This is a genomic window from Micromonospora sp. NPDC093243 (assembly GCF_044753725.1).
In the GTDB taxonomy this organism is placed as follows: Bacteria; Actinomycetota; Actinomycetes; order Mycobacteriales; family Micromonosporaceae; genus Micromonospora.
Genome location: NZ_JBIVNT010000002.1, coordinates 653426 through 708665 on the forward strand (window position 1 = coordinate 653426; position 55240 = coordinate 708665).

The following is a 55240-nucleotide window of genomic DNA, read 5'->3' on the forward strand; positions in this document are numbered from 1 at the left end:
TCGCCGACCACACCGTCACCCGGGACGACGGGACCGAGGTGAAGCTGACCCCGATCCAGTGGGCCGTGCTGGAGAAGCTGCTGCGCAACCCCGGCAAGCTGGTCAGCCAGCGGCAGCTGCTGCACGACGTTTGGGGGCCGGAGTACCAGAACGAGAGCAACTACCTGCGCCAGTACCTGGCCCAGCTGCGCCGCAAGCTGGAGGACGACCCGGCCCGCCCGCGGCATCTGATCACCGAGCCCGGGATGGGCTACCGCTACCGTCCCTGACGGCGGCCCGGCTCGGTGGTTCGGCAGGTCAGGCCTGCCGGGTGCCGGCGAGCGCGCCGGCCGGCGGGCGCGGCAGCGGTGCGCTGGGCGTACCCGCCGGGGCCTCCGGTGCGACCGGGGGTGCGACCAGCAGCGGGTCGAGCTGGATGCGGTCGATGCCGAGCGGCTTCAGCATGGCCCGCAGGGCCGACTCGCAGAGCCGCGTCCACGGCTGGTCCGCGCCCATCGCGCCGACGAGCTTCTCCGGTCCCGTGAAGGCCAGGCCGACCCGCTGCCCCTGTGGGAGCCGGGCGGTCCGCACCGTCATCGCCTGTCGTCCGGGCACCTCACGCACCGGGACGACCCAGGTATCCGGCACCTCGTCCATCATGTTGCCTTTCCTTGAAGATTCCGATCGGTCCGGGCAGTGGTGCCCGGTCATCGGGGGAACCGTTCGAGATCACCGCCGAAGCGGCGGATCGCGTCGGCGCGGGCCCAGGCCGGTGCGGGCACCGCGATCACCGGAACGCTCGACCGGGCGAGGCAGTAGCGGGTGACGTGCCCGCCTCCCGTGCCGAACCGGCCCCGACGAGGGCTGCCCAGCACGAGGAGGTCCGTCGGCCGCGAGGCGTGGTCGACCAGCACCTGGCCGGCGTAGCCCTGCTCGGCCACGACCCGCACGGTCACGTCCCGGGGTACGCCGCCGAAGGCCGCGTCGAAGGCCTCCCGCACGTAACCCCGGGCCGACCGGGCGAACTCGTCCTGCCAGAGCCACGGCATGGTGCCGGGGCGCCAGAGCGGCACGAACGTCCAGGCCCGCACCGCGTACACGGGCGTGCCGTCACGCTGAGCCAGCCGCACCGCGGTGCGCAGCGCCGCCAGCCCGGCGAAGGACCGGTCGACGCCGACCACGATCCGGGCGGCGACCCTCGGGCGGCTCATGCCGGTGCCGGCGCGTGCACCGCGACGGTGGTGGCCGATGGTTCGGCGCCGCCCGAGAGATCGAGCGGACGCAGGATGCTGTGCGTGACGACGACTTCCGCGCCACCGCGCCGCCGCAGGTCGGCCACGGCCCGGTGCAGCACGGTCAGGCTGCTGGCGGAGAGCCGGACGACGGCGTCGAGGTCGGCCGCGATCCACCACGCGTCCACCGCGCAGGGCTCGGCCCGCAGGTAGTCCAGCAGGTGACGGCCGGGCGTGGCGGTGGTCAGCCGGACGCCGACCAGCAGCTCGTGCCGCCGCTCCGGCTCGCCGGCCGGGGTGGGGGGTGGGGACGCGGCCGGCGGACCGGCGGCGGGGCCGTCGGCCTGCCGCGCGGGCGGGCATCCGGTACCGGCCGGCGGCTGCCCGCGATCCCGCCGCCCCAACCGTCGTGACGTCATGTCGCCATCGTGGCGAGCGGTGGGCGGCCGTTCCGCTCCCGATACGGCGATTTGACGGGGGATCCGGCTTTCTTGACGCGCCGTTGACGGCCGCTGGCGGCAGGCGGCTCAGCCGTGCCGGTGCTGCTCGGCCCAGGCGTGCAGGGCGTCCCGGTCGGTCGGGGCGTCGTTCAGTGCGGCGTCCAGGTTGAGGGCGGCCTCGACCAGCGCGAGGTGGGTGAACGCCTGCGGGTAGTTGCCCAGCGCGGTGCCGTCGGCGGCGAGCTGTTCGGCGTAGAGGCCGAGCGGGCCGGCGTACCCGCGGAGCCGGTCGAAGACCCGCCGGGCCTCGTTCCGACGCCCGGCGAGCACCAGCGCGGAGACCAGTTCGAAGCAGCAGAGCAGGAACGCGCCCTCCTCGCCGGGCAGCCCGTCGTCCACGACGTAGCGCCGCAGCAGGCCGGGAGCGACGCCGAGCCCGTCGCGGATCCGGTCGATGGTGCCGGTGACCCGGGGGTCGTCGCCGGGCAGGAAGCCGACCACCGGGATGCGCAGCAGGGAGGCGTCCAACTCGCGCGACCCGTACGCCATGACGAAGCTGCCCAGCTCCGGGTCGAAGCCGCGCTCGCAGATCTCGGCGTGCAGCGCGTCCCGGGCCTGAGCCCACCGGGACACGGGCGCGCCACGATCGCCGAGCAGCTCGGCGAGGCGGATGCCCCGGTCCAGGCAGACCCAGGTCATCACCTTGGCGTTCACGTAGTGCCGGCGCGGGCCGCGGATCTCCCAGAGGCCATGGTCCGGCTCCCGCCACCGGTCGGCCATGGTGTCGACGTGCCGGCACAGCAGCCGCCACTGGTCGGCGGTCAGCTCGCCGGTCAGCTCCTGGTATGCGAACGCCGCGTCCAGCACGTGCCCGTACGTGTCGAACTGCACCTGCTCGGCCGCCTCGTTGCCGATCCGGACCGGCGCCGAGCCGGCGTAGCCGGACAGGTGTGGCAGCACCCGTTCCTCGGTCGTGACGCCCCGGACGCCGATCAGCGGCGCCAGGATCTCCCCCGGCCCGGCCTCGGCGCAGACGTCGAGCAGGAAGCGCAGGTAGCGCCGGCCCTCCTCGGCGTGGCCGAGCCGGAACAGGGCGAGCAGCAACAGCGCCGCGTCCCGGTGCCAGGTGAAGCGGTAGTCCCAGTTGCGTACCCCGCCGATCTCCTCGGGCAGTGACGTCGTCGGGGCGGCCAGCAGCGCGCCCGTCTCGTCGAACGAGAGGCCGCGCAGCACCAGCGCGCTGTGCCGCACCGCGCCCGCCCCGAAGCCCGTGTAGTCGCTGCGACCCGACCAGTCCCGCCAGGTGGCGCAGGTCCGCTCGAGCAGCTCCTCCGGGGCATCCTTCCGCGACCCGGCCGACGGCCCGGGCCAGCCGGACCGTTCGCCGTAGCCGAGCAGCACGGTCGCGGTCGCCCCCACGGGCAGCTCGATCTCGCCGCGCAGTGCGCCGCCGTCGACCACGAGCGGCAGAGTGGACCGCACGTCGAGCGGGACGCCGTGGGCCCGCCAGCCGCCGTCGACGGACGCCCACTCGGCGGCTTCCGCGCCGTGCCCGGGGCGCGGCTGCACGCGCACCGCAAGCCGTACCGTGCCGCGCTCGACCGTCACCCGCCGGACCAGCAGCTGCTCGGCCCGGATCGGCCGCTCCGGATCGCCCGGGCGGACGGCGAGGAAGTCCTGCCCGACGGCGGTGCCGGTCGGTCCGGCGTACCGGCTCTCCAGCACCAGGGTGTCGGGCAGGTAGCGGCGGACCGGCTGCGGACAGCCGGCCACGGAGAGCGAGAACACCCCGCCCGTCCGCCGGTCGAGCAGCCGGGCGAAGACCGCGTCCCCCTCGGCGTGCGGGACGCAGAACCACTCGACCGCACCGTCCGCGCCGAGCAGGGCGGTGGTGTGGGTGTCGGAGAGGAACGCGTACGAGTCGATGGGCGGCACGCTCGGGTCGGCTCCGGCAGGACCAGCGCTGGACACCACGCTCTCCTCCTTCCGCCGGCGGCCCGGCGACGACTACCCGACCAGCGCGCGGGTAGTCGACCGGGCCGCGGGCAGGCGTGCACGGGGTCGCCCCGTCCACAGGTGCGCGTGTTCCCGGTGGGTCAGCTGGCGGGGTCGGGGTTGCCGGCGATGAGTCGGAGGGTGAAGCCGGCACCGTCCCGGTGCAGGCTCACGTGGTTGCAGGACTGGTAGGTGATCCAGAGCCCGAGGCCGCCGGTCGCGCCGTTGCCCGCCGGGAGCAGCCCCGCGAACGGGTCCTTCGGGCCGTCCCCGCCGTCGCTCACCGTCACCACGATCCGGTCGGCGCCGACCCAGAGGCGCAGCCGGACCGGCGGACGCCCGTGCCGCAGCGCGTTGGTGACAATCTCGCTGACCGCGACGACCAGGTCGTCCAGGTCGTCCGCGGGCAGCACGCCGGGGTCGGCGCCGTGCACCGCCGCGCGGGCCTGCGCCGCCGTCGGGTCGGTCAGCTCCACCAGTGGTGGGGTGGCCTGCAGCGGGTCGGCCGGCGCGGCGCGGTGCTCGCGCAGGTAGACCGTCGGCTCCAGGTAGGTCGGGCTGAGCGGGTGCCCGCCGTCCGGGGTAGCGAACCGGGGATGGGTGCGGGCCACCTCGTCGAGCACCGCCGGCGGGGTGATCCGGGTGTCGTACGCGCACATGCTCCAGAGCGGGAAGTCGTCGTACGCGTGGTTGATCGCCGACTCGTACCGGGCCCACCAGTCCCACGTCGCGCCGAGCGCGATCCGGGGCAGCTCGCCGATGATGCGGATCTGGTTGGCCCCGGCGGCCACCTGAGCCGCCAGCAACTCCCGGTAGGAGCGGATCGCGGCGGTGGGTCGGGCGTAGACGTCGCCGCCGGGCAGGAACTCGACGCCCGAGCCGACGGGCAGGGCGGCCCGGACCAGCCGACCGGTGCGGTCGCCGAGGGAGACGAACGTCGGCTCGCCGGCCTCGACCCCGCCGAGCAGGAACGGCACCACGACCGCGAGCAGTTCGTCGTCGGAGTCGTAGCGAATCGCTTCGTGCAGATAACCGTGGTGCCCGGCGGCCGCGCCCGTCCTCATCGCGCCAGCTCCACCTGCAGCCCGGACAGGTTGAGCAGCGCCGCGAGGCGGGCCGGGCCGGCGTGCGGGGAGCGGAGCACCAGGGTGGCGCCGCGCCGGCGGGCATAGTCGCGCAGCATCAGCAGGGCGCGGTGGTCGATGAAGCGCAGCCGGGGGGCCTCCACCACCAGCCGCCCGTCGAGCGGCCGCAGGTCGGCCCGCTCCAGCGCGGTGCCGAGCAGCTCGTGACCGCTGCGGTCCAGCTCGCCGGCGAGCCCGGCGCGGTCGTCGGCCGGCTCGCACGCGTAGAGCTGGAACGGCGCCTCGGTCGCGTTCGTCTCCGGGTGCAGGCAGGCCAGCTCCGCGACGGCCCGGGAACTCAGCTCCCGCCGGTCGTAGCCGCACATGGCGGAGAAGGGTCGGGCCCGCATGTAGCGGTCGACCTGGTGCTCGTAGCGGGTGAACGCGTCCAGCTGGGCGGGGCTGCGCACCAGCGGGGTCGCCTCGGCGACCACCCGCAGCCCGCGGTAGCCGGCGGCGAGGGCGGCGTCGGTGGCGGCGGCGTACGCCCGCACCTGCGCCGGGCCGTCCACGACCGCCCCGGCGCGGTACGTCGCGTCCAGCGGCACCACCTCGGCCACCCCGCGGGCCAGCGCGTCACGCAGCGCCGGCGCGGTGGAGAGCTGGGCGAGGACCGGTTCGGGTCGCCCGGCGGTGACGTACCAGAGCCGTTCGCCGGCGGCGAGGCCCGCGGTGAGGAACGCGCGGGCCTGCCGGTCGAACCCGGCCTGATCGTCATAAACCCAGCAGACGTGCCCGTACGGCGTCGAAGGCGGCAGTCCGCTGGTCACGCCGGTCGTCCCATGCGGGGAGTGTAGGCCCAGCGCGGCGGTCACGGCGTCTCCGCCGGACAGTTCTGGTGCAGCCGGGCCAGCACCACGGCGTTGGCCTGGTGCAGGGCGTCGAGCTGGTCGGGGGAGAGCGCGTCGAGGAACAGCTCGCGTACCCGGGCGGCGTGGGCCGGCGCGGCCGATCGGATGGTGTCCCGTCCGGTCGCGGTCAGCCGGACCAGCGGCGCGCGTCCGTCGTCGACGCAGACCTCCCGGGCGACCAGGCCGCGCTGTTCCATCCGGCGGATCTGGTGGGCGAGGCGGCTCTTCTCCCACTGCAGTTCAGTGCGGAGCGCCCGGGCCCGCATGGTCTGGTCCGGGGCGTCGGCGAGCGCGGCGAGCACCTCGAAGTCGGACTCGGAGATGCCCGAGTCCTGTTGGAGGGACTGGCCCAGGGCCAGCGCGAGCTGGTTGCGCATCCGGTGGAAGGTGCGCCACACCTGCTGCTCCCGCTCATCGAGCCGGCCTTCGGAATGACCCATCCGACCAGCGTAGTTCGCGGTCGGACGCGAACGAGCGCGGGAAATCGGCTCCGCCGTCGGGCATGAGCGGCCTCACACCGGCCCGCGCGCCGCGCGTCGTACACTGGTTGACGCATCAACCTTTGGGAGAGCTCGTGTCAGGTAACTATGGCCACCGCCTGGAGTTCGGCACGTTCGTCACCCCGACGAACGCGTCGCCCGAGACGCCGGTGGCGCTCGCCCGGCGCAGCGAGGAACTCGGCTACGACCTGGTCACCTTCCAGGACCACCCGTACCAGCCGGCGTTCCTGGACACCTGGACGCTGCTGTCCTGGGTCGCCGGCAGGACCGAACGCATCCGGTTGGCCGCGAACGTGCTGAACGTGCCGCTGCGGGCGCCGGCGGTGCTGGCCCGCTCCGCCGCCAGTCTGGACCTGCTCTCCGACGGCCGGCTGGACCTCGCCCTCGGCGCCGGCGCGTTCTGGCAGGCGATCGAAGCCATGGGCGGCCGGCGGCTGACCCCGCGCGAGTCGGTCGACGCGCTCGGCGAGGCGATCGACGTCATCCGCGCCCTGCTGGCGGTCGACGACCCGACGCCGGCCAGCTATCCCGGCGAGCACCACCGGCTCGACGGTGCCGAGCGCGGCCCGCTGCCGGCCCACCACATCCCGATCTGGCTCGGCGCGCGCAGGCCGCGGATGCTGCGGCTGGTCGGCGCGAAGGCCGACGGGTGGCTGCCCACGCTCGGCCCGGTCGAGCCCGACGCCCTCCGGGCCGGCAACAAGATCATTGACGAGGCGGCCCGGGAGGCGGGCCCTGACCCGGCGGAGATCCGACGCCTGCTGAACATCTCCGGCCGGTTCGCACCGACCCGGCAGGGCCTCCTGCACGGGCCGGCCGCCAGCTGGGTCGAGGACCTGCTGCCGCTGGTCGTCGAGGACGGCGTCGGCACCCTGATCCTGATGACCGACGACGACGCGACCATGACCCGGTTCGCCCAGGAGGTCGTCCCGGCGCTGCGCGAGGCCGTCGACCGGAGGCTGCCGGCCCCGCTGCCCACCACCGCGCGACGCAGCGTCACCGTTCGCGCCAGGCGGCGCCCGGGCATCGCCTACGACGAGGTGCCGCCGTCCCTGGTCGACAGCGCGGTGGAGCCCGGCGACGTCGGCTACTCGCAGGTGAAGTCGAACTACATGCGCGGTGGCGCGCCCGGCCTGATCCTGCGACCGGGCACCCCGGCCGAGGTGGCCGACGCGCTCGCCTTCGCCCGCGCGCACCGGGACCTGCCGCTGGGCATCCGCAGCGGCGGGCACGGCATCAGCGGCCGGTCGACCAACGACGGCGGCCTCGTGATCGACGTCGGCCGGATGAACGAGATCCGGGTGCTCGACGAGGCGACCCGTCGGGTACGCATCGGCCCCGGCGCACGGTGGATGCAGGTCGCGGCGGCGCTGGCCCCGTACGGTTGGGCGCTCACCTCCGGCGACTACGGCGGGGTCGGGGTCGGCGGGCTGGCCACTGCCGGCGGCGTCGGCTGGCTGGCGCGCAAGCACGGCCTGACCATCGACCACCTGCGCGCGGTCGAGCTGGTCCTCGCCGACGGCACCCAGGTCCGGGCCAGCGACACCGAGAATCCCGACCTGTTCTGGGCGGTACGCGGCGCCGGCGCCAACTTCGGGGTGGTGACCGCGTTCGAGTTCGAGGTCGACGAGGTCGGGCCGGTCGGCTGGGCCCAGTTCGCCCTGGACGCCAGCGACCCGGAGCTGCTGGTCCGCTGGGGCGCCGCGGTGGAGGCCGCGCCGCGCGACCTGACCAGCGCGCTTCTCATGGGCCCGCCCCGCATCGGCCAGCCGCGGGTGGCGCAGGTGATGGCGATGGTCGACTCGGACGACCCGGCGACGATCGTCGGGCAGCTCCAGCCCGTCGCGGACATCGCCCCCGGCTACGACCAGCAGGTGGTCATCACCTCGTACGCCTCGGTGATGGCCAACGCGAGCGACGGCCCGCACCACGGGCAGGGGGAGCCGATCTCCCGTACCGGCTTCGTCGAGCACCTCACGCCCGCCTTCGCGGCGGCTGCCAACCGTCTGCTGGCCAGCGGCGTGGTGTATTTCTTCCACATCCGTTCGGTCGGCGGCGCGGTCACCGACGTCGATCCCGACGCGATGGCGTGGAGCCACCGCGGGGTCAACTTCCACGTCAGCGCGTTCGGGCGGCACCGCGGCCGGCTCGACGCCCTCTGGGACGACCTCTTCGCCGGGCAGCTGCGCGGCACCTACCTCAGCTTCGAGACCGACCAGCGCCCGGAGCGGCTCGCCGACGCGTTTCCGCCCCGCACCCTGGCCCGGCTCCGTGAGCTGAAGGCGCGCTACGACCCGGACCAGCTCTTCCGTGACAACTTCGCCATCACACCCGACACCGCATCGAGGACGACGCCATGAGCGACTACGGACACGATCTGCTGTTCGGCACCTTCGTCACGCCCACCGTGCAGCCCGTCCGGCACGCGGTCGACCTGGCGGTGCTGGCCGACCGTGCGGGGCTGGACCTGGTCACCTTCCAGGACCACCCCTATCAGCCCCGGTTCCACGACACCTGGACCCTGCTGAGCTACGTGGCCGCCCGTACCGAACGCGTCCACCTCAGCGGGAACGTGCTCAACCTGCCGCTGCGACAGCCGGCGGTGCTGGCCCGCAGCGCGGCGAGCCTCGACCTGCTCAGCGGCGGCCGGTTCGAACTCGGCATCGGCGCCGGGGCGTTCTGGGAGGCCATCGAGGCGATGGGCGGGCGGCGGCTCGCCGCCGGCCAGGCGATCACCGCGCTGGACGAGGCGATCCGGATCATGCGTGAGGTGTGGGCCGCCGACAAGCCGGGCGGAGTCCGCGTCGACGGCGAGTACTACCGGGTCAACGGCGCCAAGCGCGGGCCCGCGCCGGCCCACCAGGTGAACGTCTGGATCGGCGCGTACAAGCCGCGGATGCTCCGGCTGACCGGCCGGGTGGGCGACGGCTGGCTGCCGTCCCTGCAGTATCTGCCCGGCGGGCCGGGCGACCTGGCCACGATGAACGAGCAGATCGACGAGTCCGCCGTGGCGGCGGGGCGAGAGCCCGCCCAGATCCGGCGGCTGCTCAACGTCGGCGGCCAGTTCGCGCCGACCGGCCGGTCGCTGCTCGACGGCCCGCCCGAGCAGTGGGCGGAGGACCTCGCCGGGCTGGCCCTGGAGCACGGGGTGAGCGCGTTCATCCTGGGCAGCGACGACCCGGCCGCGATCGAACTCTTCGCCGCCGAGGTCGCCCCGGCGACCCGGGAGCTGGTCGCCGAGGAGCGCGCCCGCACGGCGGCGGGCTGAGAATTTCCCATCAGTCGCCGGCAGCCTCTATCGCGGCCAACCGTCGGCGCAGGTGTGCCCGCTCCGGCTCGGTGCCGGCCAGGTCGAGCGCCTCCCGGTAGGCCACCGCCGCCTCCGGCAGCCGGCCCAGCCGGTGCAGCAGGTCCGCCCGGGCTGCCGGGTACGGGTGGTAGCCGCGCAGCTGCGGCTCGCCGGCCAGCTCGTCGAGCAGCGCCAGACCGGCCCGCGGGCCGTCCCGCATGGCCACCGCCGCGGCCCGGTTCAGGGCCACCACCGGCGACGGCGTCAGCGCGAGCAGTACGTCGTAGAGCGCCACCACCTGCGGCCAGTCCGTGGCGGCCTCGTCGGCGGCCTCGTCGTGCAGCGCGGCGATCGCGGCCTGCACCCCGTACGGGCCGGGCGGGCCACCGGTCAACGCGGCGAGCACCAGCCCCTGCCCCTCCTCGATCATCGGGCGGTCCCAGCGGCCCCGGTCCTGCGCGTCGAGGAGCACCAGCTCGCCGGTCGGGCCGATCCGGGCGTCCCGCCGGGCGTGCACCAGCAGCATCAGTCCGAGCAGCCCGGCCACCTCGCGCTCGCCGGGAAGCAGCCGGCGCAGGATCCGGGCCAGCCGGATGGCCTCCTCGGCGAGGTCGGGGCGCTGCAGCTGCGGGCCGGAGCTGGCCGCGTACCCCTCGGTGAAGATCGAGTACACCGCCTGGAGCACGCCGGACAGCCGCCCCGGCAGCTCGTCCGGCTCGGGAACCCGGAACGGGATGCGGGCCTCGCGGATCTTCTTCTTGGCCCGGACCAGCCGCTGCGCCATCGTCGCGGTCGGGACGAGGTAGGCCCGGGCGACCTCGGGCGTGGTCAGGCCCGCGAGGTAACGCAGGGTCAGGGCCCCGCGGTCCGTCGCCGGCAGCGCCGGATGGGCGCAGGTGAAGAAGAGCCGCAGCCGCTCGTCGGGGAGCCCGCCGTCGGCGTCCGCGGGCGCGGCCGGCCCGGCCCGGTCCGCCTCCGCCTGGAGGATGGCGAGCCGGGCGGCGTACGCCTGGTCGCGCCGGAGCCGGTCGACGGCCCGGCGCCGGGCCGTGGTGAGCAGCCAGGCGCCGGGCCGGGTCGGTACGCCGTCGACGGGCCAGTGCGTCAGGGCCGCCTCGATCGCCTCGGAGGCGACGTCCTCGGCCAGGTCGAGGTCGCCGAAGCGGTGCACCAGGGCGGCGAGCAGCCGGCCGCGCTCCTCCCGGAACACCGCCTCCACGCTGGCGCGGGTGCCGGCCGGCTGCCCGGCCATCCCGGTCATCCCTCGAACTCGGCGACCGGCCGCACCTCCATCGTCCCGCCGTCGCGCGCACCGGGACAGCGGGCGGCCCAGTCCAGGGCGACGTCGAGGTTCGGCACGTCGATCACGTAGTAGCCGCCGAGGACCTCCCGGGTCTCGGCGAACGGGCCGTCGGTGACGGTCCGCTCACCGGACGGGTCGACCCGGACCGTGGTGGCGGTGGTGAGGTCGGCCAGCGAGTGCCCGGAGACGAAGATGCCCGCCTCCTGCACCTCCTTGTCGTAGGCCACCCAGTCCTCGACGGTGCACGTCGGCGCCGCGTCCGCGGACCCGGCGTAGATCAGCATCATGTACTTCATGTCCGACTCCTGTCGTCGTTCTCTGGTTGCCGTACGACCTGACGACGAACGGGACCGGCCTGGATCGACAGCCCCCGGAAATTCTCTCCCACCGGAGCCGGGGCGGATGGGCTCGCCGCGTCCCGATTACCGGGCGAGCAGGGCGCGCAGCGCCGCGACGACCTCGGCCGGCGCCTCCTCGGCCATGAAGTGGCCGCACGAGACGGTGCGGTGGGTCAGCTCCGGCGCCCACGCCCGCCACAGCGCGGCGGCGTCGTAGCCGAGCGCGGCTCCCCAGTCCTGCTGGAGGACGGTCACCGGCATCCGCAGCTGGTTCCCGGCCGCGCGGTCGGCCCGATCGTGCTCGACGTCGATGCCGGCGGAGGCCCGGTAGTCGGCCACGATCGAGGTGACCGCCGCCCGGGACGCCGCCAGGTACGCGGCCCGGACCTCGGCCGGGAACACCTCCCGGTCCTGGGTCCACGCGTCGAGGAAGTGCCCGAAGAAGGCGTCCGCGCTCGCGCTGATCAGCTGCTCGGGCAGGCCGGGCGGCTGGGCCATCAGGTAGAGGTGGAAGCCGACCGCGGCGGTGGTGCCGTGCAGGACGTCCCACATGTCGAGGGTGGGCAGCACGTCCAGCGCGGCGAGGTGGGTGATCGCCTGAGGGTGGTCGAGACCGGCCCGGACGGCGACCAGGGCGCCTCGGTCGTGCCCGACCAGGGCGAAGCGTTCGTGTCCCAGCGCCCGGGCCAGCGCGACCACGTCGGCGGCCATGGTCCGCTTGGCGTACCGGGCCCCGTCGGTGTCGGCGGGCTTGTCGCTGGCGCCGTAGCCGCGCAGGTCGGGGCAGATCACGGTGTGGTCGGCGGCGAGGTCGGCGGCGACGTGCCGCCACATGAGGTGGGTCTGCGGGAAGCCGTGCAGCAACACGACGGCGGGGCCGGAACCGCCCACGGCCGCGTTGAGCGTGACGCCGTCGGCGACGGTGACGCGGCGGTAGTCGAAGCCCTTGATGGTGGGTTCCACGGAGGAGACCTTTCCTGGTGACGTCGGCCCAGGCTCCGGGGCGGTGCGCCCCTCGCCCGGTGTACGCCATCGAGCCTGCTCGGCGGCGATGAGCAGCGGATCAGCACCGGATGAGTGCCGGACGGGCCCGTCTGCTGCGGCCGGCGGTTGCCTAGATTGGGGGGATGACCGGGCAGGAGGCGGTGACCTTCGGCGTACTCGGCCCGGTGCGGGCCGTCGCCGGCGGGGGCCCGGTGCCGCTGCGAGGTGCGCGCCAGCGTGCGGTGCTGGCCCGGCTGCTGGCCGCCCGGGGTCGGGTGGTGCCGGTCGACCGGCTCGTCGACGACCTGTGGGACGAACCGCCGGACGCGGCGGTGGCGGCCATCCGCACCTTCGTCGCCGATCTGCGTCGGGCCCTGGAACCGGAACGGGCACCCCGCCAGCCGGCCCGGCTGCTGATCACCGAGCCGCCCGGGTACGCGCTGCACCCGGCGCCGGACGCCGTGGACGCCTGGCGGTTCGAAGCGGCGGTCGGTGAGTCGGGGGAGCTGCTGACGGCCGGGGCGGCGGAGCCGGCGCTGGCCCGTCTCGACGCCGCGCTCGCCCTCTGGCGTGGCCCGGCGTACGCCGAGTACGCCGGCCAGAGCTGGGCCCGCGGGGAGATCGACCGGCTGGACGAGTTGCGGATGTTGGCCGTGCAGCGGCGGGCTGAGGCGCTGTTGGCGCTGGGCCGGCCCGCCGAGGCCACCGCCGAGCTGCGGGCGCTGGCCGCCGATCAGCCGCTGCGGGAGGACGCCTGGCGGTTGCTGGCGCTCGCCCTCTACCGGAGCGACCGGCAGGGCGACGCGCTGGCCGCGCTGCGCCGGGCCCGGGAGACGCTGGTGGCGGAGCTGGGCGTCGACCCCGGTCCCCGGCTGCGAGACCTGGAGGCCGACATCCTCGCCCAGGCCCCGCACCTCGCGGGCCCGGCCGCCCCGACGGCGGTGACCGGGCCACCCGCCGGGGACGCCGCGCCCGCCGCCCCAGCACCGACACCCGGCGGCCCCGCACGGGCGTTCGTCGGTCGGGACGAGGAGCTGGGCAGCCTGCGGGCTGCCGCCGACCGGGCGGTCGAGCTGGTCACCCCGACGCTCGTCCTGCTCTCCGGGGACGCGGGGGCCGGCAAGTCGGCGCTCGCCGAGGCGCTGACCGGCCGGCTGGCAGCGGCCGGCTGGACGACGGTGTGGGGCCGCAGCCCCGAGTACGACGGCGCCCCGGTTGCCTGGCCGTGGCGGCAGGTCGCCGACGAGCTGGCCGCAACGACAGGGATAGCCCTGCCCGGGGCCGGGGAACCGGCGGACCGGGCCGAGGCCGACCCGGCGGTGCGCCGGTTCCGGCTGCACCGCGCCGCCGCGGCGCAGCTCGCCGCGGTGGCCGGACGGGCACCGGTGCTGGTGGTCCTCGATGATCTGCACCGGGCGGACCAGGGCACCCTGGACCTGTTGACCGCGCTCTTCACCGAGCCGGCGCCGGTCACCGGCCCGCTGCTGCTCGTGGGCACCTACCGGGCCACCGAGATCACCCCCGAGCTGACCGGCGCGTTGGCCCGGATCGCCCGGCTCGAACCGCTCCGGGTCTACCTCGGCGGACTCACCGAGGCGGCGACGCGCGACCTGGCCCGGGCCCTCGTCGGGCGGGACCTGGACCCCTCCGCGGTACGGCTGATCCACCGCCGCAGCGGAGGCAATCCGTTCTTCGTCCGGGAGCTGGCCCGGCTGCTCGCCGCCGAGGGCGACGCGGCGTTGGAGCGGGTGCCCGCCGGGGTGCGCGACGTCATCCGGCACCGGCTCGCCCGGCTGTCCTCGGCCGCGCAGGAAGGGCTGCGGCAGGCCGCGGTGCTCGGCCGGGACGTCGACCCGGAGGTGCTCGCCGCACTGGCCGGCGGCGACACCGCGACGCTCGACGCGCTGGACGACGCGTTGCGGGCCGGATTCCTCAGCGAGCAGGCCGACGGCGGGCTGCGGTTCACCCACATCCTGGTTCGCGACACCCTCTACGGCGACCTGTCCGCGCTGCGCCGGGCCCACTGGCACCGGGCGGCCGGTGCGGCGATCGAACGGCTGCACCCCGACGACCTCGTCGCCCTCGCCCACCACTTCGGGCAGGCGGGCAGGGCCACCGCCGCGCGCGCGGCCCGCTACGCCGGGCTCGCCGCCGAGCAGGCCGAACGCCGGGCCCACCCCCACCAGGCGGCCCGGCTCTGGCAGCAGGCGGTCGAGGCCCACGACCGGGCCGGCGGCGCTGACGTCCGGGGCAGGCTGACGGCGGTGATGGGGCTCGGCCGGGCGCTCGCCGTCACCGGGCACCTGGACCGCACCCGCCGCTATCGGGCGGACGGGATCGACGCGGCCGAGCGGCTCGACGATCCGGCGCTCCTCGCGACCGTGCTCACCGCCTTCGACGTGCCGGCGATCTGGCCCCGCAACGACGACGAGGCGCTCTCCGGCCGCATCGTCCGGGCGGCCGAGCACGCCCTGAGCGCGGCCGGCGAGGACGGCGCGGAGCTACGCAGCCGCCTGTTGAGCACGACGGCGCTGGAGTTGCGCGGCGCCCGTACCGACCGGGGGCGCCGCGCGGCGGTCGAGGCGGAGGCCCTGGCCCGGCGGCTGGGTGACCCGGCCCTGCTGGCGTTCGCTCTCAACGCCCGGTTCATGCACAGCTTCTCGCGCAGCGGACTCGCGGCCGAGCGCGCCCGGCTCGGGGCGGAGCTGGTCGACCTGGCCGCCGGGCACGAGCTGGTGACCTTCGAGGTGCTCGGGCATCTCGTGCTGATGCAGGCGCACGGGGCGCTCGCCGACCTCGGCGCCGCCGACGCCCACGCGGTCGCCGCCGACCGGCTCGCCGAGCGGCACGACCTGCCGCTGGTCGGCGTCTTCACCGGGTGGTACGCGGCCCTGCGTCTCGCGCTCGCCGGGCGATCGGCCGAGGCGGACATCGCCTACCGGCGGGCGCACGCGCGGATGCCGGCCGGCGGGATGCCCGGCATGGAGCAGGGCCTGCTGCCGTTCGCCCTGCTGTCGCTGCGGCTCGCCGACACGCCGCCGACGGCCGCGCCGGAGGTCTCCGACGAAGAGGACTGGGGGCCGCACGCGCCGTGGGTCCGCCCGTTGACCCTGGCCGCCGCCGGCCACCGCGACGAGACGGTCGCCGCGCTGCGCGCTCTTCCGGAGTCACCGCACGACCTGCTCCGGGAGGCCCGCGCCTGCCTCGTCGCCCGCGCCGCGCTCGCTGCCGATGACCGGACCGCCATGGCGTACGCGTACGCCGAGCTGCTGCCCGCGGCCGGCGAGCTGGCCGGGGCGGGCAGCGGGGTGCTCAGCCTCGGCCCGGTGGCCCGGTACCTGGCCGACCTCGCCGCCGCGCTCGGTCGGGACGACGAGGCCGCCGCCCATCAGCAGTCGGCGCGGGCGGTCGCGGCGCGGGTCCGGGCGGCGGGTTGACCGGTGCGCCGCCCCGGGCCGTGGTGCCCCGGGACGGCGGCGGAGTCAGGCCTTCCGGAGCCAGAAGGTCAGGCCGAGCGACTCGTCGGTGAACGGCTGGGCGTCCGGCCAGGACGCCTCGCCCTCGGCGCAATCGGTCGCCAGCACCTCGTCGGTCACCAGGTCACGGTGCTCGGTGAGGGCGAGCGCGGTCTCCTCCCGGTCCGTCCGGTAGCGCAGCTCGATCCGGTCGGTCACCTCCAGGCCGCTGCTCTTGCGCGCCTCCTGGATCTGCCGGATCGCGTCCCGGGCCACCCCGGCCCGGCGCAGCTCAGGGGTCAGGTGCAGGTCAAGGGCCAGGGTCGCGCCCGCGTCGCTGGCCACCGCCCAGCCCTCCCGCGGCGTCTCCACCACGACCACCTCGTCCGGGCCGAGCGTCACCGGCTCGCCGTCGAGGAGGACCGTGGCCGAGCCGGTGTCGCGCAGCGAGTCCCGCAGCGCGGCGGCGTCGGCGGCCGCGATGGCCTTGGCCACCTGCTGCACCCCCTTGCCGAAGCGCTTGCCGAGGGTACGGAAGTTGGCCTTGGCGGTGGTGTCCACCAGCGAGCCGCCCCCGCCGCCCACCGGCTCGACCGAGCCGACGTTCAGCTCGGCGGCGATCTCGGCCAGCAGCTCCGGCGACAGCTCCTCGAACCCGTTGGCGGAGGCCAACGCCCGGGACAGCGGCTGGCGGACCTTCATCCCGGAGTCGGCCCGGGCGGCCCGGCCCAGCTCGACCAGCCGGCGGGCGAGCGCCATCTGCCGGGACAGGGCCGGGTCGATCAGCGACTCGTCGACCTCCGGGTACGTGGCCAGGTGCACCGACTCCGGCAGCGTCGGAGCGACTGGCACGACCATGTCCTGCCAGACCCGCTCGGTGACGAACGGGGTGAGCGGCGCCAGCAGCAGGGTGACGGTGGTCAGTGCCTCGTGCAGGGTGGCGAGCGCCGCACGGTCGCCCCGCCAGAAGCGCCGCCGGCTGCGCCGGACGTACCAGTTGGACAGATCGTCGATGAAGGTGGCGAGCAGCCGTCCCGCCTGGTGCGTGTCGAACCCGGCCATCGCCGCGTCGACCTGCTGGACCAGCGTGTTCAGCTCGGAGAGCACCCACCGGTCCAGCACCGGCCGGTCCGCCGGCGCCGGGTCGGCGGCCGACGGGGTCCAGTTGGCGGTGCGGCCGTAGAGGGACTGGAAGGCGGCCGTGTTCCAGTAGGTCAGCAGGATCTTGCGGACCACCTCCTGGAGCGCGGTGTGCCCGACCCGTCGCGCCGACCAGGGCGAGCCCACGGCGGCCATGAACCAGCGCACCGCGTCCGCGCCGTGCTGGTCCATCAGCGGGATCGGTTCCAGGATGTTGCCCAGGTGCTTGGACATCTTGCGGCCGTCCTCGGCCAGGATGTGGCCGAGGCAGACCACGTTCTCGTACGACGACTTGTCGAAGACCAGCGTGCCGATGGCCATCAGCGTGTAGAACCAACCGCGCGTCTGGTCGATCGCCTCGGAGATGAACTGGGCCGGGTAGCGCTCGGCGAAGAGCTCGGCGTTGCGGTGCGGGTAGCCGAACTGCGCGAACGGCATGGAGCCCGAGTCGTACCAGGCGTCGATGACGTCGGGCACCCGGCGGGCGGTCTCGCCGCAGTGGCAGGCGAAGGCGACGTCGTCGATGAACGGCCGGTGCGGGTCGAGGTTGCTCAGGTCGGACCCGGTCAGCTCACCCAGCTCCGCCAGCGAGCCGACGCAGGTCAGGTGCTCGTTCGCGCACCGCCAGATGGGCAGGGGGGTGCCCCAGTAGCGGCGGCGGGACAGCGCCCAGTCGACGTTGTTGTTGAGCCAGTCGCCGTAGCGGCCGTACTTGACCGTGGCGGGGTGCCAGGTGGTGCGCTCGTTCTCGCGCAGCAGCGCGTCCCGGACGGCGGTGGTCCGCACGTACCAGGACGGCTGGGCGTAGTAGATCAGCGCGGTGTGGCAGCGCCAGCAGTGCGGGTAGCTGTGCTCGTACGGCTGGTTGCGGAAGAGCAGGCCCCGCGCCTCAAGGTCCTCGATCAGCGGTCGGTCGGCCTCCTTGAAGAAGAGCCCGCCGACCAGCGGCACGTCCGGGGAGAACCGGCCGTTGGACTGCACCGGGTTGACCATCGGCAGGCCGTACGCCCGGCTGTTGGCCAGGTCGTCCGCGCCGAAGGCGGGCGCCTGGTGGACCAGCCCGGTGCCGCTGTCCGTGGTCACGTACGACGCGAGGATCACGATGTGCGCGTCGGGGACCTCGACCAGGTCGAACGGCGCGCGGTAGGTCCACCGCTCGAGTTCCTTGCCCGTGAACGACTCGCCGGTCAGCTCCCACCCGTCGCCGAGCGCGTACGCCAGCAGCGGCTCGGCCACCACGAGCTGCTCGTTGCCGTCGGTGGCCACCACGTACCGCACGTCCGGGTGCACCGCGACGGCGACGTTCGACGGCAGGGTCCACGGGGTGGTGGTCCAGACCAGCAGCGCGGCCCGGTCGGCCAGCGGGCCGGAGGTGAGCGGGAAGCGGACGAAGACCGACGGGTCGACGACCGTCTCGTAGCCCTGGGCGACCTCATGGTCGGAGAGGCCGGTCTCGTCGCGCGGGCACCACGGCGCGACCCGGAAGTCCTCGACCAGCAGGCCCTTGTCGAAGATCTGCTTCAACGACCACCAGACGGACTCGATGTACTCCGGGTCCATGGTCCGGTAGGCGTCGTCCATGTCCACCCAGTAGCCCATGCGCTCGGTGAGCTCGGCGAACGCGTCGGTGTGCCGGGTGACCGACTCGCGGCAGCGGGCGTTGAACTCCGCGATGCCGAACTTCTCGATGTCCTGCTTGCCGGAGAAGCCGAGCTCGCGCTCGACGGCCAGCTCCACGGGGAGACCGTGGCAGTCCCAGCCGGCCTTTCGGGCGACGTGGAACCCCTTCATGGTCTTGTAGCGCGGGAAGACGTCCTTGAAGACCCGGGCCTCGATGTGGTGGGCGCCGGGCATGCCGTTGGCGGTCGGCGGTCCCTCGTAGAAGACCCACTGCGGGCGACCCTCGGACTGCTCGAGGCTGCGCGCGAAGATGCTGTTGGCGTGCCAGAAGTGCAGGACCTCGTGATCGAGCTCGGGCAGATCGACCTGGGTCGGTACGCTGCGGTACATCGTTCCTCCGTCGGCGCGTGTGGTGAAGCTCCGCCGGAGGGACGAGGCCGTGGGCCCCGCGGTACCACCCTCCTTGGCCGATAACGGCCCTCTCGTTCAGGTGTGGTCGGGTCTACTCGGCCTGGCGGCCTTTCTTCCGACGGCTCCGGGGTGATCTTCCCGCCACGCACACCCCCGGGCTTCCACCATCTCCGGGTCGCTTCTGGCTGCGTGCGGCGGTACTCGTCCCCATCTGCGCCTTCCGCACGCATCCTATCCCAGCCGATCCGGGCACGACCACGGCGTTATGGCGGGGCGAAATCTCGGGACTCACCGACAACTTATTTTGTCTTGACAAGAGAATCTGTCGGTGGGAGGGTCAAGCCATGTTCGACATCGCAGTGATCGAGGACCCGGCGGCGGCCGAGGCGTCGCTGGACCCGATGCGGGCCCGGCTGCTGGCCGAGCTCGCCGAGCCGGCCTCGGCGACGACGCTCGCCGCCCGCGTCGGCCTGCCGCGGCAGAAGGTCAACTACCACCTCCGGGCACTCGAGCAGCACGGCCTGATCGAGCTGGTCGAGGAGCGTCGCAAGGGCAACGTCACCGAGCGGGTCATGCGCGCCACCGCGGCGTCCTACGTGATCTCGCCCGCGGCCCTGGCCGCCGTGCGACCCAACCCCACGCCGGCCCCGGACCGGCTCTCCGCGCGGTGGCTGCTCGCGATCGCGGCCCGCCTCGTGCAGGACGTCGGGACGCTGATCACCGGCGCCGACCGGGCGAAGAAGCGGGTGGCGACCTTCGCCCTCGACGGCACCGTCCGGTTCGCCTCGGCGAGCGACCGGGCCGCGTTCGCCGAGGAGCTGGCCACCGCGGTCACCGCGCTGGTCGGCAAATACCACGACGAGAACGCCCCCGGCGGTCGTGAGCACCGTGTGGTGCTCGCCCTGCACCCCACCGTCGACTCCAGCACCGCATCCGCCAACGAATCCTGAACGAAAGGCTTTGGATCATGGGACACCACTTCGAGCTCCACAAGGACATCGAGCTGGCCGCCACCCCCGAGCAGGTGTGGGAGGCGATCGCGACCGGGCCGGGCATCGACTCCTGGTTCATGGGTCGCAGTCAGGTGGAGCCACGCGAGGGCGGGCGGACCAGCCTCACCATGGCCGGCCACGTCGACGAGGCGACGGTCACCGCCTGGGAGCCGGGGAAGCGGTTCGCGAACCGCACCGAGCCCGGGCCGGACGGCAGTTTCATGGCCATCGAATACCTCATCGAGGGCCGTGAGCAGGGCGGCACCGTGCTGCGGCTGGTCCAGAGCGGCGTGCTCGGCGACAACTGGGAGACCGAGTACGAGGCGATGCAGACCGGCTGGGACATGTACCTGGCCAGCCTGGCCGCCTACCTCGAACACTTCCCCGGCCGGACCGGCGCCCCGGTCACCGCGTTCCGCCCCCAGGCCGGCACTCCCGAGCAGGTGTGGGCGGCGGTGGCCGACGCCTTCGGCATCGCCGGCCCGATCACCGAGGGGGCCAAGGCCCGGCTCACGATCGACGGCCTGCCGCCGATCGAGGGGGTCGTCGACCTCGCCGGCCTCCCGACCTACGTCGGCGTCCGCACCGACGACGCGCTCTACCGGTTCCTGCACTCGGGCACCGAGCGGGGCAACGTCCTGGTCCTCGGCCACCACATCTTCACCGCCGACGCGGATTCGTCCCGGACCGAGCAGGCCTGGCAGAACTGGGTCAACACGCTGCCGATCGGTTGAGAGCCGAGCCGCGGCACGCACCGGGAGAGCGACCGTCGTCCGCCGCAGCGGCGGGCGCGGTCGCTCTCCGGTCCGCGACGTCAGCCGCTGCGGTACGTGCCGCGGTACGCGCGCGGGCTGACCCCGACGACCTGCCGGAAGCACTCGCGGAAGGCGGTCGGCGAGGTGAACCCGACCAACTCGCCGACCCGCTCGACCGGCGTGCCGGTCTCTTCGAGGAGTTGCTGGGCCCGGCGGACCCGCTGCCGGCTGAGCCACTGCATCGGTGTCGCGCCGGTCTGCTGGCGGAAGTGGCGGCTGAGCGACCGGGTGCTCATCGAGGCTCGGGCGGCGAGTTCGGCCAGCGTCAGCGGGACGTGCAGATTGTCGGTCAGCCAGGTGAGCAGCGGCTGAAGCGAGGTGCCGTCCGGCGCGGGCGGTTCGTGGCTGATGAACTGGGCCTGGCCGCCGGCCCGTTCCAGCGGCATGACGCAGCTGCGCGCCGTAGCGGCGGCCACCGCGACGCCGTGGTCGCGGCGCACGATGTGCAGACAGAGATCGAGCCCCGCGGCCGCGCCGGCCGAGGTCAGCACCGACCCCTCGTCGACGAAGAGCACGTCCGGATCGACGGCCACCCGGGGATGGCGGCGGGCCAGCTCGGTGGCGGCGGCCCAGTGCGTGGTGGCCCGCCGCCCGTCGAGCAGCCCGGCGGCGGCCAGGACGAACGCCCCGGTGCAGACCGACACCAGCCGCCCGCGCGCGGCGCGAAGCGTGTCGATGACGACCCGCGGCACCGGTTGGTCGAGATCGGCGAGCCCGGGGACGACGACGGTGTCCGCCCCGGTCGCCGCGCCCAATCCGTGCCGCGCCCGGATGCTGATCGGCCCGCACGCCACCTCGTCGGCCGCCGCACAGACCGACACCTGGTACGCCGGGCGGCCGTCGGCCAACCGGGCACGACCGAAGACCTCCATCGGTACGGAGAGGTCGAAGGGCACGACGCCGTCGTAGGCGAGGATCGCGACACGATGCACCCGCACAGTGTGGCGCGATCCCGTCGATGACGGTCCAGCCAGCCACTGCCCGCCGGTCTGCGCCGCACCTAGGTTCGGCGCATGGCTGTTCTCGTCGCGTTGCTCATCGGTGTCCTGTACGTCTGCCTGAACTCGCTGATCCCCGAGCCGCAGCGGCGCAGGGTCAGCGCCGTCATGGTGGGCGGGGCAGGGGCGGCGTACCTCAGCGGCGGCGGTCTCGGGGCCTGGGAGCTGGCGTTCACCGCGGTGCTGACCTACGTCGCGTACCGCGGGTTGGAATCGTGGACGTTCATCGGGATCGGCTGGCTGCTGCACACCGCCTGGGACCTCTTCCACCACCTCAGCGGCGACCCGATCCTTCCGTTCGCGCCCGGATCGTCGTTCGGCTGCATGATCTGCGATCCGGTCATCGCCCTTTGGTGCCTGACCGGCGGCCACTCGGTGACCGACGCGCTGCGGGCCCGGTTCGCGCGCGCCCGGTCCACCGGCTGACGGGCTCGCCGGTCACGGGTCGACGGGCGTCGGCTGGGTGCGCAGGTAGGTGAGCACCGCCAGCACCCGGCGATTGGTGTCGTCGCTGGGCAGCAGGCCGAGCTTCATCAGGATGTTGCCCACGTGCTTGTTGATCGCCGCCTCGGTGATGTGCAACGTCGCGGCGATCGACGCGTTCGAGCGGCCCTCCGCGACCAGCGCCAGCACCTCCCGCTCCCGGGCGGAGAGGGCGGCCAGCGGGTCGCGCGGCCGGTGCAGCAGCCGTCGTACCACGTCGGGATCGATGACCGTGCCACCGTCCACGACGGTACGGAGGTGCCCGACGAACTCGGTCACCTCGGCGACCCGATCCTTGAGCAGGTAGCCGACCCGCCGACCGTCCCCGCTGCCCAGCAGCGCGGCGGCGTACTCCGCCTGCACGTGCTGGCTGAGCACCACCACCGCGAGTTCCGGCCGCTCGGCGCGGAGGGCGACGGCGGCCCGCAGGCCGTCGTCGCCGGCGTCCGGCGGCATCCGGATGTCGGTCACCACGAGGTCGGGCTGGTGCGCCCGGGCCGCATCCCGCAGCGCCGGCACCGAGCCGACGGCGGCGAGCACGTCGAAGCCGAACCGTCGTAGGAGGCTGACCAGGCCCTCGCGCAGCAGGACCTCGTCCTCGGCGAGCACGACCCGGGTCACGGGCGGCACGGCAGCTCCACCCGCACCAGGGTAGGCCCGCCGGGCGGACTGGCGAGCAGCAGTCGCCCGCCGGCCGCGGCCACCCGGTCGGCGAGACCGGTCAGGCCGGTGCCGCGCCCCGGATCGGCGCCGCCACGGCCGTCGTCGGAGACCTCCACCACGAGCTGGCCGCCGACCTGGGTGAGTCGTGCCTCGGCCTGGGTCGCCTCGGCGTGCCGGGCCACGTTGCCGAGGCACTCGGACACCACGTAGTAGGCGGTGGTTTCGACGATCTCGGGCAGTGGGCGGTCCAGGTCGGCGTGCACGGTGACCGGGACGGTGGCCTCGTCGGCCAGTTCCCGGACCGCGCCGGCCAGGCCGAGGTCGGTGAGGCTCTGCGGGCGGATGCCGTGCACGATCTGTCGGAGCAGCCCCATCAGGCCCTTCGCCTGGTCGTGCGCCACGGCGAGCGGCCGGGCGGCGGGGGAGTCCTCGGGTACGTCCAGCCGGGCCAGCCCGAGTTGCAGGGTGAGACTGGTCAGCCGGGGCTGCGCGCCGTCGTGCACGTCCCGCTCGATGCGCCGGCGCTCGGCCTCGTACGCGTCGACCAGCCGGGCCCGCGACCGGGTGACCTCGCGCAACTCCGAGGCGTCGACGGGCCAGCCCAGCAGCCATCGCGCCACGGCGACCTGGCCGGCGGCGAGAAGGCCCAGCGCGTACCAGAGCACCGGCAGCAGCAGGACGCCCAGGATCGCGTACGGAACGGCCTGGCCGGGGCTGTCGACGGTGCCCCACACCACGATGACGTTGTCCGCGTCACCGGCCAGCCACGGGCTGGCGATCAGCGTGACGTCGAGCAGCGCGAGCAGCGCGACCACCCAGTACGCCAGCGGCACCACGCTGCCGAGCCAGGCCGAGTACGCGACCTCGCGCCACGCGCTGGCGGTGGTGTAGCGGGCGAGCAGACCCCGCCAGCGCCGCTCGGGCAGCGGGCGGGGGTCGACGAGGCCGAGTCGCCACCGCTCGACGGCGGCGACCGCGACGCTCACGATCGGGGCCAGGGCGACCAGGGCCAGCCCGCCGACGAGCAGGAACAGGGCGAGCGGCAGGGAGATCGGGCGGTCGTGCTGGCGTACCGCGTTGAGGGCCGCCACCAGGGGTGCGCCGACCACGAGCAGCCCGAGGGAGAGCAGACCGGCGATCGGGACGGTGGTCACCAGGTAGGCCAACGCCCGCCACGGCCAGCTGGAGATCAGGTAGCCGCGGCGGCGTAGCGCCTCGGCCAGGTGCGGAGGCTGAGCCGATGTCATGGCATCGACGCTAATCGGGGCTGGACCTGCGACCCAGCCGGCTGGATCCACTTCGTGGGTAGCGCCAGCCCCACCCGGATGCGGGGCGTGCCCGGCCCGCGGTAACCGGCCTCGCCGGCCCATTGCCCACCCTGAGCAGACGCCCGCCGGCCGCCAGCTACATGGAGGGCGCCGGTGGTTCGGGTGGGTTTCCGTAGGCACGGATGCCGTCTGCGACGGCGACTCCCGCCAGTACGAGGGTGGCGGTGATGCCGGCAACCAGCGAGGGCACCAGCACCAGGGCGGGCGCCGCGACGACCAGCACGAACAGTGCGACCAGGCGGGACGGCGACACGCGGCTGAACACCTCGTATTCGAATCGGGCTCGTCCGGCCAGGAACAGCGCGGGTCCGCCGAGAATGATGCCGGCCAACCAAGGCGTGGTGTGCTCGAAGGGATGGGCGATGACAATCTCGAAACCGGCGGCGGCGGCGACCACGCCGGCCACCATGAGCAGGTGGGTGTAGGGGGCGGACCGGACGAATCCGCCCGGGTCCCGGGAGGACTCGATGGCCGCCTTCAGCAGGGCCCCGGCGCGGTGGACGTAGATCTGCCACAACAGCACGGTGGCGAGGAACGCGACCACGAGCGCCGCGGTGCTGCCGGCCGTCACGTCGGCATCGGCGTAGGTGAGGGTGGTGACGAGGACGAGATCGCCGAGGGCGAGAGTGAAGAACTGCTGGTAACGCTCCGCCAGATGGTCGGCCGCCACCCGGTACTGGGACATGGGTATCCGACCGAGTTTCGGCGTGGGGTACCGGAGCCAGGCCGACCCGTAGTCGACCGCGAGCGCGGCGGCCCACAGCAGACCGCGCGCCAGACCCGTCACCATGCCGCCGGTGAGCCACGGTACGGCGGAGACCACGAACCAGAAGATGAACCTGCTGGCATGTAGTTGCGCCATGCGGCCGTGCAGCGCGGAGGCGAGGAAGATGCCGCGTCCCACGTGGATCGCCACGTATGCGCCCGCGAAGACCAGGGCGCGGTCGGCGAAGGCTCCGGGCAGCGAGCCGGCCATCAGGATGGTCCCGATCATGACCCAGAGCGTCATGATGAAGATCGGAGGCCGCTGCGCGTGGTAGAAGTCGGTCGCCAACGCGGTGATGGACCAGACCCACCAGATCGCCATCAGCAGCACCACGGCCTGGAAGACCCCGACCCAGTCGAGACTCCGGGCCAGGGTTCGTGACGTCAGGGCGAGTGCGGCGACGAACACCAGATCGAGGAACAGTTCCAGCAGGGTTGCCCGCTGGGGTCCCTCACCCTCACGCGTCAGCCCTACTGCTTGGTCGGTCGTCATCGGTTGCCCGCCTACTGACTCCAGGGTCTTGAGGGCATCGAGGAGCGGCCTGCGAAGGAAAGCCGGGCGAGTCTGCTGCTCCCAGGATCGCCATGACGAATATTAATGGAGTAATGGGCATTCGGTCGGAAAAGGCGTGGTTTATCCCAGAGATGGCCCTGGTCATCCCTTTGACGTTTCCTCTGCCGGCCGTCCCGGTTACTCGCGCATGGGGCTGACCCGAGAATCCCGGCCCCTGACTCCGTTGCCACCGCCCTCGTTGTCCCACTCCGCGTACGAATCTGTGCTGGCCGTCGACGCCCGGGCGGGTACCACCCGGACGGCGGCCAGGATGTCGGGCGCGCGCCTGAGGTTGGCCGGGTCGGCGGCGATCGCCATCGCCCGCTCCGCTGCCGCCGCCGGGGTGCTGGGCGGTACCACGAGCAGGTCGATCTGGGTGTCCCGGTCGGTGGTGGCGACCAGCACGGCGGGGTCGAGGGAGTCGAACCAGCCGAACCGGACCACGTCCGACCCGACGGTCAACCGGCGGAATCGGTCGTCCCAGGTGCGGAGGTTGAGCACGACGTTCCGGATCCGGCCATGGCGTTCGGTCAGTGCGACGAGCAGGCCGGGGAGTTCGGCGGCCGGATCCCAGGAGCGCGGCCACCACCCGCCGTCGAGCACCGTCCGTCCCCGAGCGGTGGCGAGTACGAGCCGAGGTGCGACGGGCGTCGAAGCGGGAATCATGGCGTCCGGGTGCCGGGTGACGGACACGGCTCAGCCTTCCTGGTGGGACAGCGGCGAGGCCGGAGGGAGCCCGGTCGTTGGCGGGGAGGTCGGTTCGGGCTCGTAAGGCCCCGCCGCCCGCTTCGAGGGACGGCGGTGGCGCATCCTCAGCTGGACGATCCGGGCCGTGCCGGGGAGGGCGACGAGCAGGACCCCGGCGACCGCGGCCAGTAGCAGCGCCACACCGATCGGCAGGGCGACGTGGGCGCCGAGGAACGTCACCTCGGCGCGCTGCCCGTTCTGCAGCACGAAGATCAGCAGCAGCAGGAGCACGACGGCGAACACCACGGCGACCACCCACAGATCCCCGATTCGCGAGCGCTTCAGCGCTGGTCGAAGGGGAGCCGGGCGAGCGTCGGCGGGACCGTCGTGTCCGTTGACGGTGGAGAGTCGGACGTTCCTGTTTCGGGGTGCGGTCATCACGAACCGCCGCCTTCCGACGGGTGCCCGGCGTACCTGGCTGCCGGCGTGGGCCAGCGCGGGCGGGGGTGAAGGCGGGCCGGCGACGGACCGTCGCGGCCCGGCGTGCAGGCGCGGGGGAGGTGCCGGCCGTCGGCGCGACGGGAAGTCGGCGACCTGGCCGATGGATGTACGGCGGTGGGTGACGCGGTGACCCCGATCGGTGCGGTGCGTCCGCCGGCAGCGGAGCGTCAGTCACCAGGGGTCCCGAGCGACAATGCCAGCGTACGCCTCCGTTGCGGATACCGCTGTGCAGGCAGTTTCCGGGTGGCCACTGCATGCGGTGATGGTGCAGATCCACGCTGTGCGGCGTACGGTGGGCATGTCGCCCGGGCCCGCGGTGGCCGCCAGGTGCCGCCGCCACCAGCCCGCAGGGGCGTTCAACGACCGTCATCCCATCGCCACAGCATGATCGTCGTGCTGGCTGATCGCCGACCAGGCTCCGGCCACTGGATCCACCGGTCACGGCACGTCCAGGTTCGCCCCGACGGCGGGTGATGGGATCCGACCGGCGCGTCCACACCGTCGTCCGTGAGCGTGACCGTTCCGGACGGCTTCACTAGGGAGCACCCGATGAGGATCGCCAGGCACAGGATCGTCACCGCCCTTCGCGAACGGGGCCAGCAGGCCAGGGCCGACTGGGTCGAGCGGGAACTGCCGGAGCAGGTGGACCCGGCCAAGCACGCCGGGCTGCTCGCCACCCTGCGTCTCGACCTGGCCGACCTCGCCGACGCGCCATCCCCGTGAAAGTGGCGCTGCTCGGACCGGTCGCCTGGCGGACACCCCCGTACCACTACGGCCCCTGGGAACAGGTGACGGGCCTGCTCGCCGAAGGGCTGGTCGCTCGCGGCGTGGACGTGACACTCTTCGCGACGCTGGACTCCGCCACCTCCGCCACCCTCGACGGTGTCTGCCCCCGGGGGTACGCCGACGACCCCGCCATGGACGGCCGGGTGTGGGAGGCCATGCATGTCTCCCACGCGTTGACCCGCGCCGGGGACTTCGACCTGGTGCACAACCACCTCGACTGGTTGCCGCTGGCCTTCGCCGAACACTGCCCCGCGCCGCTGCTCACCACCGTGCACGGCTTCTCCGGCGCGGGGATCCTCCCCGCCTACGCTCGGGCCCGCTCGTCCTACGTGTCGATCTCTGACGCCGACCGGGCCCCGGGGCTGGACTACGTCGCCACGGTGCACCACGGCGTCGACCTCACCGGGCTGCCGTTCACCAGCGATGCCGGCCCCGGGCTGGCCGCGTTCGGCCGGATCCACCCCGACAAAGGCACTCACACCGCCATCGAGATCGCCCGCCTCACCGGCCGGCCGCTCACCATCTGCGGCATCGTCCAGGACGAGCGGTACTTCGCCGAACAGGTGGCCCCGCACATCGACGGCGACCAGGTCACCTTCCTCGGGTCGGTGGGCCCCCGACGGCGCGCGGAGGTCCTGGGCGCCAGCACCGCCCTGCTGCACCCGATTGCCTTCGACGAGCCGTTCGGGCTGTCGGTGGTGGAGTCGATGGCGTGCGGCACACCGGTTGTCGCCTTTGCCCGCGGGTCCATGCCGGAGGTGGTCGACGACGGGGTGACGGGATATCTCGTGCACACCGTCGAGCAGGCCGTCGACGCCGTCACTCGGGTCACCGGCCTCGACCGGAGCGGCTGCCGGGAACGGGCCCGGCAGCGCTTCGGCGCGGACCGGATGGTCGGCGACTACCTCGCCGTCTACGACGAACTCACCCGCCGGTCGCGACGCGGGACCCGCTGACCGCCAGAGGAAGCATGCCCGACGAGGACCCGCAACCGCGGTGACCCAGCCTCGAACCCGTTCCGCCGGTGACACACGCTCGCCGGCGTACGCCGCATCGCGTGAGGCCGCCCCCGTACCCGGTGGCGTCCGACAACCGGAGGGCACGACACCCATGCTCAGCTACGGTTTCCTCAGCACCCACCCACCGACCCGGTGCGGACTGGCCACTTTCAACTCCGCACTGGCCACTCACCTGACCGCCGACGGTACGCCCGGTGGCGTCGTGCGAGTCACCGACGGAAGCGACGACCAGCGGCCCCGCCCTGGCGTCGTGCACACCTGGTCGGCGCGCGCCCCGGCCGGCTGGCGGGATGCCGCCGCCGCGCTGAACGCCTTCGACGTGGCCATCGTCCAGCACGAGTACGGCATCTACCCCGGTGCCGACGGCCAGGACGTCCTGCCGTTGCTGCGCCGGCTCGCCGTGCCCAGCATCGTCGTCCTGCACACCGTGCTCCGGCAGCCCTCCGCCCGGCAGAAGTCCCTGCTGGAGCAGATCGTCGCCGCTGCCGGCGCGGTCGTCACGATGACTGACACGGCCCGTGACCGACTGATCGTCGGCTACGCCGTGAACCCGGGCAAGGTCACGGTCATCCCGCACGGCGCCGCCGAGCACACCGGCGTGCCGGCTGACCGCCGTACCCGCCCGCACCTGTTGACCTGGGGTCTGCTCGGCCCCGGCAAGGGGATCGAGTGGTCGATGCGGGCCCTCGCGCGGTTGCAGGACCTCGACCCGACACCCACCTACACCGTCGCGGGCCGGACCCACCCCAGGGTGATCGAGCAACACGGCGAGGCGTACCGGGCGGGTCTGCACCAGCTCGGCGCCCAGCTGGGCGTGGCGCACGCCGTGGACTACCAGAACGTCTACCACGACGAGCATGAGCTCGGCGCGTTGATCCGCTCCGCCGACGTGGTCGTGCTGCCCTACGACTCCCGGGAGCAGGTCACCTCCGGCGTGCTCATCGAAGCGGTGGCCGCCGGGGTGCCCGTCGTGGCCACGGCGTTCCCACACGCCGTCGAGCTGCTCACCGGCGGCCCTGGTCTGGTCGTACCCCATCAGGATCCGGCGGCGCTGGCCGCGGCGATCCGGCGGATCCTGACCGAACCGGGCCTGGCCGTCCGGCTGGCCGGCCGGATCCGGCCGCTGGCCGAGCAGCTGCGGTGGCCGACGGTGGCCGCCCGCTACGGCACTCTCGCCGAGCGGCTCATCGCCGCCCGCCCGCCCGCGGTCAGTGTGGCGTCGGCGTGACCGCGACCACCGGCCGCCCGGCCGCACCGTTCGGCGCTCGCGGGCTCGCCGTTCCCGCACCCAGCTTCACGCACCTGACCCGGTTGAGCGACGACACCGGCCTCTTCGAACACGCCCGGCACGCCATCGCCCGCCGCGAGCACGGCTACTGCACCGACGACGTCGCCCGCGGCCTGGTCGTCACCAGCCGCGAGCGGGAGCCGACCGAGGCGGTGCTCCGACTCGCGGAGCGCTACCTCGCCTTCCTGACCCACGCGCAGGATGCCGGCGGCGCCTTCCACAACCGGCTCGGTCACGACCGGCGCTGGACCGACGAGCCCGGGGTCGGTGACTGGTGGGGTCGGGCGCTGTGGGGGCTGGGCACCGCCGCCGCCCGCAGTCCCGCCGGCTGGATCCGGGAGGAGGCGCTGGTCGCCTTCAGCAGGGGTGCCACGCGGCGCTCCCGGGCACCGCACGCTATGGCGTTCGCCGGGCTCGGCGCCGCCGAGGTGCTGCGCCGCCACCCAGGGCATGCCGCCGCGGCCGCGCTGCTGGCGGACGCGGCCGGCACGGTCGGCGGACCTGGATCGGACCCGCGGTGGCCCTGGCCCCGGCAGCAGCTGACCTACGCCAACGCGGCCCTCGCCGAGGTGGTCATCACCGCCAGCCAGCTGCGCCACGGCGGCCCGCCGCTCGACGACGGGCTGCGAATGCTGGCCTGGCTGCGGGACGTCCAACTCCGCGACGGACGGCTGTCGGTGATACCCGCCGGTGGGTGGCGGCGCGGCGCGGAGCGACTGCGCCACGACCAACAGCCGATCGAGGTCGCCGCCTTCGCCGACGCCTGCGCCACGGCCGCCGCGGTCACCGGAGACCGGGACTGGGACACCGGGGTACACCAGGCGGTCGGGTGGTTCCTCGGCGACAACGACGTCGGCACGTCGATGTGGGATCCAGAGACCGGCGGCGGCTACGACGGGCTGACCGCGCACGGACCCAACCTCAACCAGGGCGCCGAATCCACCCTCGCGCTGATCTCCACTCTGCAGCACGCGGCGCGGTGGTCGTGACCGGACCACCGGCCCTCCGGCAGGCGCTCACCCTCACCCCTGATCCACGCCGGGTCATCGTCAAGCTCTTCGTCCCTGGTGAGGACGCCGCCCTGGTACGCACTCGTGCCGGGGCACTGATAGATCGCGTGGCGCACCTCGACGACGAGGAAGCCGCCCGGCTGCTGCGGGACACCATCGACCGCTTCGGCGGTCGACACCGGGACCTGGACCGCACCTTCCACCACCACTACGACCTCGTCCGTCACCGGGTCGCCCGAGCCCGGGACCTTTCACCCACCACCCGGCAGCTGGTCGGCGCCTACTTCAGCCACGAGTACGCGGTCGAGGCCGCGGCGCTGTGCAACCCGTCGACGGTGGCCCATCCCGACCAGAGCGCCCTCGGCGCCGGGCAGTTGCGCGTCGCGGTCAGCCTGCGCCAGATCGGCGAGGGTCACCTGTCGTCCATCGGGTTCGCCACCGCAGTCCTCGGACCCGGGCGAAGGATCACCGTCGCCGACCGGTCCGGCCCCTTGGTCGTGGGACAGCGGGTCGGCGTACGGCACCGGCGGGACCTGCTCGCCGCCGGCTTGGCCGAGGACGACTGCGACAACGAGGTCACCGCCACCGTGCTGGACGCCCTGCCCGAACGGTACGACGAGGCCACCTTCGAGCGGGTGCTCGGCGACCTGCCGCCGGATCTGCTCTCCCGCAGCACCGGGTTGCGCACGCTCGAACAACTGCGCCGTACCAACGCCGGCAGCTACGCCACGAGCTTCCCCGCCGACACCGCACTGCATCAGCGGGTGCTCTGGCCGGCAACACCGGCGGAGAGCAACGGCATGGAGGACGCGCGGTTCGTCCGGTTCACCGACGATTCCGGACCGGTGTACCGGGCCACCTACACCGCGTACGACGGCCGGAACATCGCCACCCGCGGGCTGGCCAGCGCCGACCTGCGGCGCTTCGAGATAACTCCGATGCGCGGGCCGGGCGTACGCAACAAAGGCGTTGCGCTCTTTCCCCGCCCCGTCGGCGGCCGTCACTTGGCTCTCTGCCGCGCAGACGGCGAAACCATCGGTCTGACCTGCCTGGACGGTGCGAGCCGGTGGCAGCCCCCGGTGCCGCTGCACGCTCCGCGCGACAGTTGGGAGCTGATCCAGGTCGGCAACTGCGGATCCCCCATCGAGACCGACGCGGGCTGGCTCGTGCTCACCCATGGTGTCGGCCCGATGCGTCGGTACGCCATCGGCGCGCTCCTGCTCGACCTGCACCGACCGGAGCAGGTCATCGCCGAGCTCCCCGGCGCTCTGCTGTCGCCCGACGAGACCGACCGGGACGGGTACGTGCCCAACGTCGTCTACTCCTGTGGTGGGCTCGTGCACGACGGTGAGCTGTGGCTGCCGTACGGGGCCAGCGACGCCCGGGTCGGTTTCGCCACCGTTCCCGTCGCCGCGCTCATCGCGGCGATGGCGGAATCCGCACCGCCGTCCGCCCGCCCGGGCCGATGATCTTCCACCACTCGGCCCTAAGCCGTTCACGACGGGATGGTCGCGATGACCTGCGCCGTATCAGCCTTTCGGCTAGCTATCTGGTGGCCGTTGGTCTAGTGTCTGGTCCAACGATCGGTGCCGCAGCCGCGAAGCGCCGTCGGGAGCAGCGGAGGAACCAGCGATGACCATCACCACTGAGCGACCCGCCCCGGCGAGCACCCGCGCCGACAACATCACCTCCCCCGACTCCCCGGCGACCCAGCTGCTCACCGCCATGGGCGCGCTGCCCGCCGGCCACCCGTCCCGGCCCGCGATGCGCGACAAGGCGATCGAGGCCTGGCTGCCGCTCGCCAACCACCTGGCCCGCCGCTACAGCGGCCGGGGCGAGCCCAGCGACGACCTGGTGCAGACCGCCGCGATCGGTCTGATCAAGGCGATCGACAAGTTCGACCCGTCCCGTGGCGTCGACTTCGCCGGCTACGCGATCCCCACCATCGTGGGTGAGCTCAAGCGGCACTTCCGCGACCGCACCTGGGACATCCGGGTGCCCCGTCGCCTCCAGGAGCTGCGCCTGCAGATCTCCGACGCCAACAGCACGCTGCTGCAGACCCTCGGCCGCTCGCCGACGGTCGCCGACATCGCCGCTCACCTTCAGATCACCGAGGAAGAGGTGCTGGAGGGCCTGGAGGGCGCCCGGGCCTACAACGCCGTCTCTCTCTCCACCCCGACGGGCGACGGCGAGCGGGCCACCGAGCTGGGCGACATGCTCGGCGGCGAAGACGCCGAGTACGCCCTCGCCGAGCTGCGGGTGTCCCTCGGCCCGGCGTTGGCCACCCTCGACGAGCGTGAGCAGAAGATCCTCATCCTGCGCTTCTACGGCAACCTGACCCAGAGCGAGATCGCGACGCAGGTCGGCGTCTCGCAGATGCACGTTTCCCGGTTGCTGGCCCGCGCCCTGGTCAAGCTGCGCGGCCAGCTCGCCGACGCCCGCTGAGGCGGGTCAATCGGGCTCGTCGGTTGCCGGCAAGTTGCTCGCGCGGCCCGGCCGCGTGGCGGCTGCCGGCTCAACCGGCGGCATTGCCGCGGACCATCAGCGCCCAGGTGAGGCAGCCGAACGCGGCGGTGTTCGTGAGCGCGCGGACGATGTTCCAGGTGACCCAGCTGGCTTCGAAGCGCTCGCGTACGGCTGAGAGATCGGCGATGCGGCCGGGCTCGCCGGCCGCCGCGAGCGCGTCGTTGAGCGGGACGTTGACGGCGATGGTGACGATCACCGTCAGCAGGTAGAGGGCGAGCCCGCCGATGATCCACGGCAGGGCCGGTCGTCCTTCGCCCCGCCAGGCCAGGACGGCCGACAGGGCGGCGAACGCCACCGCGCCCAGGAAGCTCAGCATGAACCAGCCGTTGACGATCGTCGCGTTGATCCGCTGCATGGCCTCCACGAAGGTGCGGTCGTCGGCGCCCCTCAGCGCGGGCATGATCGCGTACGCGAAGGCCGCGAACAACCCGGCCATCAGCCCGGTGGTGATGGTGGCGGCGATCAGCGCCGCATGCTGTACGAGCCTCGTCATAGGGACTATTCAAAATGCCGAGGCCGCAGACTCTCCATAGCTGAAGCGCGCAGCTCTGTGTGTGATCGTCTACGCAGACGCGAGGTGGTGGCGTCCCGAACCGGGAAGCCACCACCTCGCGCGTCAGGCCAGGCCGCCAAAACGTCCGTCCGGTGTCAGCCCTTACCGTCGGACGGACTGCGCAGCGCATCCCGGACCCGGTCGATGACCGCCAGGGCCGGGCCGGCGGCCAGGTTGCCCTTCGCGGACTGTGCGCTGGGGTGCGGCCGGGTCGGAGCGGTCGCCTCGGCGGCGCGGACCGCGGTGGCGAGGCTGCGCAGCCGGCCGGCCGGCACGTGCTGACGCAGCTGGGGGAACTCGTACCGTTCCTCGTAGCGGGCGTGGGTGAGCACCGCGTCGCGCAGCAGGATGATGCCGGTGTCGAAACCGTCGGCGTCCACCCCGCCCGCGATCAGCGCCTGCAGCGTCTCCTTGGCCTGTCGTTCCTCGGCCAGCCGGTCGTCGACCATCGCGTCACCGCCACCCCCGGGCAGGGTACGGCTCAGCGGATGGATGACTTCCTCCTCGGCGGTCTCGTGGGCGGCGAGCAGTTTGACCAGGTCGTCGAAGGCGTCCCGGCGGGTGTCGCCGGTGCCGCCGATGACGAGCAGGAACAGCTGCTCGATCCGTGCGTGCTGGGCGAGCAGCAGGTCGACCACGTCCTCCTCGGGGCCTGGCGTGTTCGGGGCGCCGGCGTCAGGCATGGCTGCCTCCCTCGCCGGCACGCAGCTCCGCCACCGGGTGCGGCCCCTCGGTCTCCAGGCGGTACTCGTCGCCGAACCGCTCCCGATGCAGGTCGATGACCTGCTCGCTGGGGGGCTGCTGGCCGTCGTGCAGCTGCTGCTGCATCCACTCGAAACGCTCGTGCGCCTCCCGTACGTAGCCCTCGCCGAGCTTGTTGAGGTCCATCTGGGTGGCCAGCAGGTGGCGCAGGTACTCCTTGTTGGGCTCGAAGGTCAGCGGCTCGGGCAGGCCCGTGCTGCCGAGGATCTCCTCGGGCTCGCGGCCGTCATGCCGGCGCAGGAGGTCCGCGGCCTGCTGCAGGTGAGCCAGCTCCATCTGCAGGTGCAGCTCCCAGACCGCCTTGATCCGAGGGTCGCTCTCCTGCTGCAGGAAGGAGTAGTAGAGCCAGCATTCGTTGTACTCGTGGGTGAGCAGCCGTTCCCACCAGGTCTCACCCGGGTCCACCAGCGACTCGTAGTGCGTGACGTGCTCCTGCTCGATCAGGCTGATCTCCTGGTAGAGCTGCCGCGCGATCGGCTCCATGTACTGCGGGCCGACGTTCATGTAGTAGAACATCACCTGCTGCTCGGCCGAGAGGATCGTCAGCGCGTGCAGCTTCGACCGCGGGTCCACACTGTTGCGGTCGTACGGGGTGCGCACCTCGTCGAACGGGTGCCGGTGTTCGCGTACGGTGGGCCGCCCCGGCATGACCTCGGTCAGCCCGTTGACGACCTTCTCCGCCTTGCGTCGCTCCACCATCTCGTACAGGTTGGCGTAGCGGTAGAGGTGATCGAAGTCCTCCAGGACACCGAACTCGTACGCCTGCTTGAGGTAGGGGTCGGGTTCGTGGCGCGCCACCCAGGCGGTCAGGTCCACCGCCACCTGCTCATAGCCCAGCGTCGTCTCCAGCACGCTGGCCACCCCCGGCAGCAGCCAGTTCACCACCCGCTGCTGCTGGCTCTCCACGTACCGGACGTACGCGAGTTGGCGGCGGACTTCCTGGTCGGGGCAGTTGCGGGCGAACTGGTGCTGGAAGTTGATCGCCTCGACCTCGATACCGTTAATCGTGATGATCCGGCAGCGGGTGTAGGGGTCGACCGCTTCCGGGTCGATGGGTTCCACGTTCAGTTCACGCCAGTTGCGGATCTGGCTCTCCAGGGGGATCCCCTTGTGATCCAGTGGATTGAACATCCTCGCTCCGTTCGCTTCGTGCGACGTTGCCCGCGCCGTCGGGGTGTCGGTGCGGGTGACCTCACCGGGGAGCTTGCGGACGGGAGCCAGACCGAGAAAGGCCCCCGGGTGTGTGTCCCCGGTGAACCGCCCACCGTGGACGAGCCCCGGTGGCGGCGAAGGCCGATGTCTTGACCCGTCTTGCTCCTACCCTCGGCGGTGGCTCCTACACCGCAGCGATCCCGCTCGTGGGTTGGCTGCCGGATGAGCCGCGTGATCCGCCGACCCAGCCGGTCGAGCCGGCGGTGACAAGGAAAATTCGCACCACTGTGGTGTTAGGACTGCGGCCCGGGGGGTAGTTGTCCGCCGGCAAGCAACCCGGCAAGCTCGATATACGCAGAGACAGGACGACATATGACTACCCCCGCTGACACCAAGAACCGCACCGGCCGTGGCGACCTGACCGAGACCCGGCACGACCGGTTCCACGCGGACGAGACGAAGCCGTCGTGGAAGACCACCGAGCTGTTCGTCTACCTGGCCGCGGTGATCGGCGTGCTGATCGCCTCCCAGACCGTCGGTGACGGTGCCGCCAACAACGGTGCCGACTACTTCGCCGCCGACAAGGCCTGGTGGTACATCACCCTGCTCACCATCGGATACCTGGTCAGCCGCGGCCTGGCGAAGTCCGGCAGCCGCAGCCGCGACAACGACCCGCGTACCCACTGATCGCCGCGTCCTGAGGCCCGCCGGTCGGCCGACCCGTTGCGGGTCGGCGCCCGGCGGGCCTCGACGTGCGGGGGGCCATGGCACCCACCTGAGGAATGAGGTGCGCGACGTGGTCGGGGCGAAGCCGGACGGTGGCCGCGCACCTCGGCGGCCTCGATCGGTGGGAGGCAGGGCCGCGGGGGTCGCTCCCTGCCACCCCGGGTCACCCCGCAGGTCGCTAGACTTGGCCCTCGCGCCCTCGTAGCTCAGGGGATAGAGCAACGGTTTCCTAAACCGTGTGTCGCAGGTTCGAATCCTGCCGGGGGCACCTCGATGATCAGCCAAGACGCTATCTGAGCTGGCAATACGCACGTTGCTCGATGAGAACCAGGTGTGCGGCCGTAAGCCACCGGAAGCCGCCGTCTGTCGTGTCGTTGACGGCGGCCTCGTGACTCCACCTCCGCGAAGGGTTCACTCGGTCATGCGATGGACCCCCGATGGTTGGTCAACAGCCTGCGGACGCACGGGTCTCACCTGCGGCGGATGGTCGGCGGGCCCTCGTCACACAGCCCGCAGCGCCCAGATCAGGCGGTAACCCTGGTTAGTGGCCGAGAGTGCGGTAACGGAGGTGAACGACGCCGTTTCGGAATCGGCGCTCGTCGAGGAGTGCGAAGTCGGTGCGTACGCCAGTGGGCAGCCCCGGCTTGCCGCCTCCGACGGCCGTGGGCCAGACGAGTAACTGGCACTCGTCAACAAGTCCAGCCCGCATGGCTTGCGCCGCCAGGTTGGCGCCTCCAATCGTGATGTCACTGCCGGCCGTGGCCTTCAGTTGGTGTACGGCGGCGGGGTCGAAACGGCGCTCCACGCTGGTGGCGGCCGTTGATACCGCGGTGAGAGTCGTGGAGTAGACGACCTTGTTCGCCGCTTGCCAGGCGCTCGCGAAGTCAGCCATGAGGCCGGACTGCGCGGCCAGAGCAGGGTCGGTTTCCCAGACAGCCATCATCTCGTACAGGCGCCGCCCGTAGAGGAACGTACCGACCGACTGCAGGAGGTTGGTGGTGAACGTGAATACCTCGTCGTCGCGCGGGAACCAGTTGAAGCCTCCGCTTTGGTCCTCGATATAGCCGTCAATCGACACATTAGTTACGTAGATCAGCTTTGCCATGCCTACTACCTTCCGGTGCACCTAGGAACCGATCGGGATGTCACCCTCGCCTGCTAGCTGGTTGAGCATCACGGGTCGGGCAGACGTCTCCGCCTCTCGCCCGTTCTACGAACGAGTCGGCCCGGATCCGACGCCATCCCGGAAGGAAGTTTGACGGCATCGTCGGCTGGGCCGGCGCACGCCAGCGGTGCCCCATCCACGCTGCTTGCCGGGCTGTCCGTTGTGATCTCACCACCCCTCGGTCGTCGCCCTGGCACGGGAACCGAGAGTCAACGGCGGTCCGGCCTTTCGTTGGCGGCCGCGATGTGCAGAGCCAGCTCCTGGACGAGGTCGTCCATGGTCTGGCCGGTCTGGGTGCGGACGAGGGTGAGGGCGAGTTCGGCCAGGAGCATGAAGCCGCGCGTGCGGGCAGCCTCATCGGGGAAGGCTGCGAGCAGTTGTTCCGCCCCGCCGAGGTCACCACGGTGCTTGGCCGCGATGACCCCGGCGGCGCGCTGCGCGGCGATGAAGGCCGACGCTGGGTCGGCTGCTGTCACGGCGCCACGATGAGCGGATTGCCGGCGGCGCGTGCGGCGTCGAAGCGCCGGATGACGTCGGCCCAGTTGACGAGGTGCCACAGCCGGTCGACGTAGTCGGGACGGACGTTCTTGTACTGCAGGTAGTAGGCGTGTTCCCAGGCGTCGAACACCAGGACCGGGGTGGAGCCCTGGCCGACGTTGCCGTGGTGGTCGTAGACCTGCTCGACGATGAGGCGCTGGGACAGCGGCTCCCAGGCCAGGACACCCCAGCCGGAGCCCTGCACGCTCTTGGTGGCGGTGGAAAGCTGAGCGGCGAAGGCGTCGAAGGAACCGAAGTGCTCGTCGATGGCGGCGGCCAGCTCGCCGTCGGGGCGGTCGCCGCCGTCGGGCGAGAGGTTGTTCCAGAAGATCGAGTGCAGGACGTGGCCGGAAAGGTTGAACGCCAACGTCTTCTCCAGGCCGACCAGCGCCGTGTAATCGCCCTTGTCGCGGGCCTCGGCGAGTTGGTCGAGGGCGTCGTTGCTGCCCTTGACGTACGCGGCGTGGTGCTTGCTGTGGTGCAGCTCCAGGATCTGACCGCTCATGGCGGGTTCGAGTGCCCCGTAGTCGTAGGGCATGTCAGGAAGCGTGTAGACGGTCAACGGAACCCTCCCGCTTGTTGGAGATCGTCTCGGCCAGTATGCCTTATTGCAAAACTCTGGCAACTGCCGAATCCCGGCAACTAGGCGGCGTAATCCGCTTCGCGGACGGTGAACTGACCGAGTGGCGCTACGTGACAGCGGAAGACCTGGATCATCACGGCCCGCCTCGACTCACTCGCAGACTTCGTACGGCGATTACGGCACGCAACAGCGGCGAAGCCACCTACGCGGAGCACGGCATCCCCCTCTAGCCGAGAGCTTCGCTGCGCGGCGTCCTGGACCGGTGTGACGAGGTGACCGACCGCGTCAGTGGTCGTGTCAGGGGCGTGTCAGGCCGGTGACAGGGCGGGCGCCCATCGTTGCCGGCATGAGGAATTCAGCGATCGAGGTTTCCGGGCTGCGAAAGGCCTTCGGAGACAAGATCGTGCTCGACGGCATCGATCTGGATGTGCAGGCGGGCACGATCTTCTCCCTACTCGGCCCGAACGGTGCGGGTAAGACGACAACGGTGAACGTGCTGAGCACGTTGATGAAGGCCGACGGTGGGACGGTGCGCGTCGCCGGCCATGATGTCGCCACCGAGGCCAAGGCGGTGCGCGCGACGATCGGGGTCACCGGTCAGTTCGTGGCGCTGGATGAGCTGCTGACCGGGCAGGAGAACCTGCAGTTGATGGTGGATCTCCACCGGGTGGGCTCCGCCGGCAGGCGGGTCGTGACCGAACTGCTGGAGCGGTTCGACCTGTCGGAGTCGGCGCAGAAGCCGGTGTCGACGTACTCCGGGGGTATGCGCCGGAAACTGGACCTGGCCATGACGCTCGTCGGCAACCCTCGGATCATCTTCCTGGACGAGCCGACGACGGGCCTGGATCCACGCAGCCGCCGCACGATGTGGGACATCGTCCGCGAGCTGGTGGCTGACGGGGTGACGATCTTCCTCACCACCCAGTACCTGGAGGAAGCCGATCAGCTCGCCGACCGGATCGCGGTGCTCGATCAGGGCCGGCTGGTCGCGCAGGGCACCTCCGCGGAGCTCAAGCGCCAGATTCCCGGCGGTCACGTCCGGCTCCGCTTCGCCGACCTCGGCGAACTCGATGCGGCCGCCCGGTTCTTCACCGGCTCCACCCGGGACGACGAGAGCCTGACCCTGCGGGTTCCGGGCGACGGTGGGACGAACTCGTTGCGGGCTCTGCTGAACCAGCTCGACGAGCATGCGATCCAGCCCGAGGAGTTCTCCGTGCACACGCCGGACCTCGATGACGTCTTCCTTGCCCTTACCGGTCGCTCGAGCACGGAGGCCATGGCCAAATGAGTACCACTGGATCAGCGCTCGGCGATTCGGCGATCATGCTGCGCCGCAACTTCAAGCACACCGTCCGGAATCCTGTCGCGGTATTCAACGCGGTGCTGTTCCCGGTCGTCATCATGGTGATGTTCGTCTACGTGCTCGGTGACGCTTTCAGCGTCGGCGTCGACTATGTCGACTACGCGACGCCGGGCATGATCCTCCTGGCGGTCTGTTACGGGCTGGGGGCCACCGCGACGGCCGTGAACTCGGACATGACGAAGGGGGTCATCAAGCGGTTCAAGGTAATGGATGTCTCTCGCGGCGCGGTGCTCACCGGTCATGTCGTCGCCAGCATGCTCAACAATCTGATCGCGATCGCGGCCATCATCGGTACGGCCTTCCTGCTGGGATTCCGTTCGTCCGGGAGTCTTCTCGACTGGCTCAGTGCGATCGGTCTCGTCGTGCTGCTCGCTTTCTCGATCGGCTGGTTCACCGTCGCACTGGGGTTGGCGGCGAAGACTCCGGAAACGGCGGGTCTGGGCACCGTACCGCTGATCATGCTGCCGTTCTTCAGCAGCGCGATCGTGCCGGCGGACAAGATGGGCCCCGGCATCCGGCAGTTCGCGGAATATCAGCCCTTCACGCCGATCATCGAAGCGTTGCGTGGGTTGCTTGCCGGCGCCCCGTCGGCCGGCGACACGATCGCCGCGATCGCCTGGTGCGTCGGGATCGGTGTCCTCGGGTACCTGTGGGCGACCAGCACCTTCAAGAAGCGAGCGTGACCTCGACCAGCTGACGCCAGCTTGTCAGCGTGTCCTCCCGTGCCGCCTCGGCGAACCCTGTGTCGCCGAGGCGGCGCCGCGCTGCCTGCTCGATCCGGGCCACGTCCGGGTGCGAACGGTCCGGCAACCCCCGAACGGCGGCGCTGGCCGCGAGCAGCCGCGCGGCCTGTTCGTACTCGTCGCGGCGCAGGGCCAGGTCCGCGACCCCGACGAGCACCTGCGCCATCAGGGGTGCGTGCCCCGCCTCGGACGCCGCCTGCCAGGCCGCTGCGCGGTGTCCACGGGACTCGCCGAGATCGTCGGCAAGGTAGCCGAGCAGGTCCTGTGTCACCGCGCGCATGTTCGCCCACTCCGCTTCGTCGCCGAGCAGGGTGACCGCGAGACCGAGCTGCCGGTACGCCTCCCCGGCGTCGCCGTCCCAACGAGCGAGTTCCGCCTTCGCGAGGGCCAGCTCAGCCAGGGCATCCGGCCAGGTGACCGGTTCCGCGCAGCGTTGCGCCTCGGCCATCGCAGCCGCGCTGGCGTCCTTGTCGCCCAACAGCCAGTACAGCTGGGCCTGTCGCGCCCGCCGCCGGATGACATCCTCGATGGCGCCGACCTGGGTGACGACCTCGATCGCCTGCTCGTAGTACTCGCACGCACCGGCGAACTCGCCGCGCATGGCGACCCGCTCGGCCAGCTCGGTCAGCGCGAACGAGATCCCGAACCGCTCGCCGAGGGCCCGGAACTCGGCGAGCGCCATCTCAAGATAGGCGTCCGCATCCCGCCCCTCCTGGCCGAGCATGATCCGCATCTTGCCGAGGTGCAGCCGGGCCAGTGCGCGTGCCCAGGGCTCCTCGTCGTCAAGCAACGACTCGAACGCGGGCAGGAACGCGTCCGGTGCCTGCAACATGCGTTCCAGCGGTACGACGAACTTCAACAGCGGGTGGTTCCGCTGACCACCCCGGCTGAGCTGGTACGCCTTGTGGATCCACTCCGCCGCCCGGTGTTCGTCGCCCTGCCCGGAGCTGACGTACATGCTCATCAGCGCGTACACCGTGGCCCGGATCTCATCGGTCACCTCGCCGGGCGTCTCCGTGGCCGCGGTGATCAACTCGATGCCTTCGGCCTTGTGCCCGCTGAACCACCAGTACCAGCCGGCGCCCGCCGCGAGCCGCATCGCCGCCTGCGCCTCGCCGGCGCCGAGCGCGCCACGCATCGCCGAACCGATGTTGTCGTGCTCGGCCTGGAGCGTGGCGAGCCACTGCAACTGCTCGGCGCGGCGCAGATGCGGCTCAGCGGTCTCGGCGAGTTCGGTGAAGTAGGCGAGATGCGCCCGGCGGGCCAGGTCCGATTCCCCGGCCTCCGCGAGCCGGTTCGCGGCGTACTCCTTGATCGTGCCGAGCATCCGGTAGCGCGGTGCGCTGTGACCCTCGGCGAGCAGCAGCGACTTCTCGGCCAGCGAGGTGAGCAACTCGAGCATCTCTTCCGGCGCCACCCCGTCGCCGGCGCAGACCCCCTCGGCCGCTTCCAGGCTCGCCCCGCCCGTGAAGACCGAGAGCCGGCGCAGGACCACCCGTTCGGCGTCGGTGAGCAACTCCCAGCTCCAGTCGACCACCGCCCGCAACGTCCGGTGCCGCGGCAAGGCGGTCCGGCTACCGCCGGTCAACAGCCGGAACCGGTCGTCGAGCCGGTGGGCGAGCTGATCCAGGGACATGGTGCGCAACCGGGCCGCGGCCAATTCGATCGCCAGCGGCATCCCGTCCAGCGCCCGGCAGACGCGCGCCATCGTCGACAACGTGGCGGCATCGAGCGCGAGGTCCTTGCGCACCGCGCCCGCCCGGTCCCGCAGCAACTGAACGGCCGGAGACGATTTGATCTCGCCGGGGTCGGCGTCCACCTCCGGTGAAGCCAGCGGCTCGACCAGCCACAGCGCCTCGCCGGTGATGCCGAGTGGCTCCCTGCTCGTGGCCAGGATCCGGAGCCGCTGGCATTCGCCGAGCACCCGATGGGCGAACGTCGCCGCGGACTCGATCACGTGCTCACAGTTGTCCAGGATCAGCAGCGCCTCCCGCTCGCCGATCGCGGCGACGAGCCGGTCCGTCAGATCCGCGTCCGGTGCCCCGCTGAGCAGAGCATCACGGAGGCCGAGCCCGGCGATCGTCGGCTGAGCCACGTCGCCGTCGGCGCCGATCGCGGCGAGCTCCACCAGCCAGGCCCCGTCCGGTAGGTCGCCGACCAGCGTACGGGCGGTCTCCGTGGCCAGCCTGGTCTTTCCCGAGCCCCCCGGCCCGATCAGGGTGGTGAGCCGGTGTCCGGCGACGAGCGCGCGGACCGCGGCGACGTCGGCATCCTTGCCGACGAAGCTGGTCAGCTCGGCACGCAGGTTGGTCTTCCGCTCATCCTCCCGGCGTCCCCCTTCGCCGCGCAGCAGAGCGACGTGCAACGCGGACAACTCCGGTGAGGGGTCGACGCCCAGCGCGTCGGCCAGGGCCTCTCTCGTGCGCTGGTAGACCAGCAGCGCCTCGCTGCCCCGACCGGCCGCCGCCAGGGCACGCATCAGCGCGGCGACAAGCCGCTCCCGCACCGGATGCGCGGCCACCAGGTCGGTCAGTTCGCTGACCAGCTCCGCACCGCCGCCGAGGTCGATCTCCGCGTCGAACCGATCCTCCAGAGCGGCCAGGCGTAACCCTTCGAGCCGGGTGACCGCCGCGTCGAACGCCGTACTGTCCGGCAGACCGACGTCCTGCATGGCGGCACCGCGCCACAGCGCGAGGGCTTCGCGCAGCAGCCGTACCCGTTGAGGACCGTCGCCGTCGCGGACCTGGCTCGCGGTGACGAGGCGTTCGAACCGCACGGCGTCGACGTCGTCGGGTGCCACCGTCAGTCGGTAGCCGTCGGTCTGACCCTCGACCGATCCCTCCGGCAGCACCTTTCGCAGCCGGGAAACCAAGCGGTGCAGTGCATTCGTCGCGTCGGCGGGCGGCTGTTCACCCCAGATCCAGTCGACGAGCGTTGCCTTCGGGACCACGCGACCCGGTTCGAGCGCGAGGGCGACCAGCAGCCCGCGCAACCGGGCGCCCGGCACGTCGGCGAAGGCGCCGCCGTCCGTGCGAACCTCGAACGATCCGAGCATCCCGATCTGCACGCAGCAGATCCTGCCATGGGTCGTGAGCACGCTCCCGGCTGCTGATGCCCGGACCGCAGCTGGCAGCGCTACCGCACGTGAGCCGCGGCTATGCGTGGGACTCGCACATGCTCCAAGCATCGCGTTCCCAGCCGAGCGATGGGGTAGCTGAACTCTCTGAGATGCCTGTCCTCGGACTCGACGGAGATCCGTATCGACAGCGGCTCGGCTGGAAAGCTCCACACGCCCGCTGCGGTCGTTGCCGAGGGCCTCTATCGGCTCTGTTACGTCCGCAGCCCCGAGGGCATCATGGTGGCACCGGTCGCTCGCCGCCCGTCAAGGGCCCGGATCTCGAAGACATCACGGTCTGATACTTCTCAAACACGCTCTGCTCTAGGGCGGGAAGAGCGAGGTAGGAGTGGTCCGCTTGAAGGTCGTTCCCGGCAGTTTGCCCCTGTCGGTTAGCGGGCGGTTCAAGCCGTGGGCGATCTCGGTGGGCCACAGCAAGTTGCTGATGCGAGGGCTGACCGGGGATCCGGAGGGCGACCAGCCGCCGCGAGTCTTCGATCTCCTCTTCCAGGATGTCTCACGCATCTGTTTGTCTGACGCCTATCCGGAGTTGCATCTGCGGGCGGCTCCGGAGGCTCGGCTCATTGCCGAGGCGGAGCGCTTGGGTGTGCGTTGGCCAGAAGCGACGATGTACCTGGTGGACCGTACGCGAGACACGGACTATGTGGTCGCTGGCCGCGTCTACTGGGCCGAGGTGGCCGTCCCGCCTGGAGCGGGTAGTCCGCTGCTTTCTGAGGATCCAGACGGTCTGGAGATTCCTGGTGTTCTCTACTTCGCCTGAGCGGGGTGGCTCGCGCCGCAATCTGTCGGTCGGACTGAATCAGGTCCCGTCGTCCTTGCTTCGACGGGCCTTGCGTTCCTGCACGAAGTAGTCGCCGAGGTCGTCGAGGAGACGTGTGCGGGCAGCATCCAGGCGCTGCCCGTAGTCGGGCATGAAGATCTCCACGAGTTTCGTCTCCAGGGCGCCGCTGATCCGATGCAGCGCCGACCAGACCGCGACGTCCTCGTCGGCAACCGCGTCGAACCGCTCTGTGCCGATCATCTTGTCGAGCCAGTCCGACAGCACGAGAGCCTGATCCCTGGACAACTTGATCGTGAAGTCCTCGGCCACCGCGCAAGGCTAGCCGCCACTGAAGAGTGCGCTCGTCCTGGTGCCCGCTCGCCACATCGCCACATGAAGGTGACTCGGAAAACCGATTGCCGGCCGTCGACACGGCCCCTACCTTGATGAAGCAAGGTCATCCCGACGAAATCGAGGAGTTCCCCGTGTTGCAGTACCTCTGCACCGAAATGGCGCGGCCTATGCCATGTGCCGGTGTCGTGCTGCCCTCGATCGGGCGAGCCCACGACCTCTGCGCGAGTGAGCAGAACTGGATGCCGGGGCGGCGGCGCGAATAGCGCATTTTCAGACGTGAAGCCGCCCGCCCGCCAGGGATCGGGCGGCTTTTTCGTCAGCGAGAACCGCACAGGGGCGTAGCTCAACTGGTAGAGCACCGGTCTCCAAAACCGGAGGTCGCAGGTTCGATTCCTGTCGCCCCTGCTCTTCGTTCCGGCCGTGGCCGGTGACGTAGCACATTCTTAACTCCACAGTGGATGGCATGAGATCTCGGCCGGCGTCGACACATGGGCCGGCCGGGGGTAACCCTCCGGGACGAGGGAGACGGCAACCCACTCGCTTTGGCAGCGAGGGAAACGGGGTTCGACTCCCCGGTCCCGGACCATGGTGCGGACCTCACGGTGGGGTCCCGCCCGGCCGACGCAACGTCGTCGGCCCCTTGCGGGCTGGTGCAACTCGGCAGCACGTCCGGCTCTGAACCGGAAGGTTGGAGGTTCGAATCCTCCGCCCGCAGCGGCTCGCAGTTCATGCCCGACTGGCCCAGCGGTAGAGGCGCTCGGTTCAGGTCCGAGAGGTGCGGGGTTCGAATCCCCGGTCGGGTACGCATGGGTCCGGCACGGAACGCACGGAGAGGTGGCCGAGCTGGCCGATGGCGCCGCGTTGCTAACGCGGAGCGGGTGACACCGCCGGGGGTTCGAATCCCTCCCTCTCCGCCATGCCCCCGTAGCTCAGCGGACAGAGCGCCTGGCTACGAACCAGGAAGCCGCAGGTTCGATCCCTGCCGGGGGTACGTACGCAGTTGGTTACGGCCTGGTCGTGTGCCCGAGTGGTCAGGGAGCGGTCCGCAAAACCGCGTACCGGGGTTCGATTCCCCGCACGGCCTCGATGCGTGCCATCCACTGGGTGAGGCGCAGGCGGGCGTGGGCCCAGCTGCCGCTCATAACGGCGGCCTGCTCGGTTCGACTCCGAGGCCTGCGACCAGTGCGGCCGGCCGGCTACGACCCTGGTCGGGCTCAATAGCAGCTCTTGCTTGCCACCCGTATGAAGGCGTCGCGTGACACCACCTTCGTGGTGTCGTGGTCGACGGGTGCCAGCACCTGGTCGGGGCCGATCCGGGCGAAGTCCGCGGTGCTGAAGTCCACGGAAATGGCGTCACGACCGCTCGACCCGGAGAGGCTGTACGTGGCCTCGGGCTTCAGTTCGGTGAGCGGCTCCGTCTGCGCCGAGGTGCCCGATGCCGGCGGAGAGGTCTCTCGGGTTCCGGCGGTCTCCCAACCCTCCGGCGGCTGACCGAGAAGCGGGACCTCCACCACCTCGGTGGTCGACTGCCCAATGATCCGCCAGCTGGTCAGCGGGCGATCCGTCGTGTCGTCCTCACTGGTTTCGTACACGCTCATCTGGGAGAACGAGCCGTCGCACGGGACGAGAACACCGATCGGCCTGCCATCCAGGACAGCGAGGGCCACGACAGGTTCGTCGGGTGGAGTGCAGGCGGCCAGGAGCCCGAGCAGCGGAAGCAGCATCATCGCCACGGTCTGTCTGCGCATGCGGTCATTCTTTCGGCGCGACATCACACGTTGGTCGCATGACGATCACCATTGGTTGATGGCCGGCGGGCCGGTGCCTCGCAGCGGCTGGCGAGCCGACGCCCGCAGCGGCCGGCGGGCTCGGCGGCCCGCCGGCCGACGGTCAGGGAATCAGTTGCCGCAGGCGGTGTCGAGTGCTTCGATCGGCTGCTTCAGCGCGGGCTCCTCGACATCCACCGGCTTCTTGTCGGCCAGTCGCTGCTCGATCGCGATGGCCAGGTTCTCGAAGGCGGTGCGTACGGTCAGGTCGGCGGCCTGGGGCGCCTGGGCGCGCAGGCCGGTGACGATCGTGGTGTAGTGCCCGCGGATCAGCCGGTCCTGCTCGGCCTTGCTGACCGGCTTGTCGATCTGGGCGATGGCGTCGTCGGCCATCCCGACGAAGCCGGTCTTGACCACCTCGGTGGCGGCCTTGCAAACCGTCTGGCTGTTGGCGGCGACGTCGACCGTGGGGCTGGCCGCCGCGCTGGTCGACCCGCCGGCCGTGGGCTCGCTGGTCTTCTCGCACCCGGCGGCGAGGCCGGTCAGCGCCGCCAGGGCGGCGAGGGTACCGAGGGCGCGCAGGCGCGTGCTGGACATGGTCATGGCGTACTCCCCGTGGGTCGTGCGTGATCTGCGGTCCGCCGGGGCCGTTCGGGCCCGGTCGATCGGACCGTTCGATCCGCCACTGTAGAGGGGCCGATGCTGACCCCGCGATCAGGATTCCCCGCCCGGTGGCCCGGCCCGGACCCCGGCGGCCGGCGCGGGGCGAGGCCCGCACCGGGACGCGCGCGCTCCGTCAGGGCCCGGGCTTGCGGGCCAGCAGGTACGCCTGCGGCGTCTTCTCCGTGCCGCCGGCGTACGGCTCGGGCTCGCGGACGAGCTGAGCCCGCAGCGCGAAGCCGGCGTCGGTCAGCAGCGCGGCGACCTGCTCCGGTCGGCGCCGGCGGAAGGTCAGCGACAGCGGCTGGCCGAACCCCTCGGTGCGGACCACCGGTTCGTCGCCGACCTGGAAGACCATGGCCAGGTGGCCGCCCGGCGCGAGGGCCCGGTGGAAGCCGGCGAAGGTCGCCGGCAACAGCTCGTCGGGGACGTGGATGATCGAGTGCCAGGCCGTGATGCCGGCGAGACCGCCCTCGGGCAGGTCGAGCGCGGTCATCGAGCCCTCGTCGAAGCGCAACTCGGGATGGTTGCGGCGGGCCACCGCCAGCATCCCGGGTGAGAGGTCGATGCCGAACGCCGCCAACCCGAGCCCGCTGAGGTAGCCGGTCACCGCGCCGGTCCCGCAGCCGAGGTCGGCGACCGGACCACCGCCGGTGCGCTGCACCAGTTCGGCGAAGGCGGTGAGGACGGCGCGGTCCCACGGCTTGCTGGTCAGCTCGTCGCGGAACTGGGCGGCGAACTCGGTGGCCACGGCGTCGTAGGACGTCCGGGTCTCGCGGAGGAAGTCCGGTTCGATCATTCCGGGCAGGCTACGCCGGGCCGCCCGGGGCCGAAGGCTGGCCGTCCGCCTTCGTCACGGGCACGCGACGCCACCGGCGGCTCGGCGCGTACGCGGGACGGCACGGCCGGCTCGGCGGGCCCCCGGAACGGCGCCGCCCCGCTCGTGACGGCGAGCGGGGCGGCGAGCGGGAAAGGGCTCAGAGCGCGGCGCGGATCGCCTCGGCCAGGGTGACCGGTGGGCGGCCGATCAGCCGGGCCAGGTCGTCGCCCTCGACCTCCAGCTCGCCCAGGGCGAGCCCACGGTCGCCGTCGGCGAGGACGGCGGCGAAGTCGGCGGGTACGCCGGCGCCGACCAGCATCTCGATGTACTTCTCCTCGGGGAGGTCGGTGTAGCTGACCTCGCGGCCGGTCTGCCGGGACAGCTCCCCGGCCAGCTCGGTCAGGGTGAACGGCGCGCCACCCAGCTCGTACGCCCGGTTGGCGTGGCCCTCGGTGGTGACCACCGCGGCGGCGGCCTCGGCGTAGTCGGCCCGGGCGGCCGCGCTGACCCGACCGTCGCCGGCCGCACCCGCGATGCCGTACTGCAGGTAGGTGGGGATCTGCGGCAGGTAGTTCTCGAAGTACCAGCTGTTGCGCAGGAAGACGTACGGCAGGCCGGCGGCGGCGATCTCCTGCTCGACGCCGCGGTGTTCGGTGGCGAGGACCAGGCTGGAGGTGTCCGCCTTGGTGATGCTGGTGTAGGCGATCAGGCTGACGCCGGCCTCCTCGGCGGCGGCTGCCACGTTGCGGGCCTGTTCCACCCGGCGGCCGAGTTCCGTGCCGGAGACGAACACCACCTTGTCGGCGCCGGCGAAGGCCGCGGGCAGCGACGCGGGGTCGTTGTAGTCGGCCTGCCGCACGGTCATCCCGCGCTCGGCGAGGTCGGCGAGCCGGGTGGTGTCCCGGCCGAGCGCCACGATCTCGGCGGCGGGTACGCCCCGGCTGAGCAGCGATTCCACGGTGAGCCGGCCGAGGTGACCGGTGGCGCCGGTGACGACGATGGACATGCGAACTCCCTCTCGAGGTGGGTCGGACCTCAGCTGCAACGGGAAGCTGGTCGGGTCACTTCCCGTTGGAGAGTAGGCACCTTGAAGTGCGTAACTCGCCATGGGAGAGTAAGCGGGTGGAACCGGACCTCTACGACCGCAAGTGCGGCAGTCGGCAGGTGCTCGACCGGATCGGCGACCGGTGGAGCGTCCTGGTGGTGCTCGTCCTCGCCGACGGCACCAAGCGCTACGGCGACCTGGCCAAGCGCATCGACGGGGTGAGCCAGAAGATGCTCACCCAGACGTTGCGCGCGTTGGAGCGCGACGGGCTGGTCACCCGGGAGGTGCACGCCTCCGTGCCGCCCCGGGTCGACTACGCCCTCACCGACCTGGGGCGCAGCCTGCTCGACCTGCTCTCCGGGCTCCAGGCGTGGGCCACCACCCACCTCGGCGAGGTCGAGGCGGCCCGGGTCCGCTACGACGCCCGCACCGTGTAACGAGAATTGGCGCGAAGACGCTGCGCCGCGAGCGCAGGCGCGCGATTCCCGACGCTAATAGGCTCCGCCGTATCGAGAATCGCCACATCGTGGCAATCCCACGGCCGGGTGTCGGACGCGAGTGAGGGGGCGTGTCCGCCCTCCCCGGTCGGTGCTCACCGATGTCTCGCGAACCAGCGGAGGATCCTTTGCGCCGTACCGCACTGCTCGCCACACTGACCACCGCGGCCCTTGCCGCAGCCATCGCGGCCGCCACACCGGCGTCGGCGATCAACACCTACAACGCCCAGCCCGCGCCGGAGCGCACCGAGGTCGGCGCCCTGCTGGTCCAGTGGGACCGCGACGCCGACCCGGCCACGCCCGACGTCGTCGACTGGTACTGCTCGGGCACCATGATCGACCGCGATGTCTTCCTGACCGCGGCGCACTGCACCACCGACTGGGCGCCCGGCGCCCGGTTCTACGTCTCGCTCGAGCAGGACGTCGAGGGTGCGCTCGCCGAGGCCAGGGCGGCCGGACTCAGCCCGGAGCAGGTCGCCGCGACGGTCGGGGTCGAGGGTACCGAGCACAACAGCCCCGACTATCCGGGCAACTCCGCCGATGCGCACGACATCGCGGTGGTCACCTTCGACACCGCGCAGGCGGCCGAGCTGGACCGGCGGTACGACTTCACCCCGGCCACCCTGCCCACCGCCGGGCAGCTCGACGCGCTCGGTAGCCGCACGCTCGAGGCGGCCCGCTGGGAGGTCATGGGCTACGGCACCGCGGAGGCCCAGCGCGAGCCGGGTGGGCACGTCCACCCCGGCGGCGGCGTGCGGATGAAGGCCGAGCTCGGCTTCAACTCGCTCAACAAGACCTGGGTCCGCCTGGCGATGAACGAGAGCCGGGGCTACGGCGGCGCCTGCTACGGCGACTCCGGCGGCCCGAACTTCGTCACCATCGACGGGCAGCGGATCCTCGCCGCCACCACCATCACCGGTGACGGCCCCTGCTACGCCACCAACGTGGTCTACCGGCTGGACGCGCCGACCGCGCGTGACTTCCTGGCCGACTTCGTCGACCTGCCCTGACCGGGGTGCGACGGCGGCCGGCGGGACCATCGCCGGCCGCCGTCGCGGCTCAGCCCACCGGCAACTGCTCGGACTGGCTGATCACCTGATCGATCAACCCGTACTCCCGAGCCTGCTCGGCGGTGAACCAGCGGTCCCGGTCCCAGTCGCGCTGGATCTCCGCCAACGTCCGCCCGCTGTGCTGGGCGATCAACTCCTGCATGGTCCGCTTCACGTGCAGCATGTTCTCGGCCTGAATGGTGATGTCCGCGGCCGTGCCGCCCATCCCGCCCGACGGCTGATGCATCATGATCCGCGAATGCGGCAGCGAGTATCGCTTGCCGGCCGCGCCCGCGCAGAGCAGGAACTGTCCCATCGAGCCGGCGAAGCCGAGCGCCAGGGTCGCCACGTCGTTGCGGACGTAGCGCATGGTGTCGTAGACCGCCATGCCCGCGGTCACCGAGCCACCCGGCGAGTTGATGTAGAGGAAGATGTCCCGCTCGGGATCCTCGGCGGCGAGCAGCAGGATCTGCGCGCAGATCTGATTCGCCGAGGCGTCGGTCACCTCGGTGCCGAGGAAGACGATCCGCTCCTTCAGCAGCCGCTCGAACACCTGGTCACCGAAGGACGGCTGCCCGCCGTCCAGCATCCGCACGCCGCCGTAGCCGATCATCACGTCCGCCTTCCACGTGCCGGCGGGCGACGGAACCGCCCGGGAAACCGGCATCTCCCAGCGTGCGCGCGGTGGTGGCGGAGACCCAGCGATTCTGCCGGCGGCGAATCTGCCGCCGGCAGAACCGGCCCGGCCTAGACGGCGGCGAGCCGCCGCCGGCCCGACCGGCGGGCCTGCCCGCAGCGGAGCAGGTCGGCGGTACGCGGACCGGGGCGCCCGGCCGGCGCCGGCCCGAACCCGCCGACGCGCAGCGTGGGACCACCGGCCCGAGGGCCGCGGTGCAGCATCGCCCCGGGGGTACGCGGACCGAGCCGGACGGTCGGCCCCTGCTCGCCTCGGGCGGTCGGGACGCGCTCCAGCTGGGCCAGCCCGACGCGGGGCGTGGCGGGGATCCGCGGCTCGACCTGACGCAGGTCGTCCCGGGCCTCCTCGAGCAGTTCGGAGAGGTGGATGCCGAGCGCCCGGCAGATCGCCGCGAGCACCTCGGAGGAGGCCTCCTTGCGACCGCGCTCGACCTCGGACAGGTAGGGCACGGAGACCCCGGCGACCTCGGCCACCTCGCGCAGCGTGCGGCCCTGGCGCAGCCGCAGCCGACGCAGCACCCCACCGATCACCCGTCGCAGCAACGACATGCCGGCCTCACTCTCACGGTCGTCGTCCCGGGGACACCCCCATCATGCCCGCTGTCACCGGTCCGGGCCGCCCCGGAGCGCTGACCGGGCCGCCTTGGACCGCGGCGGGTCGGGTCCGGAACGCCGCGGGGCCGGCGCTCGTCGACGGCCCTCCGGTCGGCGGGCTGGTTGCCCGGGTCGCGACCCGGGCGTGCGGATCGCGGCGTACCCGCTATGTTGTGGGCGTGCAGGCGACGGCGGCGGAGCAGGTTCGACGGTGATCCATTTTCCCGCGCAGCGTCGGGGTCCGCTCAGCGCGCTCAGCCTGCGGCTGGCGGCCGCGCTCGGCCTGGTCTTCGCCACCGTGGCGGTGGTCTATCTCGACCGGGGCGGCTACCGCGACGTCAACGAGGACGGCATCACCCTGCTCGACTGCTTCTACTACACGGTGGTGACCCTCTCGACCACCGGCTACGGGGACATCACCCCGTTCAGCCCGAGCGCCCGGTTGATCAACGTCCTGTTCATCACGCCCGCCCGGGTGCTCTTCCTGATCATCCTGGTCGGCACCACCCTGGAAGTCCTGACCGAGCAGTACCGGACCGGCCGTCGGTTGACCCGGTGGAGGAAAACCGTGAAGGACCACGTCATCATCTGCGGCTACGGCACCAAGGGCCGCAGCGCGGTCTCCGCCCTGCTGGAGAACGGGCTCGACAAGTCGCGGATCATCGTCGTCGAGCGCAACGGCGCGGCGCTGCGGCAGGCCACCTCGGCCGGGCTGGTCGCGATCGAGGGCTCGGCCACCCGTTCGGCGACGCTGAACGAGGCGCACGTCCGCACGGCCAAGGCCGTGATCATCGCGACCGACAGCGACGACGCGTCGGTCCTGGTGGCGTTGACCGTACGGCAGCTCACCGCGGGCCAGGTGCGGATCATCGCGGCCGCGCGGGAGGCCGAGAACGCCCCGCTGCTCAAGCAGAGCGGTGCGCACCACGTGATCGTCTCCTCGGCCACCGCCGGCCGCCTGCTGGGACTCTCCACCTCCGCCCCACCGCTGATCGACGTCGTCGAGGATCTGCTCACCCCCGGGCAGGGGATGGCGCTGGCTATGCGGTCGGCCGAGCGCGACGAGGTGGGCCGTTCGCCCCGCGAGCTGGACTCGCTGGTCATCGCCCTGGTGCGCCGGGGCAAGGTGGTCACCCTGGCCGACCGGGCCGGCGCGGTCATCGAGACCGGGGACATGCTGGTGCACGTCCGGGACGACCGGCCGCGGTCGGCGGCCACCGTCTGATCGCCCGATCCGGCCCGCCCTCAGGGGCCGCCGGCGCGACCGCTCAGCAGACCGCGTCCCCGTTCGGGTCGAGCGCGGTTACTTCGGCGCAGGTCACTTCTTTCCCGCTGATCGCCCGGCGGAGCAGGTCGTAGAGGGTCTCGCGCTCGGCCGGCTCCAGCGCGCCGAGGACGTCGTCCTCGGCGACGGCGAGGGCGCACTCGGCTTCGCGGAGGCGTTTCGCGCCGGCCTCGGTGAGGCTCACCACGTGCCGGCGGCGGTCCTCGAGTGAGCGCCGCCGCTCGACCAGGCCCGTGGCTTCCAGGTCGTTGAGCAGCCCGACGACGTTCGTGCTGTCGATCTGCAGGGAGCTGGCGAGCCCCTGCTGGCTGATGCCGGCGGCGTCCCGCAGCACGGTGAGCGCGACCAGGTGCCGGGGTCGCAGGCCCAGCGGTGCCAGCACCGATTCCGACCTGAGCCGCATCCGCCGGGCCAGGTAGTCGAGCAGCGCGCCGGAGCGGCGTTCCGACTGCTCAACCGGCCCCACAGACATGTGACTCAGTTTACCCCCTGCCGCAGAACGTCGGTCTGCTATAAATAGTTGGTGTCACACAAACGATCTGTGGAGGGCTAGTTAGATGCCACACCTGTTGCACATCGACTCGAGCATCCGGGGCGAGCACTCGGTCAGCCGACAGCTCACCGCTCGCGCCGCTGCCGTCTGGCGTGCCGCCCACCCGGACGGCACCGTGACCTACCGGGACCTCGGCAAGCAGCCGCTGCCGCACCTGGACGAGGCCGGCGGCCTGGCCCGGATGGTGCCGCCCGACCAGCACACCCCGGAGCAGCGCGCCTCCTGGCAGCTGACCGAGCACCTGGTCGACGAGGTCAAGCGGGCCGACACCGTGCTGCTGGGCCTGCCGCTCTACAACTACGGCGCACCGAGCAGCGTGAAGACGTGGGTCGACCACCTGATCGCACCGGGCATCGCGTACGACCCGGCGACCGGTTCCGGCCTGCTCGGCGACCGCGAGTTCATCGTGTTGGCCAGCCGGGGCGGCGGCTACAGCGCGGGCACCCCGCGCGAGGGCTGGGACCACGCCGAGCCGTGGCTCCCGCACGGCATCTCCCAGACCGGGCTGGCGCCGCGCTTCATCGCCGCCGAGCTGACCCTCGCCCCGGTCGTCCCGGCGATGGCCGAGCTGGTCGGCCTGCACGAGGAGAGCCTCGCGGCGGCCGAGCGGGCCATCGACGAGCTCTGGACGTCGGCCCCGGCCGCGGTCTGACCGACGCCGCTTCCTCGGTACGACGAGAGGGGGCCGTTCCCCGACGGGAACGGCCCCCTCTGCTGTCGACGGGTGCGGGTCACATGATGGTCCAGGTGTCCCCGCTGCCCAGCAGGGCGGAGAGCTGCTGCTCGGGGGTCTCGGTGACCTCTGCCCGGGCGGCGGCGAGCTGGTCCTGCACGGTGCTGTCGTAGGACGGCCGGTCGACCGAGCGGAACACGCCGATCGGGGTGTTGCGCAGGTCGAGACCGGGCAGCCGGGAGAGCGCGAACGCGTACGCCGGGTCGCTGACCGTCGCGTCGTGCACGACGATCTCGTCGGGGCTGGTGTTCGCCGTCTCGCGGACCTCCAGGCCGAACCCGCCGGGCGGGTGGACGACGCAGAACTGGCCGTCCTTGCCGAAGGTGATCGGCTGCCCGTGCTCCAGCCGGATCAGGAAGTCGTCCCGGGTGCCCGGATCCTTCAGCTGGTCGAAGGCGCCGTCGTTGAAGATGTTGCAGTTCTGGTAGATCTCCACGAACGCCGAGCCCTGGTGCTCGGCGGCGGCCCGGAGCACCGACTGGAGGTGCTTGCGGTCGGAGTCGATGGTGCGCCCCACGAAGGTCGCCTCGGCGCCGAGCGCCAGCGAGAGCGGGTTGAAGGGCGAGTCGGCCGAGCCGACCGGCGTCGACTTGGTGATCTTGCCGAGCTCCGAGGTGGGGGAGTACTGCCCCT

General features: G+C 72.1%; 54 protein-coding genes and 8 tRNA genes (2 of these 62 cut by a window edge). 29 read left to right on the forward strand and 33 right to left on the reverse strand.

The features are described from left to right. On the forward strand, window positions 1-269 hold the end of the coding sequence (locus ACIP9D_RS07805; protein ID WP_350867739.1) for a response regulator. It extends 412 nt beyond the left edge of the window; only the last 269 of its 681 coding nucleotides appear in the window; its start codon lies off the left edge, out of view; its stop codon occupies window positions 267-269. Window positions 270-297: 28 nt separating this feature from the next. Here the strand turns inward: ACIP9D_RS07805 and ACIP9D_RS07810 are convergent, their stop codons facing one another. The 7 genes from ACIP9D_RS07810 to ACIP9D_RS07840 form a co-directional block, all read right to left on the reverse strand. Then, a complete protein-coding gene (locus ACIP9D_RS07810) occupies window positions 298-639 on the reverse strand; it encodes an SAV_915 family protein (protein ID WP_350867737.1) in 342 nt (113 codons plus the stop codon). A 47-nt stretch (window positions 640-686) separates the two neighbouring features. Further along, window positions 687-1190, reverse strand: a complete 504-nt coding sequence (locus ACIP9D_RS07815; protein ID WP_350867735.1) for a universal stress protein — start codon at window positions 1188-1190, stop codon at window positions 687-689. Beyond that, complete coding sequence (locus ACIP9D_RS07820) at window positions 1187-1630, reverse strand: hypothetical protein (RefSeq protein ID WP_350867733.1); 444 nt, start codon at window positions 1628-1630, stop codon at window positions 1187-1189. Before ACIP9D_RS07820 ends, ACIP9D_RS07815 begins: the two co-directional genes overlap by 4 nt. A 108-nt stretch (window positions 1631-1738) precedes the next feature. Further along, a complete protein-coding gene (locus ACIP9D_RS07825) occupies window positions 1739-3622 on the reverse strand; it encodes a glycoside hydrolase family 15 protein (RefSeq protein ID WP_350867731.1) in 1884 nt (627 codons plus the stop codon). A 125-nt stretch (window positions 3623-3747) separates the two neighbouring features. Then, entirely contained in the window at window positions 3748-4710 is a 963-nt protein-coding gene (locus ACIP9D_RS07830) for a sensor histidine kinase (protein WP_350867729.1), read from the reverse strand. Continuing rightward, on the reverse strand, window positions 4707-5540 hold the full coding sequence (locus ACIP9D_RS07835; RefSeq protein ID WP_350867727.1) for an MEDS domain-containing protein: 834 nt from the start codon (window positions 5538-5540) through the stop codon (window positions 4707-4709). Before ACIP9D_RS07835 ends, ACIP9D_RS07830 begins: the two co-directional genes overlap by 4 nt. A gap of 41 nt (window positions 5541-5581) precedes the next feature. Continuing rightward, window positions 5582-6061, reverse strand: a complete 480-nt coding sequence (locus ACIP9D_RS07840) for a MarR family transcriptional regulator (RefSeq protein ID WP_350867726.1) — start codon at window positions 6059-6061, stop codon at window positions 5582-5584. A gap of 134 nt (window positions 6062-6195) precedes the next feature. Here ACIP9D_RS07840 and ACIP9D_RS07845 point away from each other — a divergent pair, with 134 nt between their 5' ends. Then, entirely contained in the window at window positions 6196-8481 is a 2286-nt protein-coding gene (locus ACIP9D_RS07845; RefSeq protein ID WP_350867725.1) for an LLM class flavin-dependent oxidoreductase, read from the forward strand. Further along, a complete protein-coding gene (locus ACIP9D_RS07850; RefSeq protein WP_350867724.1) occupies window positions 8478-9389 on the forward strand; it encodes an LLM class flavin-dependent oxidoreductase in 912 nt (303 codons plus the stop codon). The genes ACIP9D_RS07845 and ACIP9D_RS07850 overlap by 4 nt, the downstream gene beginning before the upstream one ends. A gap of 10 nt (window positions 9390-9399) precedes the next feature. On the opposite strand, the gene ACIP9D_RS07855 is transcribed toward ACIP9D_RS07850, so the two are convergent. From ACIP9D_RS07855 to ACIP9D_RS07865, 3 genes are all read right to left on the reverse strand, one after another. Then, a complete protein-coding gene (locus ACIP9D_RS07855; protein ID WP_400449535.1) occupies window positions 9400-10662 on the reverse strand; it encodes an RNA polymerase sigma factor in 1263 nt (420 codons plus the stop codon). 5 nt (window positions 10663-10667) lie between these two features. Beyond that, window positions 10668-11009, reverse strand: a complete 342-nt coding sequence (locus ACIP9D_RS07860) for a YciI family protein (RefSeq protein WP_350867722.1) — start codon at window positions 11007-11009, stop codon at window positions 10668-10670. 126 nt (window positions 11010-11135) lie between these two features. Further along, window positions 11136-12014 (reverse strand): alpha/beta hydrolase, encoded by an 879-nt coding sequence (locus ACIP9D_RS07865; protein WP_350867721.1) that lies wholly within the window; start codon window positions 12012-12014, stop codon window positions 11136-11138. A gap of 164 nt (window positions 12015-12178) precedes the next feature. Here ACIP9D_RS07865 and ACIP9D_RS07870 point away from each other — a divergent pair, with 164 nt between their 5' ends. Beyond that, window positions 12179-15472 carry a BTAD domain-containing putative transcriptional regulator gene (locus ACIP9D_RS07870; RefSeq protein ID WP_350867720.1) on the forward strand — a complete coding sequence of 1098 codons (3294 nt, stop codon included), beginning with the start codon at window positions 12179-12181 and terminating at the stop codon, window positions 15470-15472. A gap of 45 nt (window positions 15473-15517) precedes the next feature. On the opposite strand, the gene ileS is transcribed toward ACIP9D_RS07870, so the two are convergent. Next, window positions 15518-18640 carry an isoleucine--tRNA ligase gene (gene ileS / locus ACIP9D_RS07875; RefSeq protein WP_350867718.1) on the reverse strand — a complete coding sequence of 1041 codons (3123 nt, stop codon included), beginning with the start codon at window positions 18638-18640 and terminating at the stop codon, window positions 15518-15520. 365 nt (window positions 18641-19005) lie between these two features. On the opposite strand from ileS, the gene ACIP9D_RS07880 reads away from it, so the two are divergent. Both ACIP9D_RS07880 and ACIP9D_RS07885 read left to right on the forward strand, forming a co-directional pair. Next, window positions 19006-19611: a helix-turn-helix domain-containing protein gene (locus ACIP9D_RS07880; protein WP_350867716.1), complete on the forward strand. Its 606-nt coding sequence runs from the start codon at window positions 19006-19008 to the stop codon at window positions 19609-19611. 17 nt (window positions 19612-19628) lie between these two features. Continuing rightward, complete coding sequence (locus ACIP9D_RS07885) at window positions 19629-20387, forward strand: SRPBCC domain-containing protein (RefSeq protein WP_350867714.1); 759 nt, start codon at window positions 19629-19631, stop codon at window positions 20385-20387. A gap of 80 nt (window positions 20388-20467) precedes the next feature. Here ACIP9D_RS07885 and ACIP9D_RS07890 read toward each other — a convergent pair whose 3' ends face one another. Beyond that, the gene (locus tag ACIP9D_RS07890; RefSeq protein WP_350867712.1) at window positions 20468-21400 is read right to left on the reverse strand and encodes a helix-turn-helix domain-containing protein; all 933 of its coding nucleotides are present in this window, start codon (window positions 21398-21400) and stop codon (window positions 20468-20470) included. 81 nt (window positions 21401-21481) lie between these two features. On the opposite strand from ACIP9D_RS07890, the gene ACIP9D_RS07895 reads away from it, so the two are divergent. Next, a complete protein-coding gene (locus ACIP9D_RS07895) occupies window positions 21482-21892 on the forward strand; it encodes a DUF6010 family protein (protein WP_350867711.1) in 411 nt (136 codons plus the stop codon). Between the two features lie 12 nt (window positions 21893-21904). On the opposite strand, the gene ACIP9D_RS07900 is transcribed toward ACIP9D_RS07895, so the two are convergent. The 5 genes from ACIP9D_RS07900 to ACIP9D_RS07920 all read right to left on the reverse strand — a co-directional run bounded on the left by ACIP9D_RS07900 (window position 21905) and on the right by ACIP9D_RS07920 (window position 26260). Beyond that, complete coding sequence (locus ACIP9D_RS07900) at window positions 21905-22579, reverse strand: response regulator transcription factor (protein ID WP_350867709.1); 675 nt, start codon at window positions 22577-22579, stop codon at window positions 21905-21907. Continuing rightward, complete coding sequence (locus ACIP9D_RS07905; RefSeq protein ID WP_350867707.1) at window positions 22567-23859, reverse strand: sensor histidine kinase; 1293 nt, start codon at window positions 23857-23859, stop codon at window positions 22567-22569. The genes ACIP9D_RS07900 and ACIP9D_RS07905 overlap by 13 nt, the downstream gene beginning before the upstream one ends. 157 nt (window positions 23860-24016) lie before the next feature. Beyond that, entirely contained in the window at window positions 24017-25198 is a 1182-nt protein-coding gene (locus ACIP9D_RS07910) for a low temperature requirement protein A (protein ID WP_350867705.1), read from the reverse strand. A gap of 198 nt (window positions 25199-25396) precedes the next feature. Next, complete coding sequence (locus tag ACIP9D_RS07915) at window positions 25397-25951, reverse strand: DUF5994 family protein (RefSeq protein WP_350867703.1); 555 nt, start codon at window positions 25949-25951, stop codon at window positions 25397-25399. Between the two features lie 3 nt (window positions 25952-25954). After that, window positions 25955-26260: a LapA family protein gene (locus ACIP9D_RS07920; RefSeq protein ID WP_350867702.1), complete on the reverse strand. Its 306-nt coding sequence runs from the start codon at window positions 26258-26260 to the stop codon at window positions 25955-25957. Window positions 26261-26995: 735 nt separating this feature from the next. Between ACIP9D_RS07920 and ACIP9D_RS07925 the strand changes: the two genes are divergently transcribed. The 6 genes from ACIP9D_RS07925 (at window position 26996) to ACIP9D_RS07950 (ending at window position 32994) form a co-directional block, all read left to right on the forward strand. Further along, window positions 26996-27169, forward strand: a complete 174-nt coding sequence (locus tag ACIP9D_RS07925; protein WP_350867700.1) for a hypothetical protein — start codon at window positions 26996-26998, stop codon at window positions 27167-27169. Further along, complete coding sequence (locus tag ACIP9D_RS07930; protein ID WP_396694184.1) at window positions 27166-28188, forward strand: glycosyltransferase family 4 protein; 1023 nt, start codon at window positions 27166-27168, stop codon at window positions 28186-28188. The genes ACIP9D_RS07925 and ACIP9D_RS07930 overlap by 4 nt, the downstream gene beginning before the upstream one ends. Before the next feature lie 154 nt (window positions 28189-28342). Next, the gene (locus ACIP9D_RS07935; protein WP_350867696.1) at window positions 28343-29479 is read left to right on the forward strand and encodes a glycosyltransferase; all 1137 of its coding nucleotides are present in this window, start codon (window positions 28343-28345) and stop codon (window positions 29477-29479) included. Continuing rightward, a complete protein-coding gene (locus tag ACIP9D_RS07940) occupies window positions 29476-30528 on the forward strand; it encodes a glycosyltransferase (protein WP_350867694.1) in 1053 nt (350 codons plus the stop codon). The genes ACIP9D_RS07935 and ACIP9D_RS07940 overlap by 4 nt, the downstream gene beginning before the upstream one ends. Next, a complete protein-coding gene (locus ACIP9D_RS07945) occupies window positions 30525-32018 on the forward strand; it encodes a glycoside hydrolase family 130 protein (RefSeq protein WP_350867692.1) in 1494 nt (497 codons plus the stop codon). Before ACIP9D_RS07940 ends, ACIP9D_RS07945 begins: the two co-directional genes overlap by 4 nt. Before the next feature lie 256 nt (window positions 32019-32274). Next, complete coding sequence (locus tag ACIP9D_RS07950; RefSeq protein ID WP_350868794.1) at window positions 32275-32994, forward strand: SigB/SigF/SigG family RNA polymerase sigma factor; 720 nt, start codon at window positions 32275-32277, stop codon at window positions 32992-32994. Window positions 32995-33064: 70 nt separating this feature from the next. Here ACIP9D_RS07950 and ACIP9D_RS07955 read toward each other — a convergent pair whose 3' ends face one another. The 3 genes from ACIP9D_RS07955 to ACIP9D_RS07965 all read right to left on the reverse strand — a co-directional run bounded on the left by ACIP9D_RS07955 (window position 33065) and on the right by ACIP9D_RS07965 (window position 35521). Then, on the reverse strand, window positions 33065-33568 hold the full coding sequence (locus ACIP9D_RS07955; protein WP_350867690.1) for an anthrone oxygenase family protein: 504 nt from the start codon (window positions 33566-33568) through the stop codon (window positions 33065-33067). 155 nt (window positions 33569-33723) lie between these two features. Continuing rightward, window positions 33724-34311 carry a hemerythrin domain-containing protein gene (locus tag ACIP9D_RS07960; protein ID WP_350867688.1) on the reverse strand — a complete coding sequence of 196 codons (588 nt, stop codon included), beginning with the start codon at window positions 34309-34311 and terminating at the stop codon, window positions 33724-33726. Continuing rightward, window positions 34304-35521, reverse strand: a complete 1218-nt coding sequence (locus ACIP9D_RS07965; RefSeq protein ID WP_350867687.1) for a hypothetical protein — start codon at window positions 35519-35521, stop codon at window positions 34304-34306. Before ACIP9D_RS07965 ends, ACIP9D_RS07960 begins: the two co-directional genes overlap by 8 nt. Before the next feature lie 393 nt (window positions 35522-35914). Between ACIP9D_RS07965 and ACIP9D_RS07970 the strand changes: the two genes are divergently transcribed. Continuing rightward, the gene (locus ACIP9D_RS07970) at window positions 35915-36229 is read left to right on the forward strand and encodes a hypothetical protein (protein WP_350867686.1); all 315 of its coding nucleotides are present in this window, start codon (window positions 35915-35917) and stop codon (window positions 36227-36229) included. Window positions 36230-36463: 234 nt separating this feature from the next. After that, window positions 36464-36536: transfer RNA gene (locus tag ACIP9D_RS07975), tRNA-Arg, on the forward strand. A gap of 273 nt (window positions 36537-36809) precedes the next feature. On the opposite strand, the gene ACIP9D_RS07980 is transcribed toward ACIP9D_RS07975, so the two are convergent. The 3 genes from ACIP9D_RS07980 to ACIP9D_RS07990 form a co-directional block, all read right to left on the reverse strand. Further along, window positions 36810-37373, reverse strand: coding sequence for a dihydrofolate reductase family protein (locus ACIP9D_RS07980; RefSeq protein ID WP_350867685.1), 564 nt, complete (start codon window positions 37371-37373; stop codon window positions 36810-36812). A gap of 269 nt (window positions 37374-37642) precedes the next feature. Further along, window positions 37643-37909 (reverse strand): superoxide dismutase, encoded by a 267-nt coding sequence (locus tag ACIP9D_RS07985; protein ID WP_350867683.1) that lies wholly within the window; start codon window positions 37907-37909, stop codon window positions 37643-37645. Further along, window positions 37906-38532 carry a superoxide dismutase gene (locus tag ACIP9D_RS07990; protein ID WP_350867682.1) on the reverse strand — a complete coding sequence of 209 codons (627 nt, stop codon included), beginning with the start codon at window positions 38530-38532 and terminating at the stop codon, window positions 37906-37908. The genes ACIP9D_RS07985 and ACIP9D_RS07990 overlap by 4 nt, the downstream gene beginning before the upstream one ends. A gap of 367 nt (window positions 38533-38899) precedes the next feature. Between ACIP9D_RS07990 and ACIP9D_RS07995 the strand changes: the two genes are divergently transcribed. Both ACIP9D_RS07995 and ACIP9D_RS08000 read left to right on the forward strand, forming a co-directional pair. Continuing rightward, window positions 38900-39841, forward strand: a complete 942-nt coding sequence (locus ACIP9D_RS07995) for an ATP-binding cassette domain-containing protein (protein ID WP_350868793.1) — start codon at window positions 38900-38902, stop codon at window positions 39839-39841. Further along, complete coding sequence (locus ACIP9D_RS08000; RefSeq protein WP_350867680.1) at window positions 39838-40599, forward strand: ABC transporter permease; 762 nt, start codon at window positions 39838-39840, stop codon at window positions 40597-40599. The genes ACIP9D_RS07995 and ACIP9D_RS08000 overlap by 4 nt, the downstream gene beginning before the upstream one ends. On the opposite strand, the gene ACIP9D_RS08005 is transcribed toward ACIP9D_RS08000, so the two are convergent. Then, a complete protein-coding gene (locus ACIP9D_RS08005) occupies window positions 40583-43726 on the reverse strand; it encodes a BTAD domain-containing putative transcriptional regulator (RefSeq protein ID WP_350867678.1) in 3144 nt (1047 codons plus the stop codon). The two genes, ACIP9D_RS08000 and ACIP9D_RS08005, sit on opposite strands and share 17 nt — an antisense overlap. Window positions 43727-44132: 406 nt before the next feature. On the opposite strand from ACIP9D_RS08005, the gene ACIP9D_RS08010 reads away from it, so the two are divergent. After that, window positions 44133-44555 (forward strand): hypothetical protein, encoded by a 423-nt coding sequence (locus tag ACIP9D_RS08010; protein WP_350867676.1) that lies wholly within the window; start codon window positions 44133-44135, stop codon window positions 44553-44555. Window positions 44556-44594: 39 nt separating this feature from the next. On the opposite strand, the gene ACIP9D_RS08015 is transcribed toward ACIP9D_RS08010, so the two are convergent. Further along, a complete protein-coding gene (locus ACIP9D_RS08015) occupies window positions 44595-44885 on the reverse strand; it encodes a hypothetical protein (RefSeq protein WP_350867674.1) in 291 nt (96 codons plus the stop codon). Between the two features lie 356 nt (window positions 44886-45241). Between ACIP9D_RS08015 and ACIP9D_RS08020 the strand changes: the two genes are divergently transcribed. From ACIP9D_RS08020 to ACIP9D_RS08050, 7 genes are all read left to right on the forward strand, one after another. Then, window positions 45242-45314: transfer RNA gene (locus tag ACIP9D_RS08020), tRNA-Trp, on the forward strand. A gap of 106 nt (window positions 45315-45420) precedes the next feature. Next, window positions 45421-45495, forward strand: a tRNA-Pro gene (locus ACIP9D_RS08025). A gap of 55 nt (window positions 45496-45550) precedes the next feature. Next, window positions 45551-45624 (forward strand) — tRNA-Gln (locus tag ACIP9D_RS08030). Between the two features lie 15 nt (window positions 45625-45639). Continuing rightward, a tRNA-Leu gene (locus ACIP9D_RS08035) sits at window positions 45640-45712 on the forward strand. 25 nt (window positions 45713-45737) lie between these two features. Next, window positions 45738-45826, forward strand: a tRNA-Ser gene (locus ACIP9D_RS08040). 1 nt (window position 45827) lies between these two features. Next, a tRNA-Arg gene (locus ACIP9D_RS08045) sits at window positions 45828-45900 on the forward strand. A 22-nt stretch (window positions 45901-45922) separates the two neighbouring features. Beyond that, window positions 45923-45993: transfer RNA gene (locus tag ACIP9D_RS08050), tRNA-Cys, on the forward strand. 130 nt (window positions 45994-46123) lie between these two features. Here the strand turns inward: ACIP9D_RS08050 and ACIP9D_RS08055 are convergent. The 4 genes from ACIP9D_RS08055 to ACIP9D_RS08070 form a co-directional block, all read right to left on the reverse strand. Next, window positions 46124-46642 carry a hypothetical protein gene (locus ACIP9D_RS08055; protein WP_350867672.1) on the reverse strand — a complete coding sequence of 173 codons (519 nt, stop codon included), beginning with the start codon at window positions 46640-46642 and terminating at the stop codon, window positions 46124-46126. A gap of 165 nt (window positions 46643-46807) precedes the next feature. Further along, window positions 46808-47272, reverse strand: a complete 465-nt coding sequence (locus ACIP9D_RS08060) for a hypothetical protein (RefSeq protein WP_350867670.1) — start codon at window positions 47270-47272, stop codon at window positions 46808-46810. Between the two features lie 199 nt (window positions 47273-47471). After that, the gene (locus ACIP9D_RS08065; protein WP_350867668.1) at window positions 47472-48134 is read right to left on the reverse strand and encodes a methyltransferase domain-containing protein; all 663 of its coding nucleotides are present in this window, start codon (window positions 48132-48134) and stop codon (window positions 47472-47474) included. Between the two features lie 178 nt (window positions 48135-48312). Next, window positions 48313-49161 (reverse strand): SDR family oxidoreductase, encoded by an 849-nt coding sequence (locus tag ACIP9D_RS08070; RefSeq protein ID WP_350867666.1) that lies wholly within the window; start codon window positions 49159-49161, stop codon window positions 48313-48315. Window positions 49162-49277: 116 nt separating this feature from the next. Between ACIP9D_RS08070 and ACIP9D_RS08075 the strand changes: the two genes are divergently transcribed. Next, window positions 49278-49637, forward strand: coding sequence for a helix-turn-helix domain-containing protein (locus tag ACIP9D_RS08075; RefSeq protein ID WP_350867664.1), 360 nt, complete (start codon window positions 49278-49280; stop codon window positions 49635-49637). Between the two features lie 161 nt (window positions 49638-49798). Continuing rightward, window positions 49799-50707, forward strand: coding sequence for a trypsin-like serine protease (locus tag ACIP9D_RS08080; protein ID WP_350867662.1), 909 nt, complete (start codon window positions 49799-49801; stop codon window positions 50705-50707). A gap of 49 nt (window positions 50708-50756) precedes the next feature. On the opposite strand, the gene ACIP9D_RS08085 is transcribed toward ACIP9D_RS08080, so the two are convergent. After that, window positions 50757-51359, reverse strand: a complete 603-nt coding sequence (locus tag ACIP9D_RS08085; protein WP_350867660.1) for an ATP-dependent Clp protease proteolytic subunit — start codon at window positions 51357-51359, stop codon at window positions 50757-50759. A gap of 134 nt (window positions 51360-51493) precedes the next feature. Beyond that, window positions 51494-51991 carry a helix-turn-helix transcriptional regulator gene (locus tag ACIP9D_RS08090; RefSeq protein ID WP_350867658.1) on the reverse strand — a complete coding sequence of 166 codons (498 nt, stop codon included), beginning with the start codon at window positions 51989-51991 and terminating at the stop codon, window positions 51494-51496. A 256-nt stretch (window positions 51992-52247) separates the two neighbouring features. Here ACIP9D_RS08090 and ACIP9D_RS08095 point away from each other — a divergent pair, with 256 nt between their 5' ends. After that, window positions 52248-53261: a potassium channel family protein gene (locus ACIP9D_RS08095; protein WP_350867656.1), complete on the forward strand. Its 1014-nt coding sequence runs from the start codon at window positions 52248-52250 to the stop codon at window positions 53259-53261. A gap of 43 nt (window positions 53262-53304) precedes the next feature. Here ACIP9D_RS08095 and ACIP9D_RS08100 read toward each other — a convergent pair whose 3' ends face one another. Next, on the reverse strand, window positions 53305-53793 hold the full coding sequence (locus ACIP9D_RS08100; RefSeq protein WP_350867654.1) for a MarR family winged helix-turn-helix transcriptional regulator: 489 nt from the start codon (window positions 53791-53793) through the stop codon (window positions 53305-53307). Between the two features lie 85 nt (window positions 53794-53878). Here ACIP9D_RS08100 and ACIP9D_RS08105 point away from each other — a divergent pair, with 85 nt between their 5' ends. Then, window positions 53879-54526, forward strand: coding sequence for an NAD(P)H-dependent oxidoreductase (locus ACIP9D_RS08105; RefSeq protein WP_350867652.1), 648 nt, complete (start codon window positions 53879-53881; stop codon window positions 54524-54526). A gap of 79 nt (window positions 54527-54605) precedes the next feature. Here the strand turns inward: ACIP9D_RS08105 and ACIP9D_RS08110 are convergent, their stop codons facing one another. Then, on the reverse strand, window positions 54606-55240 hold the 3' portion of the coding sequence (locus ACIP9D_RS08110; protein ID WP_350867650.1) for a 2-oxoacid:ferredoxin oxidoreductase subunit beta. Its footprint extends 400 nt past the window's final position; the window shows 635 of its 1035 coding nt (coding positions 401-1035); the start codon falls outside the window, past its right edge; the stop codon is at window positions 54606-54608.

Bases quoted from the DNA above. Each gene is read 5' to 3' on its own strand.
- ACIP9D_RS07810 (WP_350867737.1), bottom strand. From the start codon at position 639: ATGATGGACGAGGTGCCGGATACCTGGGTCGTCCCGGTGCGTGAGGTG.
- ACIP9D_RS07815 (WP_350867735.1), bottom strand. From the start codon at position 1,190: ATGAGCCGCCCGAGGGTCGCCGCCCGGATCGTGGTCGGCGTCGACCGG.
- ACIP9D_RS07820 (WP_350867733.1), bottom strand. From the start codon at position 1,630: ATGACGTCACGACGGTTGGGGCGGCGGGATCGCGGGCAGCCGCCGGCC.
- ACIP9D_RS07830 (WP_350867729.1), bottom strand. From the start codon at position 4,710: ATGAGGACGGGCGCGGCCGCCGGGCACCACGGTTATCTGCACGAAGCG.
- ACIP9D_RS07840 (WP_350867726.1), bottom strand. From the start codon at position 6,061: ATGGGTCATTCCGAAGGCCGGCTCGATGAGCGGGAGCAGCAGGTGTGG.
- ACIP9D_RS07850 (WP_350867724.1), top strand. From the start codon at position 8,478: ATGAGCGACTACGGACACGATCTGCTGTTCGGCACCTTCGTCACGCCC.
- ACIP9D_RS07855 (WP_400449535.1), bottom strand. From the start codon at position 10,662: ATGGCCGGGCAGCCGGCCGGCACCCGCGCCAGCGTGGAGGCGGTGTTC.
- ACIP9D_RS07860 (WP_350867722.1), bottom strand. From the start codon at position 11,009: ATGAAGTACATGATGCTGATCTACGCCGGGTCCGCGGACGCGGCGCCG.
- ACIP9D_RS07870 (WP_350867720.1), top strand. From the start codon at position 12,179: ATGACCGGGCAGGAGGCGGTGACCTTCGGCGTACTCGGCCCGGTGCGG.
- ileS (WP_350867718.1), bottom strand. From the start codon at position 18,640: ATGTACCGCAGCGTACCGACCCAGGTCGATCTGCCCGAGCTCGATCAC.
- ACIP9D_RS07880 (WP_350867716.1), top strand. From the start codon at position 19,006: ATGTTCGACATCGCAGTGATCGAGGACCCGGCGGCGGCCGAGGCGTCG.
- ACIP9D_RS07885 (WP_350867714.1), top strand. From the start codon at position 19,629: ATGGGACACCACTTCGAGCTCCACAAGGACATCGAGCTGGCCGCCACC.
- ACIP9D_RS07895 (WP_350867711.1), top strand. From the start codon at position 21,482: ATGGCTGTTCTCGTCGCGTTGCTCATCGGTGTCCTGTACGTCTGCCTG.
- ACIP9D_RS07905 (WP_350867707.1), bottom strand. From the start codon at position 23,859: ATGACATCGGCTCAGCCTCCGCACCTGGCCGAGGCGCTACGCCGCCGC.
- ACIP9D_RS07910 (WP_350867705.1), bottom strand. From the start codon at position 25,198: ATGACGACCGACCAAGCAGTAGGGCTGACGCGTGAGGGTGAGGGACCC.
- ACIP9D_RS07925 (WP_350867700.1), top strand. From the start codon at position 26,996: ATGAGGATCGCCAGGCACAGGATCGTCACCGCCCTTCGCGAACGGGGC.
- ACIP9D_RS07935 (WP_350867696.1), top strand. From the start codon at position 28,343: ATGCTCAGCTACGGTTTCCTCAGCACCCACCCACCGACCCGGTGCGGA.
- ACIP9D_RS07950 (WP_350868794.1), top strand. From the start codon at position 32,275: ATGGGCGCGCTGCCCGCCGGCCACCCGTCCCGGCCCGCGATGCGCGAC.
- ACIP9D_RS07955 (WP_350867690.1), bottom strand. From the start codon at position 33,568: ATGACGAGGCTCGTACAGCATGCGGCGCTGATCGCCGCCACCATCACC.
- ACIP9D_RS07960 (WP_350867688.1), bottom strand. From the start codon at position 34,311: ATGCCTGACGCCGGCGCCCCGAACACGCCAGGCCCCGAGGAGGACGTG.
- ACIP9D_RS07965 (WP_350867687.1), bottom strand. From the start codon at position 35,521: ATGTTCAATCCACTGGATCACAAGGGGATCCCCCTGGAGAGCCAGATC.
- ACIP9D_RS07970 (WP_350867686.1), top strand. From the start codon at position 35,915: ATGACTACCCCCGCTGACACCAAGAACCGCACCGGCCGTGGCGACCTG.
- ACIP9D_RS07980 (WP_350867685.1), bottom strand. From the start codon at position 37,373: ATGGCAAAGCTGATCTACGTAACTAATGTGTCGATTGACGGCTATATC.
- ACIP9D_RS07995 (WP_350868793.1), top strand. From the start codon at position 38,900: ATGAGGAATTCAGCGATCGAGGTTTCCGGGCTGCGAAAGGCCTTCGGA.
- ACIP9D_RS08000 (WP_350867680.1), top strand. From the start codon at position 39,838: ATGAGTACCACTGGATCAGCGCTCGGCGATTCGGCGATCATGCTGCGC.
- ACIP9D_RS08060 (WP_350867670.1), bottom strand. From the start codon at position 47,272: ATGTCCAGCACGCGCCTGCGCGCCCTCGGTACCCTCGCCGCCCTGGCG.
- ACIP9D_RS08065 (WP_350867668.1), bottom strand. From the start codon at position 48,134: ATGATCGAACCGGACTTCCTCCGCGAGACCCGGACGTCCTACGACGCC.
- ACIP9D_RS08070 (WP_350867666.1), bottom strand. From the start codon at position 49,161: ATGTCCATCGTCGTCACCGGCGCCACCGGTCACCTCGGCCGGCTCACC.
- ACIP9D_RS08080 (WP_350867662.1), top strand. From the start codon at position 49,799: ATGTCTCGCGAACCAGCGGAGGATCCTTTGCGCCGTACCGCACTGCTC.
- ACIP9D_RS08085 (WP_350867660.1), bottom strand. From the start codon at position 51,359: ATGATCGGCTACGGCGGCGTGCGGATGCTGGACGGCGGGCAGCCGTCC.
- ACIP9D_RS08090 (WP_350867658.1), bottom strand. From the start codon at position 51,991: ATGTCGTTGCTGCGACGGGTGATCGGTGGGGTGCTGCGTCGGCTGCGG.
- ACIP9D_RS08100 (WP_350867654.1), bottom strand. From the start codon at position 53,793: ATGTCTGTGGGGCCGGTTGAGCAGTCGGAACGCCGCTCCGGCGCGCTG.
- ACIP9D_RS08105 (WP_350867652.1), top strand. From the start codon at position 53,879: ATGCCACACCTGTTGCACATCGACTCGAGCATCCGGGGCGAGCACTCG.